Raw genomic sequence first — 56,326 nt, forward strand, 5'->3', positions numbered from 1 at the left:
ACGCGCGCGGCGACCCAGCGAATATGGAACAGCGTCGCCTCGGCGCGCCGGATATCGCCGGACAGCGCGCGGTAGCGGGTTGCGAGGCGGGCCTGGCGCTTCAGCGTTTCGAGCTGCTGCTCGACTTGGGCCACGATGTCGTCGACACGCTCCAGATTGGCTTCGGCCGCGCGTAACCGCAGCTCAGCTTCATGCCGGCGCGAATGCAGCCCGGAAATGCCCGCCGCCTCTTCGAGCAGGGCGCGGCGCTGCACCGGCTTGGCGGCGATCAGCTCTCCGATCTGCCCCTGCCGCACCAGTGCCGGCGAGTGCGCCCCGGTGGAGGCATCGGCAAACAGCAGCTGCACGTCTCGGGCGCGCACTTCGCGGCCATTGACGCGATAGACCGAGCCGGATTCGCGCTCGATGCGGCGCGTGACTTCCAGAATGTCGGCTGTGTTGAGCGGGGCAGGGGCGGTGCGGTCCGAATTATCAAGGACCAGCGTGACTTCGGCGCTGTTGCGGCCCGGACGATTGCCCGAGCCCGAAAAGATCACGTCGTCCATGCCTGAGGCGCGCATGGCCTTGTAAGAGCTTTCGCCCATCACCCAGCGTAGCGCTTCGACCAGATTGGACTTGCCGCAGCCGTTCGGGCCAACGACGCCGCTGAGCCCCGGCTCGAGCAGCAGTTCGGTGGCGTCGCAGAAGGATTTGAAGCCGGTGAGCTTGAGGCGCGTGAATTTCATCGCGCGCCTCGTGTGAGGGCGTTAGCCGAGTAGCGGATCGATCTCGGCCTTGAGGGACTCAAAAGAACTCTCACCCCGAAGCATTTTGCCGTTGATGTAGAACGTCGGCGTACCGGTCAGCTGAAACTCGTCCAAAGCCTGCTGTTTCAGCTCTTCCATACCTTTGAACAGGGTCTGATTCGTCAAGGCGGCGTCGTAGCTTTCCCTCGTGAAACCCAGCTGCTGCGCGATGGCAAACAGCGCATCATTCGGCTTGTCGGAGGTAATCCAGGCCGCCTGCGAATCGAAATAGGTGTCGATGACTTCGTGATACTTGTCAGGACCGGCGGCCTCGGCGAGCAGGAAGATTGCCGAATCCAGCACATTGCGCACAAACGGGCGCGGAATGAACAGCACCTTGTCGGTGTCGATATATTCGGTCTTGATCTGCGGATAGACGTCGGTGTGGAAGGCCGCGCAGTGCGGGCACGACGGCGACAGATATTCGATGACCACAACCTTGGCATCGGCATTGCCGACCGGATGGTCGGGCACATCGCCGGCCGGGTCCATGAGCTTGGCCATGTCGATTTCGGCGCCCGGGGCGGTCATGGCGACGCCGGCAACGGCGGTGAAACTCTCGTCCTGACGGCCAAACATGTACCAGGCGCCACCGGCGGCGGCCACGACGACGGCGGCTGCACCACCAATGAGCATATTGCGACGGTCGACCATTTTCGCTCCGTAATATCTTGTGACGCTGAATTCCCTGACCCTATATCGGGGCGGTTTCGGGCCGACAAGTTCAACTGGCGCTCACCGTTGCGCGATCACGTCGGTTTCAGCGGGTTTTTCGGCGGGCAATGGCCGCTCCGAGGTCGCGCAGCGCCGCGCGCATCGCCGGGTCTTCGACCTGCTCGACCACCGAATTTATCTCCGCCTGCCGATCGGCGCTGAGCGGCGCGTCCGGCGCCTCGGCGGCTTTCACCTCCACGTCGAAGGGCGTGGCGCTCATGCGCACCTGGTGCACCAGCAGATAGCCGAAATAGCGATTAATGGCCGCGGCCACCCGCTCGCCCTCATGCGACAGCGCCAGCGCGTGGCCGGGATGGCAGCTGAGAAACAGCACTGCACCTTCGGCGCCCTTTTCACCGCGCGGCCAGACCAGCTTGTCCGGCCGGGCCACCTTGTCATAGGGCGTCGGCGCCATCGACGCCCAGTGCATGAGCAGGTCGCGCGTCGCGAAACCGCGCCGCTTCAGCGCCGGGTCGAGCGCCTTGCCCAGCGCTTCATTCAGCGGCACGGCGCGGTTCAGCCGCTTGGGCACAGATGGAGTTTTGGGGGCCACTGGGGACAATCCGATCCAATCAGCTTGCGCCTTTCGCCGGCGCGCGTCATGTGATCCCTAGCATGCCAAATTTCACGCCGCCGCAAAACCCCGCCACCATCGATGCCGACGCGGCGCTCGCCTGGTACGATCGCCATGCCCGCAGCCTGCCCTGGCGCGTACCGCCGGCCGAGCGGGCCCGCGGCGTTGCGGCCGATCCCTATCGGATCTGGCTCAGCGAGGTCATGCTGCAGCAAACGACGATCGCCGCGGTCGGCCGCTACTACGCAAGGTTTCTGGCGCTCTGGCCCGACGTGGCCGCGCTCGCCGCGGCGCCGATCGAGGCCGTGCTGGTCGAATGGGCCGGGCTTGGCTACTACGCCCGGGCCCGCAATCTGCATGCCTGCGCCGTGGCCGTGGTGGAACGGTTTGGCGGGCAGTTCCCCACAGCATCGGCCGAACTGCTGACGCTACCGGGCATCGGCCCCTATACCGCTGCCGCGATCGCTGCGATCACCGCCGACGAGCGCGTCGCGGTGGTCGATGGCAACGTCGATCGCGTCGTGGCGCGCTATCTAGCGCTGCCGGTGCCGGTGCGGGACGCCAAGGACGTGGTTCGCGAAACGGTGCAGGCGGCGGTGCCCGCGCGGGCCGGAGATTTTGCGCAGGCGCTGATGGACCTCGGCGCCACGATCTGTGCGCCGCGTAACGCCAGCTGCATGCTGTGCCCGCTACGTCCCGGCTGCGCCGGCACCCGTGTCGATCCGCTGCAGTTCCCGGTGAAACCAGTGAAGGCAGAACGTCCGACGCGCTACGGCCATGCCTTCGTCATCCGCGACGCCGATGGAGACATCTACCTGCGGACCCGACCCGGCAAGGGTCTCTTGGCGCAGATGACCGAAACGCCGACATCGCAGTGGGTGTCCGACAAGCAGGCCCCGAACTATCCGGTCAATGCCGAGTGGCGGCATCACGGCCAGATCGTCCACGTCTTCACCCACTTCCGGCTTGAACTAGAGGTCTGGTCGGCTACGGCGACGGATCCCGAGGCGCTGGAGGATGGCTGGTGGGCTGACCCGGCTGAACTGGGCGCAGAAGCCCTGCCGAGCGTCTTTCGCAAGGTGCTGGCGGCAGCGGGTCTGGAATAGACGCGGTTCAGACAATCAGTCGACAAAGAAAAGCCGCCGGCGCGAGGTGCGCCGACGGCTGAGGCAGCCTGAGATGGTTGGAGGTCAGTTTCAGGCCGAAAGGCGTTCCATGTCTGCACGCACCTGCGCGCGGAAACTGTCGATGGGCTCGAGCCCGCGTTCGGTCGGCGTGTGCCAGAAGGTCCAGCCGTTGCAGGCCTCCGCGCCCTGGACCAGCGCGCCCACCCGGTGGATCGAGCCGGCGTGACCATCGGAAACCAGCGAACCATCGGACCGCACCAGGGCGGAAAACCGTTTGCGCGTGTCGTAGAGCTCGGTGCCGGGGGCGATCAGGCCCATCTCGACCAGCGAACCGAAGGCGACGCGCGGGGCCTGGCGTTTGGCGACCGTGGTTTCGATCGCCTCCTGCTGCAGCGGCTTGACCGCGGCGATGCGCTTCAGCGCACCGGCAATATAGGTGTCTTCGCGCTCGATGCCGATGAAGTGGCGGCCCAGCTTGCGCGCCACGGCGCCAGTCGTGCCCGTGCCGAAGAACGGGTCGAGCACCACATCGCCGGGCTTGGTGGTGGCCGTCAGCACCCGATAGAGCAGGGCTTCCGGCTTCTGGGTCGGATGCAGCTTCTGGTCATCCGCGCCTTTCAGCCGCTCGCTGCCCGTGCAGATCGGGAACAGCCAGTCGGACCGCATCTGCACGTCATCATTGCCGAGCTTGAGCTGCTCGTAATTGAAGGTGACGCGGCTGTCCTTGCTCTTTGCTGCCCAGATCAGCGTTTCATGCGCATTGGTGAAGCGCGTGCCGCGAAAATTGGGCATCGGGTTGGACTTGCGCCAAACGATGTCGTTCAGCATCCAGAAATCCAGATCCTGAAGCGCCGTGCCGACGCGGAAGATGTTGTGGTACGAGCCGATCACCCAGATCGCCCCGTCCGGTTTCAGAACTCGGCGCGCGGCTTTCAGCCAGGCGCGGGTGAACTTGTCGTAATGGGCGAAGCTGTCGAACTTGTCCCATTCATCGTCCACCGCATCCACCCGGCTCTGGTCGGGGCGGGTGAGCCCCTGATCCAGTTGCAGGTTATACGGCGGATCCGCAAACACGAGGTCTACCGAGCCGGCCGGCAAGGCATTCATGTGGTCGATGCTATCGCCCACAAGGATGGTATCGATGGGGAGTGTCTTCCCCTCCGCAGCGGCGGAAGCCGCCGTACGCGCGGTACGCAACATGACATGAACCCTGACGCAGTACTAACGCATCTGGTTCTAAGCCGTTAGGGTTAAAGGGGATTTAATCGATTGGGTTAAGCTTGGGTTAACCCTGTTGGCCGGATCGGTCCCAGCCGGCTACGCAGCGTTGGAGCGGGCCTTCAGGGCTTGCGCGCAGGGCGCGAAATCCATGCGGTGGTGCCGGCCCGGGCCCTGGTCCGTCAGCGCTTTCAGATGCGCCGGAGCGGCATAGCCCTTGTGGCTGTCGAAGCCGAAATGCGGCTCTTCGCAATGCATGATCTGGCACATGCGGTCGCGGGTAACCTTGGCGACGATCGAGGCGGCGGCGATCGACATCGAGCGGCTGTCGCCCTTGATTACCGTTTCGGACGGGCAGGGCATGTCCTTGGGCGCGCGATTGCCGTCGATCAGCGCGAAATCCGGTTTGACGGCCAGCGTCAGCACGGCTTGCCGCATCGCCCACATCGTCGCCCACAAAATGTTCAGCCGTGCAATGACCGATGGCGGGGCTACGGCGACGGAGACCGTGGCAACTCCCATGATCTGCGCATAAAGCGCCTCGCGCTGTTCGGCGCCAAGCAGCTTGGAATCGTTGAGCCCGGCGATCCTGCGCGGCAGGATGACGGCAGCCACGACCACTGGCCCCGCCAGCGGGCCGCGCCCGACTTCATCGACGCCGCAGACGGTCGTCGCGCCACGGCGCTGGGCCGCGCGTTCGAATCTCATATCAGGAACTGGAACAGGTTTGGGCGAATCGGTCCGCATGCGTTGCAGAATCGGCCAGTAATCCGGGCTGCGGCAAGCCTCATGTTCAGCCTGTCCAAGCCATAGCGTCCATAGGCGGAAGCGGAGGCATCAAACTCCCGTTCATATCCCATTCAGCGCTCGGAATGCAGTTGAAGGGGTAGGGCGTGTCTGACAGTGTTCGCGCGGGCGGGCCAGCAAACTCATGGATGGGGCGAATGGAATCCTTGATCATTCTTGCGATCGTCGTGGCCGCAATCGGCTACGCGATCTTTATCTACAACGACCTTGTGGCCAAACGGCAGCTCAAGGAAGAGGGCTGGTCCGGTATCGATGTGCAGCTCAAGCGCCGCACCGACCTGATCCCCAACCTGCTGGAGACCGTGAAGGGCTATATGGGCCACGAGCGCGAGACGCTCGAAGCGGTCACCCAGGCCCGAGCCAACGCCACGGCTGCCACCAACGCCTCGCCCGCCGAACGCGCCTCGCTTGAAGGGGCATTGTCCGGCGCGCTGGGCCGGTTGCTGGCGATTGCCGAGGCCTATCCCGACCTCAAGGCCAATACGACCTTCCTCGAGTTCCAGGCGGCACTGCAGACCGTCGAGGACGAAATCCAGATGGCGCGCCGCTACTACAATGGCGCCGTGCGCAACCTCAACACCGCCGTCGAGAGCTTTCCCTCCAACGTCGTCGCCAACATGTTCCGCTTTGAAAAGGCCGAGTATTTCGAGCTCGAGAATGCGGCCGATCGCGCCGTGCCGAACGTGAAGTTCTGATCCTTACGCCGCAACGACGTCCGATATGCCCATGCTTAAGTCCTTTCTTGTTGCCCTCGTCACCCTCGTCGCGCTCGCCCTCCCGGCCAGTGCGGCGGAGGTGATCCGCTCTTTCGCGTCCGCCGTGACGGTGAATGTCGACGGGTCGGTCGACGTCACCGAGACCATCACGGTCATGGCCGAGGGCAATGAGATCCGCCGCGGCATCTATCGCGACATTCCAACCGAACTCGTCGCTGAGGATGGCACGCGACTGCGCTCGAACCTCAAGGTGCGCGAGGTCTTGCGCGCGGGCCGGGCAGAACCCTACTCGGTCGAGAGCATCGGCAGCGGTTTCAGGCGCATCCGCATCGGCGACGCCGACGTGTTTCTGCCGCGCGGCGAGCATACCTATACCATCAGCTACTCCATGGACCGGATGGCGCGGCGCTTTGCCGACCACGACGAAATCTACTGGAACGCCACCGGCAACTACTGGAACTTTCCCATCGAGCGCGCCGTGGCTTCGGTGACCCTGCCCGATGGCGCGGTGATCAGCGATCTGTCCGGCTATACGGGGGCAACGGGGTCGGACGAGCAGGCCGTCACCATCACCCGCGAAGCCGACAACCGGGCGCTGTTTCGCGCGACGCGGGTGCTAGCTCCTGGCGAAGGCATGACCGTCGCCGCCAGCTTCCAAAAGGGTGTGCTGACGACGCCGAACCAGACGGACCGGGCCCTTTACTGGCTGAGCGACAACCGCGACGCACTGATGCCGGGTGTCGCAGCCCTGCTGGTGCTGCTCTATTATCTGTTTGCCTGGAACGCCGTCGGCCGCGACCCGAAAAAGGGCACCATCGTGCCACTGTTCCATGCGCCAAAAGGCTATTCGCCGGCGCTCGTGCACTACATTCACAACATGGGCTGGAAGAAGTCCGGCTGGACCGCCTTCACCGCGGCCATCTTCAACCTCGGCGCCAAGGGGCTGATCCGCGTTGCCAATCGCAGCAAGGTTCTGACCGTCAGCTATGAGGGCGACCCCGAGGACACCCTGCCGCCTGGAGAACAGGTGCTGTTCAACTACTTCAAGGGCCAGCGCCAGGTGACCGTCAACACCAAGAACGGCCCGACGCTGCACAAGAAACGCAGCGAGTTCACCAATGTGCTGGAGTCGGAAAACCGGCAGGCCTATTTCAAGAATAACACCGGCTATGTGGTCATGGGCTTTGTGCTCTCCGCCGCGGCGCTGATTTCCCTCGTTGTCGCTGATGTGCTCGACCCGGTGTTTCTGGTGCTCTCGCTGGTCGGCGGTGTCGCCATTGGCCTGTTCAGCTCACTGCTGGGGCGCTTCTGGACCACCTCGATCTTTGGCAAGGTGATCCTCTTGATCTGGATTGCGCTGGCCGGCGGCAACCTGTTTGCCGGTGCCTCGGGCTTTCTCGACGGGCTCGACATCAATGCGGCGCTGATCGGCGCGCTGACGATCGTGGTGATCAATGTCGTCTTCGCCATCCTGATGCGCGCGCCGACGGTGCAGGGCCGCCAGCTGATGGACCAGATCGAGGGCTTCCGGATGTATCTCGAGACAGCCGAAAAGAACCGGCTCAACATGACCAATGAGCCGCCGATGACGGTGGAGCGCTTCGAGCGGATCCTGCCCTATGCGATCGCTTTGGGGGTCGAAAAGCCGTGGTCAGAGCATTTTGAGGGCGAGTTGAGCCGCAATGCCGTCGAGGGCGTCAGCGCCGGCAGCTATCATCCGGCCTTTTACACCGGCCAGAACTGGTCGAACGGCGGCTTCTCCAACTCGGTGGCTGCAGTGGCGACCGGCATGAGCGCCGCGATGATCGCTTCCCAGCCGGCCAGTTCGTCCAGCTCGGGCTCGTCCGGCGGCGGTTTTTCCGGCGGTGGCGGTGGTGGTGGTGGCGGCGGCGGCTGGTAACCTGTCGGCACGCCGCCGGTAGACTTTCCACCCCCCGCTTGCTAGGCAACTGGCCGCTTTCAAGACCTGCGGTAGCCCTATGCCCGAACTCCTGCTCGAACTGTTTTCGGAAGAAATCCCTGCGCGCATGCAGCGCAAGGCAGCCGATCTTCTGCGCAAGAAAGTCACCGACGCCCTGGTCGATGCCGGCCTCGTCTACGAGGGTGCCAAGGCCTTCGTCACGCCGCGCCGCCTGGCGCTGACCGTCACCGGCCTGCCGGCCCGCTCGCCCGACACCCGCGAAGAGCGCAAGGGCCCGCGCGTCGGTGCGCCGCAGCAGGCACTCGATGGCTTTCTGAAGGCCGCGGGGCTGAGCTCGATCGACGAGGCGAGCATCGAAACCGACCCGAAAAAGGGCGATTTCTATGTGGCGCGGATCGACAAGCAGGGCGCCGACGCCCAGAGCATCATCGCCGGCATCCTGCCCAAGGTGATCTCGGGCTTTGATTGGCCGAAATCCATGCAATGGGGCCATGGCGGGCTGACCTGGGTGCGCCCGCTGCGCGCCATTACGGCGACCTTTGGCACAGACAATGACGAGCCTGAAGTGATCAACTTCGAGGCGAACACCATCGCCTCGGGCCAGACCACCTTTGGTCACCGCTTTCTGGCGCCCGATGCCATCCGCGTGCGCCGCTTCGACGACTATGTGCAGGCACTGGAAAAGGCCAAGGTCGTGCTCGATATCGACCGGCGCAAGGACATCATCCGCGCCGATGCCGACCAGCTGGCCTTTGCCCAGGGCCTGAGCGTCATCCACGACGATGGCTTGCTGGAAGAGGTGGCCGGGCTCGTCGAATGGCCGGTGGTGATGCTGGGCAGCTTCGATCCGGCCTTCCTCGAAGTGCCGGAGGAGGCGATCATCGCCACTATCCGGGCCAACCAGAAGTGCTTCTGCCTGCGCGACGCCGAAGGCAAGCTGGCGCCCTATTTCATCATCACGGCCAACCAGATCGCCGAAGACGGTGGCAAGCAGATCGTCGCCGGCAACGAGCGGGTGATCCGTGCGCGGCTGTCCGATGCACAGTTCTTCTATCGCAACGATCTGTCGACGCCGCTGGAGCATGGCCTGCCCAAGCTCGAGGACAGCGTGTTCCACGCCAAGCTGGGCACCCAGTTCCAGCGCGTCGAGCGCCTGGTGAAGCTCGCCGCGGAAATCGCGCCGCAGGTCGGTGCCGATGTTGAACTGACCAAGCGCGCCGCCATGCTCTCCAAGGCCGACCTGACGACCGGCATGGTGGGCGAGTTTCCTGAACTGCAGGGGCTGATGGGGCGCTATTATGCGCTCGCGCAGGGCGAAACCGGCGCCGTCGCCAATGCCATCGCCGATCATTACAAGCCGCTTGGACCGACCGATGAGGTGCCAGCCGAGCCGGTCGCGATCGCCATGGCGCTGGCCGACAAGATCGAACTGCTCACCGGTTTCTGGGCCATGGGCGAAAAGCCCACCGGCTCGCGCGACCCCTATGCGCTGCGCCGCGCCGCGCTCGGCGTCATCCGCATCGTCAGCGACAACAATCTTTCGCTGCCGCTCACCCCGCTGTTCGAGGCGGCCTATATGATCCGCCGCGAGCAGGGCGCGAAGAGCGAAGTCGAGACCGCTGACGAGACGGCGCATGACGTGGCACTGCCCGATCTGCTGGGTTTCTTCCACGACCGGTTGAAGGTGACGCTGCGCGATGCCGGCGCCCGCCACGATCTGGTCGACGCGGTGATCTCGCCGGAAAGCGACGACATTCTGGAAATCACCCGCCGGGTCGAGGCGCTGTCGGCGCTGCTGGGATCCGAGGATGGCCAGAACCTGCTCGCCGGTTACCGCCGCGCGGCCAACATTCTGGCGGCCGAGGAGAAAAAGGACGGCCGCACCTATGATGCGCCCGTCGATTCCACATTGGTTTCTGGCGCCGAAGAGACTGCGCTGGCCGAGGCGGTGCAGACCGTCGGCGATGAGGTGCGCAGCCGGATCGCGGCCAACGACTATCGCGGTGCCATCGCGGCACTGGCCTCGCTGCGGGCCCCGGTGGATGCCTTTTTCGAAAAGGTGCTGGTCAATGATCCGGATGCCGCAGTGCGCGCCAACCGGCTGAACCTGCTCGCCAGCCTGCGCGACACCATGCGCCAGGTCGCTGATTTCTCGAAGATTTCCGGCTAACAGCCAGCAAGTTTCGTCTCCACAACAGCCCGCGCCCGGCAGCAACCGGGCGCGGGCTTTATTCTCATTTCAATGTTCTTGTTTTGTTCTTTAGGAACTGCTACCTATGGTTTCGCGTTAACGGGGTGACGATCCTCGCCCCCGGCTCTGGAGACCGAAGATGGCGCTGCACGTTGCTCCCTCGTTTGAACAGCTGGAAAAGCTGAGCCACACCCGTGATGCCGATCTGGTCGGGCGGCGGCTGATCGACCCGCGGTCCAATCGCGGCCGTGGCGCGCAATCCAATCGTGCCAGCCGGTTCGATACGCAAAGTCGCGAGCCCGTGGATGACGGCTGGGGACAGGTCGAAGACCTGAAGCCCTTCGAAACGATCGAACATATCGAGCGGGCCCGCTCGATCATCACCCGCAACGACAGCCCCGATATCGGTTTCGATCGCTCGATCAACGCCTATCGCGGCTGTGAGCACGGCTGTCCCTACTGCTTCGCCCGGCCCAGCCACAACTATCTCGGACTGTCGGCGGGGATCGATTTCGAGCGCGATATCTATGTGAAGGTCAATGCGGCCGAGCTGCTGCGCCGCGAACTCTCCGACAAGCGCTATCGGCCCAAGCCGATCGCCATGGGCACCAATACCGACCCGTACCAACCGGCCGAGCGCAAGCACAAGCTGACCCGCAGCATTCTCGAAGTGATGCTGGAAACCCGGCATCCGGTGACCATCACCACCAAGAACGCGCTGGTCGTCCGCGACCTCGATCTGTTGCAGGAACTCGCTTCACACAATCTGGTGCGGGTGGCGCTGTCGATCACCTCGATGGATCACCGCCTGTCGCGCACGCTGGAGCCGCGCGCCTCGACACCGGAAAAGCGGCTGGAGGCGCTGCGCCTGATGTCGGAAGCGGGCGTGCCGACCACGGTGATGGCGGCCCCGATGATCCCGGCGATCAACGACATGGAACTCGAGCGCATTCTCGATGCAGCGGCGGCCCAGGGTGCGCTGGACGCGAGCGTTGTCTTGCTGCGCTTGCCAGGCGAAGTGCGGGAGATCTTTCGCGAATGGCTGCTGCGTCACTTCCCGGACCGGGTGAGCCACGTGATGAATCTCGTGCGCGATACCCGCGGCGGCAAGGACTACAACGCCAAGTTCGGCGAACGCATGGTGGGCGAGGGCGCCTACGCTCAATTGCTGCGCCAACGGCTTGAGCGGGCTCGGACGCGCTATGGGCTCGACAAGCAGGTGCCGGCGCTGCGCACAGATCTGTTCACGCCGCCGCAGCGCGAAGACAGGCAGCTGCAACTGTTCTAGTGGCGCTCGGGCTCAGGCTTCGTCCTGGGCCCGTTCCGCATTCATCACCGGGTCGACCCGGTGTTTCTGCCGCCGGCGATAGGCTTTTGGATCGGGCTCTGCCTTGGGCTTGAACTTGCCCTCACGCAGCGCCTTGGCCGCGAGATTTTTGGGGGCAGTCTGCTTGCGGTCGAGTGGCACTTTCATCGCCAGTCCTCCTGCGGTCCGTGCTGTGTAAGCCACTGCCGCCAAACGCGTGGTCCGCACGACTGTTCCCTAGCGCTCGGCGAGCCGCGGCATCAGTTCGACGAAATTGCAGGGCTTGTGCCGGTTGTCGAGCTGGGCGCGGAGGATCCCTTCCCATGCATCTCGGCAGGCGCCACGGGAGCCGGGCAGAGCGAAGACGAAGGTGGTGTCGATCAGCCCGGCGGTCGCGCGCGACTGCAGGGAAGACGTGCCGATCGTCGTTGCCGAATATTGGTGAAACAGCACCGAGAACCCGTCCATGCGCTTGTCGAACAGCGGTTCGAGCGCCTCGGGCGTCACGTCGCGGCCCGAAAAACCGGTGCCGCCGGTGGTGAGGATCACATCGATCTGAGGGTCGGTGACCCATTGCATCACCTGCGCCCGGATCGCCTGACGGTCGTCCGGCACCACGGCGCGCGCCGCGCAGCGATGACCGTCGTCTTCCATCATCGTTTTGAGCAGTGCGCCGGACGTGTCTGTTTCGAGATCGCGTGTGTCGCTGACCGCTAGAACGGCAATCGACAGCGGGGTGAAGCTGCGGCTCATGTCGAGTTCGGAAGTGAACATTCAGATGCCCTGCGGCTTGGGGGTGTCGGCCGACGCGTCGGCATCGGTATCAGGATCAGCTTCGGGCTCTGCGCTGGCGGGCCCGGGCGATGCGTCCGGAGGCGGTGCTTCTGCCGGTGGCTGTGGCGTGATCGGCGCCACGAAATCGGGCGCGTCCTCGCTGCGCGGATCGAGGGTGACCGTGCCGGGCGAGATCGGATTTTCCGCATCGAGCGAGCGGAACCGCACCTTGCCGCGCGCGTCGCGCACCGGCCGGATGCGCATGCGCAAAAAGGCGGTGACCGCCAGCGCGCCGTGGAAACTGGCGGTGACGATGAACAGGCCGACCGGCGAGATGACGCCCATCACCCAGCTCGCCAGCAGCGGGCCGACGGCGAGACCCGTGCCCAGGATCAGCAGCATGCCGCCCGCAACGCGGCCGAATTCGCCCTCCTTGGCGAAGTCGTTCGCATGGGCGACCGCGATGGCATAGAGCGGGTTGGCGGCGAAGCCGTAGAGCCCGAACAGCACGTAAAGCAGCAGGCCTTCGGTCGGGTTGGAGAGCACCATCACGAGGCCGACGACGGCGGCGATGGAACTGAGCGCGATGATGATGATGCGCCGGTCCATGCGATCGCTGAGTCGGCCAAAGGGGATCTGCGCGATCGCGCCGAGCACCGAGGTCGTGACGAACATATAAACGATGTGCGAGGGCTCGAGCCCGCGCGCATAGCCGAAGACCGGCGCCAGCGTGCCGAAGGTGCCATTTGCCATGCCGCAGGCAAAGGCGGCGATCACCGCCAGCGGCGAGGTCTTGTAGAGCAGCCACACGTCGAGCTTGGCCGAGGCGATGGGGCGGGGCTGCGGCGTCGAGGTCAGGGCGCTCGGCAATACCGCGCAGATGAAGCTGATGGCCCCGATGACGAAGGGGATGTACCCCGCGGTACCGCTGACCGATATGGCCAGCTGGCCAAGGGTCGAGGCCGTCATGTTGATGGTCACATAGATCGAAAAGATCGTGCCGCGACTGCGGTTGTCGGCCACTTCATTGAGCCAGCTCTCGACGATCATTGCGGCGCCGGCAAAGCAGAAGCCCGAGAAGGCGCGCAGCACGATCCAGCCGATGGCGTCGATCCATAAAAGGTTCAGCAGGATGGTGATCGTGCCGATGGCGGCCATGATCGAAAAGGCGCGGATGTGCCCGACGCGTTTGACCAGCATGGGCACGGTGATCGAACCGGTGACGAAACCGACGGACCAGCCTGTGCCGATCAGGCCGAGAGCGAAAAGCGGAAAATTCTCCTCGGCGCCGCGCACGGAGAGCAGCAGGCCCTGAAGTCCGCCACCGAACATGAGCAGAGCGGACCCGATGAACAAGGCATAGATCTTGAGGGCAGAAGACATGAAGACGGCAGTTCTCGATTTGACGCTGGGCGCAGAAGCGCGATCTGCCCGTCAACTCAGACCAAATTCCGGCAGCCGGTTCAAGTCGCTATAGGCCGCGCAGAGCCATTGCGCGGAACTATGCTCAGTCTTCGACAGTCGCTGATGGCGCGATGGCGGCCTTGAGCGCCAGCATGTCCTGCCACGCGAGGGCCTTGTTGGCTGGGGTGCGCAACAGATAGGCCGGGTGCAGCGTCGCCAGCCCCTTGAGGCTGTAACTGCCGACCGTGAGGTCGCGCAACTGGCCGCGCACCCGGGTGATGCCCTGACTGGTTTCGAACAGCGCCTTGGTCGGCACATTGCCGAGCGTCACCAAGATTTTGGGCTGCACCAGCTCGACCTGGCGGATCAGGAACGGCGCGCATTGCGCCATCTCCTCTGGCGAAGGCGCGCGATTGCCCGGGGGACGCCATGGGACCATGTTGGCGATATAGACCTTGGTGCGGTCGAGCCCGATGGCCCCCAGCATGCGGTCGAGCAGTTGGCCGGCGCGACCAACGAAGGGTTTGCCGATCAGGTCTTCCTGCTCGCCTGGGCCTTCACCGACCAGCATGATCTCGGCCTCGGGATTGCCATCGGCGAAGACCAGCTGCGTCGCCCGGCGCTTCAGCGCACAGCCTTCGAACTGCTCCATCGCCGCCTTGAGTGCATCAAGCGTCTCGGCGGCTGCAGCGATGGCCTTCGATTCGGCCGGGTCGGCATTGGGCGCGGTCCCCGGGAATGCGCCCGGCGATGGCGGCGGGGAATGCTGGGGTGCAGCAGAGATCGGCGCGGGCGGTGGCACCGTGGGGCGGCGCGGCGGCGCAGAAGCGGCGAAGCGGTCGACGGGCGCCTCGCTGATCGCCATGTCGACGCCCGCGGCGCGATACCATTCGAGCGCCGCCAACGCCTCCGAAGGCGTCAGCTGCGCCGTCTCGGCGTCACTTTGCGGTCGATCTGCGGCCATGGCCCTGTTATGTCACAGCCACTTCCCGCCTGCCACCAGTCAATGGATTGTCCGTGACCGACGCTGGAAACCGCGACCTGATCGAAACCGATGTGGTGATTGTCGGCGCTGGCCCTGCCGGACTTTCGGCGGCCATCCGTCTGAAACAGCGCCATTCTGAGCTGTCGGTGACCGTGGTGGAAAAATCCGCCGAGCTGGGCGGACATATCCTGTCGGGCGCGGTGATGGATCCGGCCGGGCTGGACATGCTGCTGCCCGATTGGCGCGACCGGGCGCCGCTGGGGCCGAAGGTGACGCGCGACCGCTTCCATCTGCTCGGACCGGCCGGCGCCGTGACGCTGCCCAACCTGCTGATCCCGCCGCAGATGCGCAGCCACGACGCGCACATTATCAGCCTCGGTGCGCTGGTGCGCTGGCTGGGCGAGGAAGCCCAGGCGCTGGGCGTCGACATCTTCCCGATGACCGCCGCGGTCGATGTGCTGACCGGTGCCGAGGGCCAGGTCGAAGGCATTATCACCGGTGATCTGGGGCTTGATGCCGAGGGGGAACCGAAGCCCGGCGTTCACGCGGCGGGCATTGCGCTCAAGGCCAAGTATACGCTGATCGGCGAGGGCGCCCGCGGGTCGCTGGCGAAACAGCTGGTGGCCGGCTTCGGGCTCGACGCCGGGCGCGACCCGCAGCTTTATGGGCTTGGGATCAAGGAAATCTGGGAGATCGATCCCGCGCGGCACCACCCGGGACAGGTCGACCACTATCTCGGCTACCCGCTCGACAATGCCACCTCGGGTGGCGGCTTCGTCTATCACGCGGCGGACAACCGGGTGTATGTCGGCTTCGTCACGCATCTGAGCTACGAGAACCCGACGCTGTCGCCTTTTGGTGAATTCCAGCGTTTCAAACAGCACCCGGCCATAGCCGATCTGCTCGCCGGTGGGCGTCGCATCAGCTATGGCGCCCGGGCGCTGACCTCGGGCGGATTGCAGTCCGTGCCGGCGCTGGCCTTCCCGGGCGGCGCGTTGATCGGCTGCGCCGCCGGTTTCATGAACGTGCCGGGCCTCAAGGCCATCCACAATGCCATGCGCTCGGCCATCGCCGCGGCCGACGAGATCGGCGCGGCCATCGCCGACGGACGGGCCCACGACACGCTGGCGCAGCTGGAAGCGGCGGTCCTGGCGACGGGCATCGGCGCCGAGCTGAAGGCGGTGCGCAACGTCAAGCCGCTCTGGGCCCGCTTCGGCACGGCGCTGGGCGTGGTCCTCGCGGGCATCGATATGTGGAGCCTCGCGATCCTCCGCCTCTCGCCCTTCGGCACGCTGCATCACAAGGCGGCCGATTTCGCCAGGCTCAAGCCGATCGATCAGGTGCGGGCCAAGACCTATCCGCGCCCCGATGGCGAACTGACTTATGATCGCGCCGCCTCGGTGTTTCTGGCCAACCTCAGCCATGACGAGGATCAGCCGGTGCACCTGAAGCTGGGGGACCCGGATCTGCCGATCCGCGAGAACCTGCCGCGCTATGGCGAGCCGGCGCCTCTCTACTGCCCGGCCGGGGTCTATGAGGTTGCCGAGGCGGGTGGGGCACCGGTTTTCCGCATTCACGCCGCCAACTGCGTGCACTGCAAGACCTGTGACATCAAGGACCCGGCCCAGAACATCACCTGGGTGCCGCCTGAGGGTGGCTCGGGGCCCAACTACTCTGGCATGTGATGACGCGACTGTGACATCTGTTGCCTTTCGTCACTTGCGGCGCAGTCGCAATATCGCCCATCTTCGGTGGCTAGTCGCCACCTTTTACGAACAGGAGTTTTTGCGCTCGTGACCTTTACCGCACGCCTGCTTTCGGGTGCCTCGCTGGTACTCCTGCTCGCCACTGGCCCGGCCACTGCGTTCGACGCGCAATCGCTGTTCTCGATGCGTGCGCCAAGCCCCACCGGCGCCTATCTGGCCGGCCGTCAGGCGATGAAAGACCTGCGCATGGACGATGCGGCGGCCTATTTTCGCGAAGCGGCGACCAGCGATTGGGAAAACCCGCTGGTCGTAGAACGCGCCTTCATTGCCTACGCTGCCAACGGACAGGCCGCCGACGCCTCCACCATGGCCAAGCACCTGATCGAGCTGAACGGGGCCAATGATCTTGCCTCGCTGGTAATCGGCACCGAGTCCCTGAAGCAGCGCCGCTACGGCGCCGCAGAGCGCGAGCTGGCCGAGGTCGGCGCGGACACCTTTGCCGGCATTACCGGCGGCATGCTGCGCGCCTGGGCGCTGACCGGTGATGGCCGCTTCGACGAGGCCGATGCCATCGTCGAGGAACTGGGGCAGGGCGGCCTCGAGGGCTTTCTGGTGTTCCATCGCGCCTTGATGGCCGACGTGGCTGGCCGCTCCAGCGAAGCGATCAAGCTGATCCGCGTCGCCTATGAAGCGGACCCATTCGTCACCCGAATCGTCGAAGCCTATACCCGCATGCTGGGCAATGCCGGCCGCTTCAACGAGGCCGAAGAGGTGATCGCCAAATACGAGGCGCAGGGCCTGACCCATCCGCTGATCGATGCGGTCAAGGAAGCGGTCGATGCCAAGCGCCGACCTGGCGCCTTTGCCGTCAACGTGCAGTCCGGGGCGGCCGAAATGTTCCACTCGGTCGGCGTCGCCCTGGCCCGCGAAGGCAGCCGCGATATCGCGGCGCTGTTCCTGCGCCTGGGCATGTATCTCGACCCCAAGGCGGACGTGATCGATCTGGTCTACGCCCAGCTGCTCGATGCCGTCGATCAGCATGAGCTGGCCAATGAAGTCTATGAGGGGATCCCTTCGACCTCGCCCCTGAAACCGACGGCCGTGGTGCAGTTTGCCGAAAACCTCAATGCCATGGGCGATCGCGATGAAGCGCTGCGGCGGCTGAGCAATATCGTCGTGACCAATCCCGACGATGTCGACGCGCTGTCGGTGCTCGGCGATCTGCAGCGCAGCGACGAGCAATACGCCGCGGCGGCCGATACATATACCAAGGCCATCGATGCGGTTGGCGGCGATGCCCCGGGCCACTGGCGCTTCTACTATGTGCGCGGCATTGCCTATGAGCGCGCCAAGCAGTGGGAGAAGGCCGAGACCGACTTCCAGAAGGCTCTGGAGCTCAATCCCGATCAGCCGCAGGTGCTGAACTATCTGGGATACAGCTGGGTCGACCAGGGTGTGAACCTGATCCCTGCCCTCGACATGATCGAAAAGGCCGTCGCCGCCTCTCCAAACGATGGCTACATCATCGACAGCCTGGGCTGGGCCTACTACCGGCTGGGTCGCTTTGAGGAGGCCGTTGCAACGCTGGAAGCAGCGGTGCAGATGCAATCGACCGACCCTGAGATCAACGACCATCTGGGCGACGCCTACTGGCGGGTCGGCCGCAAGCTGGAAGCGCGCTTTCAGTGGAACATCGCCGCCTCGGTGGACGAGGACGGCAAGGTCAAAAAGCGCGTGGCAGACAAGCTGATTAACGGGCTTGAGCCGTTGCCGGACGCCGAACCCGGCCCGATTGCCGAAGCGGAAGCGCTGACGAAGACCAAATAGATGGCCGAACGGCTCATTGAGGCGGCGCCCGCCAAGGTCAACCTTGCCCTGCACGTCACGGGCCGGCGCGCCGACGGCTATCACGAACTGGAAAGCCTGATCGTTTTCGCCGATGTGGCCGACGAGGTGGCGGTCGCGCCGGCACGGGCGGACAGCTTTCATGTCGGCGGTCCATTTGCGGAAGCCGCCGGCTCGGGCAGTTCGAACCTCGTGCTGAAGGCCGTCGCGGCCTTTCGTGAGCGCTGGCCGGGCCATGTGCCGGACGGACTGGCCTTTGAACTGGTGAAGAACCTGCCCGTCGCAGCGGGGCTCGGCGGTGGTTCCGCGGACGCGGCCGCGGCGCTGCGCCTCTTGGCGCGGCTCGGCGCCGGTCACATCGACGCCGCAGAATTGGCCGATCTGGCTTTGCGCCTTGGCGCCGACGTCCCGGTCTGCCTGTTTTCCCGCCCCTGCGAGGCGCGCGGCATCGGCGAGATCATTCATCGCCTGCCGATGTTCCCGGCGACCCATCTGGTGCTGGTCAATCCGTTGGTGCCGGTGGTGACCGCGGATGTGTTCCGGCGGCTCGAGAGCCGGCAGAACCCGCCGCTGCCACCGGTCCCCAGCCTGCTGGATCGTCCGGCCGAACTGGGCCTGTGGCTCAGCGAGACCCGCAATGATCTCGAACCGGCAGCCTTCGCGCTGGTGCCGGCGATCGCCGAACTGGTCGAGCAACTGGGCAAGCAGGAAGGCGTTATCCTGTCGCGCATGTCTGGGTCTGGCGCCACGGTGTTCGGGCTGTTCGGATCGGAAGCCCAGGCCCATCAGGCCGCCCATGACCTGCGCGAGCGCTGGCCGAGCTACTGGGTGGCGGCAGCACCGGTGATCGTCTGACCGGGGCAGGGGCTTTGGCGCTGGATCACTTCACCGTCTAGTTGAAACGGTGAAGTGACCATAAGTCTTTGTTTGTTTGCGTTTCCTGACCGCAAACCGTCCCCGTTTTTCCTGGAAACGCTCTATGGGGTCGTTATCGACGGTCCATATCAGAAGCCGAACTTTACGCCGACCAAGCCGGTCGTCGTCTGGCCCTCAACCATATTCTCCTCATAGTCGACGCTGGGCAGATGTCCGAAACTGCCCTGATAGCGGCCTTCGGCCAACAGTTCGACTCCCTCAGCGATCTCGAAGCTGACCCCACCAATCAGCTGATAGCCGAAGCTGGCATAGTCAAAAGAATAGCCGCCGACCTGGTTGTTCGTGCTCAAGATATATCCAGCGCCGACGGCACCATATACGCCGACAGAGTCACCGAGTTCGATGTGACCCTTCAGATTGGCCATGAGGCTCGAATTGGTCTGATCGTCGTCGGGAAAATTCACGTATACCCGCTTCGAAAGCAGAACATCTGCTTCCACCGCGATCCCGTCTGTGAGTTCATAACCTAGCGCGACTGCAAGAGCGGGACCGGTCTGCATGTCGTAAGATCTCTCGGCGGGTTCGTAGAAAGACATATCGCCGCCAGCGACCACTCCACCCAAAATCTGGACATATATCGCGCCACCTGCATTGGCAGCCGGCAATGGGGCCGCCTCGACAGGCAAATCGCCCGCATAGGCGCTGAATACGTTCAGCGCAAGAACGAATGGCAAAGCAAATAAATAGCGTTTCATCATGACCCCCATTAACAAAAGGCCTTGATGCAGGTGTTCGTGAAAAGACTCAAGTGACTGACGAACCTGCAGGATTAGGTTCGGATTTCGGAGTATTGCCGGGCTAGTAGGCGCGCGACACGGTGAACTGGGCAACATCGCCCAGTAGCGTCCGCATCTCGCTGGCCGGCAGCCCACGCAGCGCCTCGCGGGCCCGACGGCCATGCTCCTCGGCCCGTGCGATAGTCTGGCCCAGCGTGTCGTGACGATCGAAGATGGCACGCACCTGCAGCAGCTTGTCCGGACCGGCATCTTCATGGCCCAGGGCGTCGACGATCAGCTGGCGTTCGGCATCCGAGGCGGCCTTGAGCGCCAGGATGACCGGCAACGTCATCTTGCCTTCGCGCAGGTCGTCGCCGGTATTCTTGCCCAGCCGTCCCGCTTCGCCGCGATAGTCGAGCACGTCATCGACGAGCTGAAAGGCGAAGCCGAGCTCGCGGCCATATTCGCGCAGCGCCCGCCGACCCGCGGCATCCGCCCCGCCAGCCATGGCGCCGACTTCCGTGGCGGCCTCGAACAGCGTCGCCGTCTTTGCGCCGATCACTTCGTCATAGTCGGCGGCGGTGGCCGTCAGGTCGCGGGACTTGGCGAGCTGGAACACTTCGCCTTCGGCGATGATCGTCGCAGCCTTGGAGATGACCTGCAGCGCATCGATGTGGCTGGTCTCGACCATCATCATGAAGGCCTGACCGAGCAGGAAATCGCCGACGAGCACGCTGGCCTGATTGCCCCACTTCATCCGGGCCGCAGCCCGACCGCGCCGCATGTTGCTCTCGTCCACCACATCGTCATGCAGCAGCGTGGCATTGTGCAGAAATTCGACCGCGGCCGCGAAATTGACTTCGCTGCCCTTGGCCGAGCCGAACAGCATCGACGCCGCGATGGTCAACATCGGGCGCAGGCGCTTGCCGCCGGCATCGATAAGGTAGCGCGCGATCTCCGGGACGAGCTCGACATGCGACCGTGCCCGGTCCAGGATCATCGCGTTGACGCGTGTCATTCCCGGACGGGTGGCTTCGAGCAGGCGTTCGAGTGCGTCGGCGCTGGCTGCTTCGTCCGCAATTGCCGCCGATAGGGTCATAGAATCCTCGATTTGTAGCGGCTGTCGCCGACCCCTATAATAGAGTGACGGCTGGTGCCACGACAGTGCGATGTCCCTAGACCACACAAGCGAAGTTGTAAAACAACAAACGGTAACGTGCGACGCCTTTTTGGGTGGTCGCCTTAGTGTGTCGCAGCCACGACACGGCTTTCGGGCTGGGCTCGACTCGGTGCTGCTCGGCGCGGCCGTGTCGTCGGACTCAGGGCAACTGCTCGACCTCGGGGCAGGGGTGGGCACGGCAACGCTGGTGGCCCTCGCAGATCGCGCCGGGTTGGCAGCGACACTGGTCGAAAGCAATCCCGAAGCGCTTGATCTTGCAACGCAAAATCTTGCGGAAAATGGCTTCGGCGACCGCGCCGGCGTGCTGGCGCTCGATCTCACCGCGCCAGGAAGCGCCCGCGTCGCCGCGGGGCTGCCAACCGATCATTTTTCGACGGTGATCGCCAACCCGCCATTTTTCGAACCGGCCCGCGGCACAGCCCCGCGAGCCGATCGGCAGGCGGCGCGGCACATGGACGCGGTGGCGCTGGAGCGCTGGGTCCGCAGTGCGGCGAGCCATGCTGCGCCCGGAGGCGAAGTGATCTTCATCCACACCGCCAGCGCCCTGCCGCAGCTGCTCGCTGGCTTCACGAACCGTTTCGGCGCGATTTGCGTGCTGCCGCTGGTGCCGCATGCGGGCGCGGACGCCACGCGGGTGTTGGTCCGCGGCATCAAGGGCTCGCGCGCGCCCTTCAGGCTGCTCGATGCGCGCACTTTGCATCGGGACGAAGGGCGCGATTTTGTGCCCGAATTCGATGCGATCTTCCGCGGAACAGGCCGGCTGGTCTGGTAAATCCAGGGAGGGGGGCCTACATCAGGCCACGTCAACACGGGGCCGACATGGGCATACTGACCTCCATCAGCAGAGTTTTCGGCCGCGGTGCACCGGTTGTGCCGGTCGTGCGGCTGTCCGGCATTATCGCGTCGGACACGCGCGCCGGCCGTTTGAACATCGAAACTGTCGGGCCGCTGCTGGACCGCGCCTTTGCGATCAGCGCGGCACCGGCCGTTGCGATCATCGTGAATTCGCCGGGCGGCTCACCGGTCCAGTCCCGGCTGATCGCCAAACGCATCCGCGATCTGGCGGCGGAAAAGCAGAAGCCAGTGCTGGTGTTTGTCGAGGATGCCGCGGCGTCCGGCGGCTATTTCATCGCCACAGCCGGCGACGAGATTATTGTCGATCCCTCATCCATCGTCGGCTCGATCGGCGTCATTCATGCCAGCTTCGGCTTTGTGGAAGCCATCGCCAAGCTCGGCGTCGAGCGGCGGGTGCATACATCGGGTCGCAGCAAGTCGACCCTCGATGCCTTTCTCCCCGAAAAGCCGGAGGATGTCGCCCGGCTCAAGGGTTTGGAGGAGGACATCCACAAGGTGTTCATCGATTGGGTGAAAGCTTGCCGTGGCGACAAGCTGAAGGCCGCTGACGACGAGTTGTTCACCGGCGAGTTCTGGAGCGGCGTGCGCGGCGTCGAACTGGGGCTGGTCGACAAGCTCGGCGACTTGCACACCGAATTGCGAGGCCGCTTTGGCGACAAGGTAGAACTGCGCATGATCAAGCCCAAAAAGGGTCTCTTCAGCCTGCCAAGGCTCGGCCTCTCGCTGGTTGGAGACATCGACGATCGCACCGCCTGGGCCCGTCTGGGGGTGCAGCGATGACCGGCTATGTTCTCCGCATTATCCTGTTCGCGATCATCGGGGCGATGATCTATTTCGGCGTGCGTCGAATCTACCGCGACTGGAAGGGCCAGTTCAAGGAAGTCGACAAGCAGCGCCACAAGCGTGATCTTCAGGAGCGCCAACGCCCGGATGTCGTGACGCTGAAGCGGGACAAGGACGGCAAGTTCCGCCCGCCCGAGGATGTTGACGACTAGCGCCGCTGCCGCAAGGGCAAGGTTCTTCCGGCCGACCACGGGACATCGCCTAGTACGTCGGCATTCGCAGCACTCAAATTGCGAGTGGCCCTACGGTCTTATCGGTTTATTCAGGGCTAGGCTGCCTTAATGCGCATGATCAATACGACCCGCGGCGACGGCCGGGAGCGATATCTTGCGCAGTTTACTGGCCTCTCTTACCGAGTTACTGACAGTTCCGGATGACAACGAGGATCTGGCGAAGGCGCAGTTCGCTGCCTATTCGCGCCAGATGCCGATGATGTATCTCATCCTGCTGACCTCGACCTGGACGCTCGCCTTTACCCATATGTATTCGGCGCCGGGCTTGCTGACGGTCTTTGTGCCCGGCGTTTTCACCACCTTCGGACTGATCCGTATCGTCTTGTGGTGGCGCGCACGGAACACTGAAGTCTCCGCGCGTGAGCGGCTGTTGAGTTTGCGCCGAACCAACGTGATGGCGGGTGCCATCGCCCTGGCGTTTTCTCTGTGGGCATTGAGCCTTGTCGGATACGGCGACGCCTATCAGCAATCGCACGTGGCCTTCTACATGGCGATCACCGTGGTGTGCTGCATCTCCAGCCTGATGCACCTGCGGTCCGCAGCCGTGATCGTCACTGTCATCGTGCTGGGGCTGTTCGTGGTCTATTTTGCCAGCACCGGTCGACCGACTTTCGTGGCGCTGGCGATCAATTTCATCTTCGTCGGCTTTGGCCTCGTCAGCATGCTGAGCGTCAACTACCGCAACCTCAATACCATGCTGCGCAGTCAGCGCGAGGCCGAGCGGTTGAGCCACGAGAACCTGCACCTCGCCAATCTCGACAGCCTGACAGGCCTGCCAAATCGGCGCGCTTTCTTCGAGGAGCTGGAACGCCGGCATTCCGCAGCCGAGCGCGAGGGCACCACATTCGTGCTGGGCGTTCTCGATCTCGATGGCTTCAAGCCAGTCAACGATACCTATGGGCATTCCGCCGGTGACCGCCTGTTGGGCCTGGTCTCGGAACGGTTGAAGGCGTTCGGCGCCAAGCTTCCGGTCGGCGTCTTCATCGCCCGTCTGGGCGGCGACGAGTTCGCTTTCCTCGTGCCGTCCGAAAAGGACGTCGATTTCATCAAGGCCGAAACGGACAGGGCCTGTGAGCAGATCCGCGCCGCCTTCCCGCTTCCCGAAGCCTCGGTAACCGTCTCCGGTACCGTCGGTGTCGCCGTGTCGGCGCCAGGCATCAGCGCAACAGACCTGTTCGATCGCGCCGACTATGCCCTGTACGAAGGCAAGAGCAGCAATCGGGGCCTGAGCACGGTGTTTTCCCCCGAGCTGGAAGAGCGGCTTCGGCGCCAATCCCGCATCGAACACGCCCTGCGCAATGCCGATATCGCGGCAGAACTGACGCTGGCTTTCCAGCCCATCATCGATGTCAGCGGCATGCGGCTCCACGGCTTCGAGGCCCTCGCCCGGTGGCACAGCCCCACCTTGGGCAATGTGCCGCCGAACGAGTTCATTCCCATTGCCGAACGCGCCGGCATGATCTCCAGCCTCACTACTCCGCTGCTGACCAAGGCGTTGGCGGCCGCGGAGTCCTGGCCGGCACCCGTTCGGCTTGGCTTCAATTTGTCGCCACAGGATCTGCAGAACCGCGAAACCGTGCTGTCGCTGATCACCGTCATTCAAAAAAGCGGCTTCGACGCGCGCCGGCTGGATCTGGAGATCACCGAGAGTGCCTTCGGCCATGACTTTGATCAGGTGCAGCGCTCCGTGACGCTGCTGCGTCAACTCGGCTGCGGCATTGCGCTCGACGACTTTGGCACCGGCTTCTCCAGCCTGTCGCGACTGCACGCCTTGCCGTTCACCCAGATCAAGATCGATGGCAGCTTCATGTATGGCTCGGACAATCGCGAGATTTCCGATCAGATCATCAATTCTGTCCTGACGCTGAGCACCGAAATGGGGCTGCACTGCGTGGTGGAAGGGGTGGAGACTGCCGCCGAACTGGGGCGGGTCCGCTCATTCGGCGGCCGTTTGGCCCAGGGATATTTCTTCTCGCGCCCGGTGCCGATTGAAGATACCGCCGCGCTTGTGGCGCGCTATGGGGGCATGGAAGGCTCGCAGGCTGCCCGGCGCGCCTGACCCGGCGTAGATCGCCAGTGCCGCTTGCCATTGACCCCTCGCGCCGCCGCCACTAGGTTCCGCGCGCCTTCTCCAGCCGGACTTGGACGCCAATGACCGAACTGCCCGCCCACATGGACCCCCGGAAGTCATTCCAGGGCATGATCCTCACCCTGCAGCGCTTCTGGGCCGACCAGGGCTGCGTGATCCTGCAGCCCTATGACATGCAGATGGGCGCCGGTACCTTCCACACCGCGACGACCCTGCGCGCGCTGGGTCCGAAGCCCTGGAAGGCTGCCTATGTGCAGCCCTCGCGCCGGCCGACGGATGGTCGCTATGGCGAAAACCCAAATCGCCTGCAGCACTACTATCAGTTCCAGGTGATCCTGAAGCCCTCACCGGAGAACATCCAGCAGCTCTATCTCGACTCGCTGGCCGAGATCGGCCTCGATAGCGCCCTGCACGATATCCGCTTTGTCGAGGACGACTGGGAAAGCCCCACGCTCGGCGCCTGGGGGCTCGGGTGGGAATGCTGGTGCGACGGCATGGAAGTCAGCCAGTTCACCTATTTCCAGCAGGTCGCAGGTTTCGAGACGATGCCGGTGCCCGGCGAGATCACCTACGGCCTCGAGCGGCTCGCCATGTACATCCAGGGCGTCGAGAACGTCTACGACCTCAATTTCAACGGCCGCGAGGGCGATGAGAAGGTCACCTATGGCGACGTCTTCCTGCAAAACGAGCAGGAATTCTCGAAATACAACTTCGAGGCCGCCGATACCGACATGCTGTTCCGTCACTTCAAGGACGCCGAGGACGAGTGCCGCGCCATCCTGGCGAAGGGCGCGGAGGGCAACCGCCAGACCATGGCCGTGCCGGCCTATGAGCAGGTCGTCAAAGCCTCGCACAGCTTCAACATGCTCGATGCGCGCGGCGTCATCTCGGTGACCGAACGCCAGAGCTACATCCTGAGGATCCGCGAGCTGGCCAAGGCCTGCGGCGCCGCCTGGCTGCAGACCGCGGGTGGCGGGGCGGAGTGAGGTGGTGAAGATCGCCTTCGACCACGTGAATATCGGCGCCACGGATCTCGCGGCGACCCGTGACTTTCTGGTAAGACTGCTCGGTGTGACCGACGGGCATCGGCCCGCGTTCAACGATCCCGGCCACTGGCTCTATATTGATGAGCAACCGGTGATTCATCTGTCGCTGCGAGGCGACGCGCCATCCCGCGGTGGGGTGATCGACCATGTCGCTTTCGCCGGCTTCGATTTCGACGAGACGAAGGCCCGCCTCGAGCGCGAGGGCATAGTCTATCACGCCACCGGCATTCCCGGCGGCCCGCGTCAGCTCTTCGTCACGGGCCCGGACGGGCTGAAGGTGGAGCTGCAGTGCCGGCCGGTGTGACGCGGCGACTGGTCGCCTGAAGACCTCCCCATTGCAGGTCACTGTGCTGCGGCGGCCTCCGCCTCACGACATCTTCGGAATCTCGCGATGCTCGACATAGTGGCCGTAGATGGTCGTCAGGATGCTGGCGCCACACACGATGACGACCCAGCCGCTGACGATGTTCCACACAGCGGCAAGAATGGCGCCAAGCGGTCCAAGGTCATTTGGCCCAGGCTCGCGCGGTTCGTGCCGGCTGATTGACCGGGTCCGCCGTAGCTGCTCGCGGATCTCGAAAAGATGCTGGCCGAGGCCGCCTAGCGGCAGGTGACGGTGAGGTCTTCGGGGCCGGTGAAAACGAACACCGTCGCGCCGTCTGCGCCCGTTTCGAAGCTGCCATAGAGCTGCCTGTCGGCGAGCGGGCCGCTGAGCGGATCGACGTCGCTGCCGGCCGAGGCGACCTGGCCGTTCCCGGTTTTACCCTCGGGATCGGCAAAGCTGTAATCGCCCGCGACCAGCAGAGTCAGTTCGCCCACCATCGTGCCGCTCGTGTCAGTGCACTGATAGATGCCCGGCGGCGGAAACTGCGCCAGGGCGGGTGATGCAGCCAGCGTCAGGGCAGTGAGGACGGAAATGAGAAGCGTGCGCATACAGTGAGTGTCTCCAAGCCAGGGCCAGGGGGCAACTCACGTGATGGTGGGTGGCAACCTCGCTCAGAAACCATGAAAGGTAGTGGCAAGCGCTTGCAAGCAGCCGGGTGTTAAGTCACCTACGATCTGACGCGAAAACTGCGGGCTTGAGATGCAGACGACGAGCAAGGATCAGATCCGGCAATGGCTGGAGAGCGGTGTATCGCTGCTGCAGCAAGGAGACATTCAGGGTGCCCGCGCGCGATTTGAACAGGTGCTGCGAGAGCAGCCAAATGACTTCGACGCGCTCAATCTCCTCGGCGTCGCACTATACCATGCTGGACAGATCGGCGAAGCGATCAGTCGGCTGGAGCGCGCCACACGGATCAATCCTGACAATGCGGGCGGCTTCAGCAATCTCGGGATGGCACTGCGCGCCAAGGGGCGGCTGGAGGACGCCGTTGCAGCCTATGATCGTGCGCTGGAGCTGGCGCCTGGACTGGTCATGGCCTACGCCAACCGTGCACGCATTCGGAACGATATGCGTCAGTTCGATTTGGCGCTGGCGGACGCCAGCCGTGCCCTGAAACTGCGTCCCGGCCACGCGGAGACGCTCTGCCTTCTGGGGCGGGCCCTGCGTGGTGTCGGAAGAACGGCCGAAGCGGTGCCGATCTTCGATCAGGCCGTCGGGTTGCAGCCCAAGCTTGCAGAGGCCTACGTCGGCCGCGCAGATTGTCTGCGGCAGCTGAAACGCCGTCCTGAGGCCCTGGCCGACTACCGAAAGGCTCTGGCCTTGAGGCCGAATTCGGCCAATCTGCCGGGCGTCGTCCTGCATGAACAGATGCAGTTATGCGACTGGACGGACTACCACGCACAACATGAGGCGGTCGTTGCGCGGGTGCGAAAGGGGCAGCCGGCGCTGCCGCCCTTTGTTTCCCTTTCGATACTGGAGTCCGCGGCGCTGCAACACCAGGCTGCGCGTGCCTGGGTCGCGAACGCGGGACCGTCCGCCGATCGGCCCAATCTGAGTGCCGAAAAAGGGCCGGTGCGCATCGGGTATTTCTCCGCGGACTTTGGAGACCACCCGGTGATGCTGCTGTTGCTCGAGGCGATCGCGTTGCACGATCGGTCTCGCTTCAACATCGCGGCCTTTACCTATCAGGTGAAAGCGCATTCGCGGGACCTCGACGCGCTGTTCGATCACGTCGTCGACCTGAACGGTCTCTCAGATCGCGACGCTGCACGGCACGCACGCCAGCAGGGTCTCGATATCGCCATCGACCTCGACGGTCATACACGCGGCGCCCGCCCGCAGATATTCCGCCATCGTGCCGCTCCGATCCAGGTGAGCTACCTTGGCTATTCCGGTACGGCCGGTGCTGAACACATCGACTATATGATCGCCGACCAAACGATCGTGCCCGAGGCGAGTGCTCTGCACTACAGCGAGAAGATGGCTTGGCTGCCGCACTGTTACATGCCGCGCGACCGGCGCCTGTTGCCGGCGGTGCCGGGGCCATCGCGCACCGACGAGGGACTACCCGAGAGCGGGGTGGTCCTTTGTTGCTTCAACGGCGACTTCAAGATCACGCCGGAGGTTTTCGACGACTGGATGGATATTCTGCGTCGGGTGCCGGAGAGCGTCTTATGGCTCAGGGGCAACGACCCTGTCGGTCAGTCGAACCTGCGCCGCGAGGCGGAAAAGCGCGGCGTTGCCCCAGAACGTCTGGTTTTCTCACACTATGTGTCACTTCCAGATCATTTCGCGCGCATTGCCCATGCCGATCTGATCCTCGATACGCGCCCCTACAATGCCCACACCACGGCGAGCGACGCGCTGTTTGCGGGCGTCCCGGTGCTGACGCTGCCGGGCGAGACTTTTGCTAGCCGTGTCGCTGCGAGCCTGCTGACGGCCATCGACATGCCGGAACTGATCGTCGATAGCCGCGAAGCCTACGTCGAAACGGCTGTCGCGATCGGGAATGATCCGGCACGTGCTGCGGCGCTGAAGGAGAAGCTGGCGCAGAACCGCGAGACTAGCCCTCTGTTCGACATGGAGAGCTATACCCGTCATCTGGAGGCGGCGTTCACCGCAATGGTCGAGCGGGCGCGGCAGGGGCTGCCGCCCGATCATATCGAGGTGGCGCTTTAGGCGATCGAGGGGCCGGGCTCAGCCGCGGGTTGTCTTGAACGGCGCCATGCCTTCGTTGGCGAGCTGGTCGGCGCGTTCGTTCATTTCATTGCCGGCGTGGCCCTTGACCCAGCGCCAGTCGATCTGGTGGCGCTGGCTGGCAGCCTCGAGGGCCTGCCACAGTTCGGCGTTCTTGACGGGCTTTTTGGCTGCGGTCTTCCAGCCGTTTTTCTTCCAGCCGTGGATCCACTTGGTCAGTCCGTCCTTGACGTAGCTGCTGTCGGTGTGCAGTTCGACCGCGCAGGGGCGGCTGAGGGCGCCGAGCGCCTCGATGGCGGCCGTCAGTTCCATCTGGTTGTTGGTGGTGAGCGCAGCGCCGCCCTTCAGCTCCTTGAGCTTGTCGCCATATTGCAGCACGGCGCCCCAGCCGCCGGGGCCGGGATTGCCCGAGCAGGCACCATCGGTGTGAATGACGACGATATTGGCCATCAGGCGGTGGCCGGCCGGTCGTAGCGGTAGAACTCGACATTGGGGTGGTCGTAGCTGTCACCCGTGTGGGTATAGACGCCCCCGAGCTTGCGCAGCACCTTCAGCGAGGCTTCGTTGCGCGCATCCGCCATGCCGAGGAAATGGTCACGATCGGTCTCGCGCCAGTACCAGTCCTTGAGCCCGCTCGCCGCTTCGAACACGTAACCATTGCCCCAGTATTCCGGGAACAGCGAATAGCCGATCTCGGGGATTTCTTCGGGCCCGTAAACGCCAAAGCCGCAGCGGCCGACGAGCGCACCGTCGGATTTGCGCGTGACGCGCAGCTTGCCCATCTGCTGGCGCTCGAACAGTGCGATCCAGCCGGCGAGGGCAGCGTCCATCTGCTCGGGCGTCCAGGGCTTGCCGTGACCGGTGAGATAGCGCGCGACAACCGGGTCGCCATGCAGGCGATAGAGGTCACCGATCTGGTCGGCCCGCCAGCCGGAGAGCACCAGCCGGTCGGTTTCGATGAGGTCGAGATCGCTCATGCGCCGGGCGTCGCTGCCTGTGGCTGGCGCAGTTCGCGCGGCAGGTTGAAGGTAATGTGCTCGCGCTGCTGGCCGCTGGCCGTGACCTTGATGTCGAACCGCTGCGCAAAGGCCTCGATCACTTCGTCGACCAGGGCATCGGGCGCCGAGGCGCCGGCGGTGATGCCGAGCGTCGAAATACCTTCAAAGCGCGACCAGTCGATCTTGTCGGCGCGCTCGACCAGCACGGCATTGTCGCAGCCACTGCGCTGCGCCACTTCAACGAGGCGCACAGAATTGGACGATTCCGGCGCCCCGACCACGACCAGCGCATCGACATTGGGCGCCACGGCTTTCACCGCTTCCTGCCGGTTGGTCGTGGCGTAACAGATGTCTTCCTTGTGCGGCAGGGTGATGGCCGGGAAGCGCCGGCGAAGCGCCGCAACGATTTCGGACGTGTCGTCGACGCTGAGCGTCGTCTGGGTGACGAAGGCGATCTTTTCGGGATCCCGCGGCTCGAAGGCCTCGGCATCGGCGACGGTTTCGACCAGGGTCACCGCACCCTCGGGCAACTGGCCCATGGTGCCGATCACTTCGACATGGCCGGCGTGGCCGATGAGGATGATCTCGCGGCCTTCGGCATGATGCCGGTTGGCCTCGATATGCACCTTGGAGACCAGCGGGCAGGTCGCATCGAGAAAGAACATGTTGCGCGCCTTGGCGCCGGCCGGGACCGACTTGGGCACGCCGTGCGCCGAAAACACCACGGGCGCATCGCCATCGGGGATCTCGTCGAGCTCCTCGACAAAGACCGCACCCTTGTCGCGCAACCCGTCGACGACATATTTGTTGTGCACGATGGCGTGGCGCACATAGACCGGCGCCCCGTATTTTTCGAGCGCCAGTTCCACGATTTGAATGGCCCGATCCACCCCGGCGCAAAAGCCGCGGGGTGCACAGAGCGTTATGTCGAGCTGCGGCCTTGTTTGCATAGCCAAGGAAATGCTTTCTATGCCCGTCCAAGTCAAGGGTTGCCGCCTTCATCCTGCGCCCCCACTATGGTCTGTGCAATCAACAATGGTGTCATGGTGACCCTGGCCTCGGAAATGTTCGCTGTAGCGCCCGCACTGGGCAAGGCGAGCCTTTCGGCAGCCCAGGCCAGACTGCTGACCGGCAAGGCCCGCTGGCTGCATGCGGCGTGTGCCGCCGGTTTCCCCACCGTGCCGACCATTGCCATCACCCGCCGCGGCTGGCTGGCGCTGAAGACCGCAGACGCCACACTGCGCGGCCACTGGGTGGCGACCTTGCTCCGGCTGGTGGGACGCGACCAGAAGGCTCCAGAACTGGTGGTGCGTACCTCGGCCCGGGCGCATCGCGCGGGGCTCAGCCCGGCCCGGCTTGCGCTGACCCCGCCCACCAGTGAGGCCGAGGCCGTCGATCCGCGTCATCCTTTGTCGCTGGCGATTACCGAAGTCTTCGAGACGCTTGCCGGCGAACCGGACGACCTGGTGATCGTTCAGGCCATGGCCGGCAGCAGGATGCACAGTTTCCTGATCCGCGATCCGCAGACGGGGGCCATGGGCCCGGCGGAGGACGGCGCGCGCAGCCTGCCGGATTCGGCGCGGGAGCTGTGCGAGCTGATGGACGGGCTGGCGGGGACCAATCTCAATTGCACCGTGACGGTAGAGGGCGACATCGTGCGCCTGGTCTCGGCCCGTCGCGCCGAATCCTCGGCAGCCGCCGAGCTCGAGGCCGCGGTCGATAGGGTGGCGCGCGGCAGTTGGACGCGGCGCGATGCGGTGCGCGGCATCGATCCGTTGCGCTTGCAGCAATTGCTGCACCCGCGGCTGAAGTCGCCCGACAGCCGGACGGCGCTGACCTCGGGGCTGGGCGTATCGCCCGGCGCCGCCAGCGGCGTGATCGTCTTCACTGCCGAGGATGCAGCGCGCATGCATGCGCGCGGCCGGCACTGCATTCTGGTCGTCACCGAAACCGGCCCGACCGATATCGAGGGCATGAAGGCTGCGACCGGCATTCTGACGGCGCGCGGCGGCATGACTAGCCATGCCGGTGTCGTGGCGCGGATCACCGGCAAGCCCTGCGTCGCGGGCGTGCGCAGCCTCTCCATCGACCCGGCCAATCTCACCTGCCGTATCGGCGAGCGGACCTTCAAGGCCGGCGAGCGGATCACCATCGATGGCACCGATGGCGTGATCTATGCCGGCGCCTTGCCACTGTCGCAGCCGCATATCGGCGGCGCCATGAAGCAGTTGCTGAGCTGGTCCGATGCCTCGCGCGCCATCGCCGTGCGGGCCAATGCCGAAACGCTCGAGGCCGTGAACACGGCGCTGAGCTTCGGCTGCGAGGGGATCGGGCTGGCGCGCTCCGAACACATGTTCTTTTCGCGCGAACGCATGGTGGCGCTGCGCCGCATGATTCTGTCGGAGAACCCTGAGGATCGCGAGAAAGCGCTGAACGGGCTGGTGGATTTCCAGTCGGCCGACTATGCGGCGATCTTTGCCGCGATGCGCGGCAAGCCGGTGACGGTGCGTCTGTTCGACCCGCCGCTGCATGAGTTTCTGCCACGCACCGACGAGGACATCGAAGAGACGGCGCAATCGCTCGGGCTGGGCGTTCAGGCGCTGCGCCGCCGGCTCGACCGGATTGCCGAGTCGAACCCGATGCTCGGGCATCGTGGCGTGCGGCTGGCGATCACCTATCCCGAAATCCTCAAGATGCAGATCGAGGCGCTGGCTGCCGGCGTGCGTGCTGCGTCGGCGCACCAGTCGGAGCCCGTGACGCTCGAGATCATGGTGCCATTCGTTTCGACCGTGTCGGAAGTGGTGGAGATCAAACGCCAGACCTTCGCCATTCTCGATCAGGCGCGCCTGCCGGCGCCGGCGCGCGAGCGGTTGAGTTTCGGCACGATGATCGAACTGCCCCGCGCCGCGCTGAGGGCCGCCGAGATCGCCGAGCATGTGGAGTTTTTCTCGTTTGGCACCAATGACCTGACGCAGACGACCTATGGCCTGAGCCGCGACGACGCCCCGGCCTTTCTGGCCGTTTATCAGCGCAAGGGAATTTATGAGTTCGACCCCTTCGTGACCCTCGACCAGAAGGGGGTCGGCGAGCTGATCTCGCGGGCGATCGAGGACGGACGGCGCGCCAACCCGAACCTCAAGATCGGCATTTGCGGCGAGCACGCCGGCGATCCCGCGTCGCTGCACTATTTCGCGACGCTCGATGTGGATTATGTCAGTTGCTCGCCCTACCGGGTGCCTGTGGCGCGGCTGACGCTGGCACAGTAATCAGCCGACGAGACCCCGTTCGCGGATAAGGTCTGCGATGGCCGCGGCAGTGGCCGTGGCGCCCGCGAGCGTCGGGTGGAACCCCATGCCGGACTTGGGGAAGGGCCCGTAAATCCAGGGCTGTTCGCTGCATACCGCGTGGTCAGTGGACAGCGCGGCCATGTCGACCAGTACCGCATCCGTCGCAGCGACGGCCTGCCGGGTCGTCTCGGCCAGCTGTTCGCCGACGCCGCGCATGGCGTCGGCCTCGGCGGCGCTGATGCCGAGTGCCGGGCAGGGCGGCGCCGTGTCGAGGATGGCCGGGTAGGTCGCGACGATGATCAGCGCCTGCGGTGCGCGGCGGCGGAGTTCGGTGAGCGTCGTGACGAAGGTGGTGTGGAGCGCGGCGAAATCGCGCTCTTCCGGGCGGCGCGGGCCCTTAAAGAACAGCCGGTGCCAAGCGCCGGCGAGGCCCGGGCGACGGACGCGCGCCATGCCCATCAGGTCGCCGACATAGCCGATATCATTGCCGCCGGCGGTGAGGGTGACGAGACGGGTCTGCGGCCCCACCGCGTCGATCTGCGGGCCGAGCCGACCCTGGCCGCCGTGCAGTACCTCTTCGAGCGTCGCGCCCGAAGAGGACATGTCGGTGAAGGAGGGGACGTCCAGCAGCCGCGCCAGCTGCTGGGGGTAGCCATGGGCGGTGCGTTTTGAAATGCGCGGCGTGCCGGGCAGCCGGTCGCCCAGACCTGCGCCGGCGGCAAAGGAACTGCCGAGCGCCACGAACCAGGCATTGTGGCCTTTCGGGGCGCGCACGCCGCCGGGCAAGCGCGACGGTTGCGTAGCCGTATCAGTCATTTGGTCGTCTCCCGCCCCTGATCCCTATCGCTAGGGGCGGCGCCGGGGCGGGTCAACTGCCGGCCGTCAAATCTCCCGATCCTTGCCACCTGTGTGCCTTCGCGTGGCCATTTCACCGCGTTTACCTTGCCCTAACCCTAACCGCTCATAGTCGGAACCGTCGGCATTTGCGTCACAGTGTATCAAACTGGAATGCCCGGCGCGTATCGAGTTGTGTAGCGTTGCGTGGATAGTAAAGCGTGTTGATCGTTCCGGAAAATCGGATCCGCCGGGCTCGTCGCGAGCTGGCGACCCTCAGGGCCCTCGCGGGCGCTGCCTTTGCTCTGCTCAGCCTGGTCGGCCTGACCGGTGCAGCCAATGCGCCCGACTTCGGTGAAACATTGCCGGTTCTGCCGGTGAGTGCACAGGCGAGCCTGGCGCGCACGGGCACCGACGTGATCATCACCGGCTCGATCGACCACATGTTCAATTCCGGCGGTTTCGTCGGCCCCAACCGCAGCGACAAGCAGGACCGGATGCGGCCGACGGAGGACCTGATGGCCCTCACCAGCGGCTTCGCCGATATTCGCGCCCGCATCGCCATGCTGCGCAATCCCGAGGCGGCAAAGACCAAGCTGGCCCCCGCCGCGCCGACGATGATCGTCGAGGACACGCCGATCGCCGTGGCGTCAATCGACCCAGACATGAGCTCTGCCGCGCTCGATGCCATCGATGCGCTGTCGCACCCCGACGGCGCGCCGGTACCGCAGCTGATCCCCGAAAAGCTGGCCTATGCCCGCGCCGACCTGCCGGCGACGGTGTTCGACGGCGCAGTGCGTGACACCAAGGGCAACAAAGTCTCCGACAAGGAGGTCTGGTGCATGGCGACGGCAATCTATTTCGAGGCGCGCGGCGAGGCCTATCGCGGCCAGGTCGCCGTGGGGCAGGTGGTGATGAACCGCGTCGCCCACCGGCTCTATCCCTCGACCATCTGCGGCGTGGTGTTTCAGAACCAGAACAAGCGCAATGCCTGCCAGTTCAGCTTCGCCTGCGACGGCATTCCCGAGCGCGTGACCGAAAAGAAGGCCTGGGACCAGGCGATGGAAATCGCCAAGCTGGTCATCCCGGCGACCGAGTATATCGCCGATGTCGGCATGTCGACGCACTACCATGCGACCTATGTCTACCCGCACTGGGCGCGCAAGATGAAGAAGAACACCAAGATCGGTCTGCACGTCTTCTATCAGTTCAAGTCCGGCTGGAAGTTCGGCTGATCTGCCCTCCTGTGCTGATCTGAATACATTTTTCGGCGACGTTTCTCGCTGAGTATGCGCCGCGTTGGGCCGGCGGGGATAAAACTGGGCAAGTCATTGACGCTGCTGCTGCTTCTGAAGTCATCCCGGAGGGCGGGCCGCGGCGGAGCATCGGATTGCCACCAAATGGTCACGCCAATGCCGTGCCGATGAACAGAGCCTGACAGGCCGACAGTCGATCAGCTCATTGTTGAGCGCGACGTCTTTGGCGGCTGCCGAGGTCTGCTTTTCAGCTGTGTGAGCTGCGCAGGGCGGCGTTTACCACTTGTTAAGACTATTTCCTCCGCGCAAGAAATGTGTGCCTAATGACAGCTCTCTGGAGGGGGAGCCATGTCTGGTCGTCTTGTACGGATGTTTCTGGCGGCGATGATCGCTGCTGCAGGCCCGGCCGTTGCCGCCGACGGTTCCGCCCTGGGTGTCGATTCCGGCGCGGTGGTGCGGGCCGGAGCCGAGGTCAAAATCCTCAGGGTGGGGTCCGACCTGTTCATTGGCGACAAGGTGGAAACCGATGCCAGCGGGCTGGTGCAGATCCGCTTTGCCGACACCACCGAACTGGTCGTCGGGCCGAACTCGGCGCTGGTCCTCGAGGACTATCTGCTGCGCGCCGACGGATCGTCCGGCAATTTCGCGGTCAATGCGCTGACCGGCACGTTCCGTTTTGTCACCGGCAATGCCCCGAAGGAACGCTACGCCATCAATACGCCCTCGGGGACGATCGGCATTCGCGGCACGGCGTTCGATTTTACGGTGACGGCGGGAACGACAAATGTGCTGCTGTACCACGGGGCGGCGACGCTATGCGCCCGCGCCGCCAAATGCGCGACGCTGTCGGATACCTGCCAGGTTGGGCGGTTCGACCGGAAGCAATCTGAAGTTCTCGGCGACACCGGATCGGTGGATGCCAGGACGCGCGCGACGCTGCGCGCCGGCTTCCTCTATGCCGTGTCGCAACGACCACTGCTGCGCGAGTTCCGCGTGCGCTCTGCCGAAAAATGCCTGCGCCGCACTGTGGCCGACACGGTCCGAGTGACCGGATCAAGCACTGGGTCGAGCGAGGTAAATCCACCGTCCTCTGCTCCGCCGCCGTCCTCTCCGCCGCCATCGTCGCCACCGCCATCATCGCCGCCGTCGACTGGTGGTGACGACCCGCACCACGACGGCAAGCATGCGGGCAAGACCAGCCCCGGCCACACCAAAGAGCATCCGGGGAAGGGCAAGGGGCTGACGAAGCGCTCCGGCGACTAAGGTCGCATGTTCAAATGCCGCTCGAACGGGCGACTACAAGCCTCTGTGGGAACGCCACATTTATGGATAATGAACTGTTGATGCGGAACGTGGGGACGGCAGGTAGTGGCCTTGGCGCGGCCAGTCACGCCGGGAGGCACGGGCGGCGATAGCTTGGGATGGATCCCGGGTCTTCGCCCGGGATGACATCGAGCTTAGGGCAGGATGACACGGGGTGGGCGGGTTTGGTGCGCGCGGTCTCCCGTGGTCCTCGCTCTGGCACCGTCCGTCAGAACCGCGACATCTCGCTTTTCACCTTGTCGAGGAAAGCCGTGAGGCCGGCCGGGGTCTGGTTGTTCATGTCGTAGAGCGCCAGATATTGCGGCCGGTTGGAAAAGGTCACCCAGCCCCAGCGCATGGCGAGGCGGCGGGGCGGATCGCCCATCACCATGGTGCGGAAGCGGCTGCCGCCATAGGTGGTGACATAGGCGACCTTCTTGATGTTGGTCATGCCCGGGACGAGCTTGCCCTTGTCGTTCTCGCCGCCATCGCTCTCCATGCGAAAGCTCACGCCGGGCAGGAAGATGCGGTCGAAATAGCCCTTGAGAATGGCCGGGTAGCCGTAGTTCCAGACCGGATGAACGAAGACCAGCGCATCGGCGGCCTGCAGCCGGTCGACATAGGGCTTGGTCAGCGGCGTCAGATTGCCCGGCACCTCGTGATAGTTGAGCCGCTCCTCGCGGCTCATCACGGCGGGGAAGTCCTCGTCGTAAAGGCTCAGCGGGTCGATCTCGTGCCCGGCCGTCTTCAGCCCTTCGCAGGTGGCGTGAAACAGCGACCGGTTGTAGCTGGTCTCGACCGGGTGGGCATGGATGACGTGGACGCGCATCAGGCGGCGCCCAGCGTGTAGAGCCCGGTGAACAGCCAGGTGCGGCCGCTGTCGAAATCGAAATCCGGATCATCCCAGGCGATCATCTTGCCCGGGTTGAGGATGCCGGAGGGGTCGGCCTCCTTCTTGAACGCCAGCTGCGCCCGGTCGGTCTGCTTCATGCCGCCCTCTTCGAGGGTGAAGCGATGCGGGTTGAAGACGAGGCAGCCATTGGCTTCGTGCAGCTTGATGATCTCTTCGAGCCGCTCCTCGGTGGTGTAGCGCACGATCGGCAGGCCGGAGAAGACGACGCGGCCGTCGAATTTCGTCATCTCGATATGCATCGGCATTTCGTCGCCGAAGGTGTCGATGGCCCATTTGACCTTTTCGAGGTTCGGATACTGGGTCTGCAGATAGGTGATGGTCGGATCGATCTTCAGCCCGCGCAGCGTCGTGTGGTTCCACGCGAGCTCATAGACCGGCGGCAGCTTGGCCTTGACCTCGGGCGCCGCCTCGTCGCCGCGATAGAGCATGTCGCCCTTGTGGAAGTCGACGAAATCGGCGAGCGCCGGCATGGCGGCAGGCGCGGCCATGATGAGGACGACCGACTGCTCGCGCGACTTGATGAACGGCCGGTGGCGGTTGAAATAGTCATGCGGCACGGGGGCGGCGACCGGCGAGATTTCCTTGCACAACAGCCCGTCCTGCAGCGCCACCTGACCGGCGAAGGCACAGGCCTCATAGGCGTCGTCAAAGCCCACCAGCACATCGACCCAGTCGTAATGCGCGGTCAGCGGCATTTCCGCTTCGACGATGATGCCATTGGTGCCATAGGCGTGGGCGACCTTGAGGATGTCGGGGCCGGTGAGATCGAGCACACGCGGCTCGGCCTCGCAGGTGACGACCTTGAGCCCCAGGATATTGCCGAAATTGCGCAGCCCGCCCCAGCGGATCGAGCCGACGCCGCCCGAGCCGCCGGCGATGAAGCCGCCAAGCGAGGCCATGCGATAGGTCGAGGGGTGGAAGCGCAGCTCGCCATTGACCGCCTCGATGGTCGCTTCGTCGAGCTTTTCCATCACGACGCCGGCCTGGGCGCGGACCCGGTCGTGGCTGATCGAGATGACCTTGTCGAGGTTCATCAGGTTGAGCATGGCGCCGCCCGAGAGCGGCATGGCCTGGCCGTAATTGCCGGTGCCGGCACCGCGCGGCGTGATCGGCACTTCGAAACGGAAGGCCTCGCGCAAGACGGTGACGACCTCCTCGACGCTGCGGGGCGAGACGACGATGGCCGCCGTCACATGCTCGAGCTGCGATTTCAGCCGCGGCGAGTACCAGTAATGGTCGCGACTTTTCTGCTGCACGATGCGCGGATTGTCTTCGACCGGGATGTCGCCGAGTGCGGCGCGGAAGCCTTCGAGATCCATTCTAACTACTCCATCAGGTCGTCGAGTTCGCGGTAATCGGGTGGCGTCGTGTCGATCGCCTTGCCCGCGCGCAGTACGATGCGATCGGTCTGCGGCCGGGCGTTGAGTTCGCTCCAGCTGCGGGCGCGCAGCAGCACGAGATCGGCCGGGCCACCTTCGGCAATCGTGCCGGTATAGCTGAAGCCGGCATGGGCAGCGGGCGCGCTGGTGATGGCGCGGATCCAATCCCAGGCCTGATCCTGCGGGTGATCGAAATGCAGGATGCGGGCGCTTTCGCGAAACACTTCCACCCCGTCGAGATCGCCATAGGCGTAGAAGGGGTCGCGCGTGTTGTCGGAGGCGACGGCGACCAGGGCACCGGCGGCCTTGAACTCGTTGAGCAAGGTGACGCCGCGGCGGATCGGCGTCCGGACCCGGCCGTTCTCGTTGTCGCGATCCTGCAGGTAGATATTGCACATCGGCAAAGAGACGATGGCGATGCCGGCCTTGGTGGCCGCGTCGATGGTGCGTTTGACGATGGCGTCGTCCTGCACGGTGAGGACGCAGCAATGGCCGGCCATCACCTTGCCGCTGAAGCCGGTCTCGGTGACTGTTTCGGCAAGGTGCAGCAGCGCATGGGCCGCGGGATCGCCGGTTTCGTCGGTGTGGAGGTCAAGATCGAGCCCGAGCTCGCCGGCCTTTTCGACGACGGCCCGCATGGCTTCGCGCGAGCGGTCGAACACCCCGACCGAACCGCCCAGAATGCCGCCCGAGGCCTTGACCTGCTGCGCCACGGCGTCGTTCTCGGCGGGGCTGACCAGCGTATCGGGGCCGACGATGGAGACGGCCTGCAGTTCGATGCGGCCGGCCCAGCGCGCGCGCATCTTTTCGAACAGCGTCCAACTGATCTCATGCTGCGGCGGGCTGGAATCGAGATGGGTGCGGATGGCGGCGGTGCCATGCGCATAGGCGCAGCGCAGCGCGAAATCGAAGCGGCGCTCTACATCCTCTTCACGCCACAGGCGCTCGCGATCTTCCTGAACGGCATTGAGCGCGCCGAGCCAGGTGCCGTCCGGGTTCTCCTTGCGCGGCCAGATGTGGCCCTTGTCGAGATGGGTATGGATATCGACGAAGCAGGGGAGAACCAGCCCGTCGTCCATGTCGTGGCTGGCGCCGGTGACGGGGGCGCTGCCGGCCGGGCGGATGGCGGCAATGGTGCCGTCGACGATCTCGATATCGAACTTAGAGGTTGCGCCATCGCCGACCTTGCCCATCGCCGCATGCGGGATGGTGGCATTGGTGAGCGTGATGGAGCCGGAGGTGAGGTCAGTCATGCAATAGGCTCCGGGTTTGAAACTCCACCCTTATCCGGGCTTGGCCCACCTTCCCCCATGATGGGAGAAGGTGCCCGCGAGGCGGATGAGGGAGAGAGGGCGAGAAGGGGGACGCGCGATCCCACAATCAATTCTCCCGCTTCAGGGCGCTTTCGTGCCAGCGATGCAGGCCGAGCCAGGCGATGAAGCTTGTGAGCCCGAAAATGGCGACGCCGGTGCCGGTGAGCATGATGAGCGCCGCGAACAGCCGCGGGATGTTCAGCCGGTATTGCGACTCGAGCAGCCGGAAGGCGAGGCCCGATCCCTGACCGGCGGTGCCGGCGGCAAATTCGGCAACCACGGCAGCGATCAGCGCCAGCCCACCCGCGATCCGCAGCCCCGCCATGAAATAGGGGATGGAGGAGGGGAGCTTGAGATAGATCAGCGTCTGCCAGCGTGAAGCGCCATAGAGGTCGTAGAGGTTGAGCAGGTTGTGATCGACGCTCTTCAAACCCGCCACCATGTTGGACAGGATCGGGAAGAAGGCGACGAGGAAAGCGATGATCAGCAGCACCGACTGCGTGTCGCTGACATAGATCAGGAGCAGCGGCGCAATGGCGATGATTGGCGTCACCTGCAGGATGACGGCGAAGGGAAACAGCGCCAGCTCGATCCACCGGCTCTGGACCAAGAGGATCGCCATGGCGACGCCGCCGATCAGGGCGAGGAACAGCGCGGTGAAGGTGATGCGCAGCGTCACCAGCAGGGCCGGGGCCAGCGTCGGCCAGTCGTTCCACAGCGAGTTGGCAACATCGGCCGGCGACGGCAGGATGTAGCGCGGGATATCGTTGATCGTCACCGCCAGATGCCAGATGACGATCGCAATGGCCAGCATGCTGACGGGGATGAGAATGCGCATCACCTTTTCGGTGTTGGAGGTGCGCGGACGCAGGATCGCTACGGCGCTGTCGGTGCCGGCCTCTGTATCGGTCGGCTGTCCGGCGGCGTTGGGTACGGCTGAACTGTCGGTCATCAGTGGGTGCCTCCGCCGGCGTGAATGGCATCATGCAGGGCGCGCGAGACCTTCTCGGTCGCGGCGCGGTAGGCTTCCGAAGTGCGGAAATCGGCGTCGCGCTCGCCGCTGTTTTCGAGCGGCATATCGGCAAAGACCTGGCCCGGACGGGCCTTCATCACGACGATGCGGTTGGAAAGATAGGCGCTTTCGAACACCGAATGGGTGACGAAGATCACGGTGACGCCGGACTGTTTCCACAGCCGCAGCACGTCGTCGTTGAGCTTTTGCCGGGTAATTTCGTCGAGCGCCGCGAAGGGCTCGTCCATCAGCAGCAGCTTGGGTTTGGTGACCAAGGCACGGGCGATGGACACACGCATCTTCATGCCGCCGGAGAGTTCGCGCGGATAGGCGTCGGCGAAGTCTTCGAGGCCGACAGAGGCGAGCGCATCCATGATCCGCTCACGGGCGGCGGACTTGGAAATGCCGGCGAGGCGCAGCGGCAGATAGACATTGCCGAGTACCGTCTGCCACGGCATCAGCGTGGGCTCCTGAAAGACGAAACCGACATCGCCTTCCGGCAGGCCGCGGGAATTGATCTTGGAACTGGGCCAGTCGATCGTGCCGGTCGAGGCACCGCCGAGGCCGGCGATGATGCGCAGCGCCGTGGACTTGCCGCAGCCTGAAGGGCCGAGCAGGCTGATGAATTCGCCACGCACGACGTCGAGTGACATGTCCTTGAGCGCCAGCGTGCCGTTGGAGAAGACTTTCGATACGTTCCGCATCGAAACGACGGTACGGGGCGCAGCGGTCGCGCCCGTCGGGGGCGCGGCATGAGAGAGATCGGTCAAGTCTGATTGCCCACCTTAGGGTCGAACGGCGCGGACGGAAGTGCCCGCGCCGAAGGGTTGGAAATTACATGTCGTCTTCTTGGGTGACGAGGTCCGTACCCAGACCCTTGCAGACCAGGTCGGTCGTATAGGCCTTGGAGACATCCAGACCGGCTTCGAACATGCCGACTTCCTGCATCTGGTTGTAGAAGTCTTCCCAGCGCGCATCGGTCATGCAGCCGATGCCGCCCCCGACGGAGTCGCCGGAAACGAGGATGCCGTATTCCTTCATCTTCTCGAGACCATAGGCCAGCTGGCCGTCGGTCATCTCGGGATTGTCCTTCTGGATCAGCTCGTTGGCGGCAGTGTTGTCGCCGTACAGGTAGTTGTACCAGCCGATGATCGAGGCTTCGACGAAGCGCTTGGCCACGTCCTGGTTCTCGTCATACCACGGCTTCATCACCTCGATCGTGGTCGAGTAGGGCTGAAAGCCATTGTCGGCCAGCAGGAACACGGTCGGGGTCCAGCCGGTCTGCTTTTCGATCTCATAGGGCTCGGACGTGAGATAGCCCTGCTGGATCGCCATCGGATCGGCGATGAACGGCGCCGGGTTGAAGGTGTAGGGCTCGTACTTCTCGTCGACGAATTCCGGATAGGCCGACTTCATCCAGCTGAAGTACGAGATGAAGCCATCCTTGCTCAGGATGTACTTGGAGGCATCGGCAAGGTCGGCAAAGGTGTCCATGCCGGAATCGGGATGCGCCATCAGGATCTGCGGATCCTTCTGGAAGATCGAGGCGATGGTGAGCGTCGGGATTTCCTGGGCCACGGCGTCGATGGCGGTGGTCATGCCGCCCATGTAGAAGTCGATCTGTCCGCCGATCAGCAGCGAGCGGTTGGCACCCTGCGGGCCGCCCTGACGGATGGTCACGTCGAGCCCGTATTTCTCATAGGTGCCGTCGGCGACGGCCTGGTAGTAGCCACCGTGCTCAGCCTGGGCCAGCCAGTTGGTGCCGAAGCTGACGGCGTCCTGCGCCATCGCTGCAGAGGCAGTGAGCGCCACCGCCATCGCGCCCGCGCCGGCCAGTGTGGTGAAAGAAGTCATTCGCAAGTCTCCCCTGTTGAATTCTCGGTGCGGTTTCGCAGTAGGGCGGCACGAACCCGCAGGTACACCAGCCATAGTGGCAGGGCTGTGCGCAAAAAGAAAAGCCCAATTATGCGTCACTTTCGCCACTGCCCTTCAAATGGGCAGCGTGGGCGGACTTGGGGCTTTCCAAACCCCGGATTTGGCGTTTACCTGAGCACCCGACGTTCCGGAGGTTCTGTGACCAAACCGCTTTCTCCCCCATCCATTCATCCGCCCTTCGCGCCCTACAGCCATGGCGTCGAGCTGCCGCCCGGTGCACGCACCGTACTGTGCTCGGGCCAGCTCGGCATTACTGCTGATGGCACGATTCCCCCCGATTGTGCCGGGCAGGCAAAGGTATGTTTCGACAATATCTTTGCCATTCTGGCCGAAGCGAGCATGGGGCCCGCCGATATCGTCAAGATCAACGCCTATGTGACCGGGCGCGAGCACCTCAAACCCTATATGGAGGTGCGCAACGGCTTGTTCGGCGATCCGCTGCCCGCATCGACGCTGATGATCGTTTCGGGTTTCGCCCGGCCCGAATTCGTGGTGGAGATCGAAGCCATCGCCGCCACCCCCGCCTGAGAGAGACCATGACCAAGCGCAAGATCTGGTGGGGCGATTTCACCGCCTCCGACTTCACCGGGATCGACCCGGAAAAGACCATCGCCATCCTGCCCACAGCGGCCATCGAGCAGCATGGCCCGCATCTGCCGGTGGGGACCGATACGATCATCAACCAGGGCCATCTCGACCTGCTGGTCGAGCGTGCGCCCGCCGACCTTGATATCCGCATCCTGCCGGTGCAGGCGGTGGGCAAATCCAACGAGCACATCTGGCAGGTTGGCACGGTCAGCCACACTGCGACCAATCTGATCGACAACTGGACCCAGATCGGGCTCGAGGTGGCGCGGGCCGGGATCAGGAAGATCGTTTTCGTCAATTCGCACGGCGGCAACGTCTCGATTCTCGATATTGTCGCGCGTGAATTGCGGGTGCGCGAGAACATGCTGGCGGTGAAGACCGGCTGGAGCCAGTTCTGGCCCAAGGACATTTACTCCGACATCGAGAACCGCTTCGGCATTCACGGCGGGGACGCGGAAACCTCATTGGTCATGCACTTCCGCCCCGAGCTGGTGAAACATGACAAGCTGCAGGACTTTCCCTCTGTCGCCCAGCGCGACGAGCAGGCCTATAAATATCTGCGGCCAACGGGGATGCTGAGCTACGCCTGGATCGCCAGCGACATCCACCCCCTCGGCGCCGCCGGAGAAGCGCATCTGGCAACGCCCGACAAGGGCCGGATTTCGGCCGAGACTGCTGTCGACAGTTTCGTCGAACTGCTGCGCGAAGTGGAGCGCTATCCGTTGCCGGGAACGACGAAATAGGCTGTGGGCGGGTCGAGCGTCGCGGGGCGTGGTGCGCCCGTCTAGCTGGTGCGCCCGTCTAGCTGGTGAGCAGTTCCGTCGTGCGATCCTCGAGCACCTTGCCGATCTTGCGGCACTCGACGGCGATTTCCCGCGCAAACTGCACGACGCTTTCACGTTCCAGATCCGCGGGGTTGAGGACGACGAGCGCGATGTCGCGATGCAGCGGCGGGAAATCATGCGGCTCGATCGCCACCAACTGACCGGTCCGCAGGTCCTCGGCGATGGCTGAGCGCACGAACAGACCGAAGCCCGCGCCCTGCAGTACCAGATTTCGCGCCGGACCCTCGGGCAGCTCGACCGTGGCATTGGCGCGGCGCACGAGACGCAGTTCGCCCTCGGGATTGGCCTGCCACCAGCGTAGCGCAATCACCCGTGGGCATACGGCAAGGACCTCATCAAGCGACGGGCGCTCGGGCAATAGCGCGGCGAGCTGTGGCGCCATGGCCATCGGCACCGGCTCGCGCACCACGATGAGAGGGGTGAGGTCGCCGACCAGCGGATCGAGATTGGGCCAGCACACGATGCCCAGCGTCGCGACCCGCTCGTGCAGCAGCGCCACGACCTGCTCCTGCCGGCCTTGGCGCACGACGATATCGAGATCGGGGTAACGGCCCTGCAAGCGCAGCAACGCGTCCGACAGAAGCGGCGTCACCATGGACCCCAGCGAGGCGACGACCAGGCGGCCGCGCTCGACGCGGCGCAGGGCTTCGCGGCCTTCGTGCACGCTCGACAGAATCCGTCTTGCATAGGGCAGGAAGGTCATGCCCTGATCGGTCAGCGCAATCCGGCGGCCGCGGGTGAACAGGACCGCGTTCAACGTGTCCTCGAGCACCCGTATACGCATGGAGACCGTGGCCTGTGTGACGTTGAGGCGGGCGGCGGCCCGGGTGAAACTAAGGTCTCGGGCGACCCGGTCGAATGTCACTAGCTGGTCGATATCCATAAATAAATCTTATGCGAAGCATTGGTTCGTTTTGATAAGCATCCATTATGATCGGGTTTGTTGATTGATGAAAGTACCGCCAATGCGTATCCGCCCTGCAACCGATGCCGACCTGCCGGCCCTTCTGACGCTGCACAATCAGGCGATCCGCGACAATGACGGGATCTGGATCGAGATCGAGGAGACGCTGGAGGGGCGCGCCGCCTGGCTGGCCGAGCGGCGACAAAAGGGTTTTCCCGTCGTGGTGGGCGTCAACGCGCAGGACGAGGTACTCGGCTACGCCGCCTATGGCACCTATCGCGGCCGCGACGGCTATGACCTGACTGTGGAGCACTCGGTCTACCTGTTCCCCGAACACCACGGGAAAGGGTATGGTCGGCAGTTGCTCGCCCATATCATCGAGCTCGCCCGTGCCGATGGCCGGCACGCCATGGTCGCGGTGATCGACGTCGAGAACACGGGCTCGATCCGGCTGCACCGGGGGTTCGGTTTCACCGGTGGCCAGGTGCTGCCGCAGCTCGGCAAGAAGCGCGGCAAGTGGCGCGATCAGGTGCAAATGGTGTTGCTGCTCGACGACCGCGACGTGCCTCCCGTCTGAGATTGGCTGGCGCGCCGGAACGAACGGCCTGCACCGGTGTTCCTCAACCCGAACGACTGCGATTGCGAACATTTTACCGCCGCGAATCGCCATGACGCAGAACGGGGGTTAATTTCCAGCCCCGTCCGTATAGAGTTGAGGTCCGGGCTTCGCAAAGCCGGGCACAAAGAGGAGACAATCATGCTGTCCACCAAACTGCTCGGCGCCGTTGCGGCGCTGGCCCTTTCCGTAACCGCCGCCAATGCGCAGGTTGTGGTGTCGTCCAAGATCGACACCGAAGGCGGTCTGCTCGGCAACATCATCAGCCAGATGCTGCAAAAGAACGATATCGCCGTGACCGAGAAGATCCAGCTCGGCGGCACGCCCGTCGTGCGCGAGGCGATCACGGCTGGCCAGATCGATATCTATCCCGAATATACCGGCAACGCGGCCTTCTTCTTCAACATGGCCGACGACCCGCTGTGGAACGACGCGGCCAGCGCCTATGAAGAGGCCAAGAAGCTCGACTACGACGCCAACAAGATCGTCTGGCTACAGCCGGCCCCGGCCAACAACACCTGGGCCGTGGCCCTGCGCAAGGACGTCGCCGACGCCAACTCCATCACGACCTTCACCGATTTCGGCAAATATGTCGCCGACGGTGGCGAGGTGAAACTGGCCGCATCGGCCGAGTTCGTGTCCTCGCCGGCAGCCCTGCCGAAGTTCCAGGACGTCTATGGCTTCACGCTGAGCGCCGACCAGCTGGTGACCCTGTCGGGTGGTGATACCGCCGCGACGATCGCCGCGGCCGCCCAGCAGACCAATGGCGTCAACGCCGCCATGGTCTATGGCACCGACGGCGGCATCGCGCCGTCCGGTCTGGTGGTGCTCGAGGACGACAAGGGCGTGCAGCCGGTCTATGAGCCCGCCCCGATCATCCGCGAAGCGGTGCTGAACGAATACCCGCAGATCGCCGATATCCTGGCGCCGGTGTTCGAAAAGCTCGACCTCGAGACGCTGCAGGAGCTCAACGGCCGCATTCAGGTCGGTGGTGAGAGCGCCAAGGCCGTGGCTGTCGACTGGCTCACCACCAACGGCATGCTCTGAGGTCGCGGGCCGCGCGGGTGACCGCAATGGTTCGCTGTGAACGCTTGAGCCTCCCCCGGATGCCGGGGGAGGCTTTTCCACCTTGTCGTCCAACCCATCCGCCGGGCGCATGACCGATCTCGCTGCGCAAAATCCGTCGCTCAAGCGCTTTCGCGTCGACAAGCTCGGGGTGCTGATCGCCGTTCTGGTGGTCGTGGCACTGGTGATGCCCTTTGCCGTGTTCCGCGCCAACCGCATCGTGCCGGGCGAAGGCCATCTGATCTTCACCGCGCTGCCGGGTGCTATGGCCGGCCTGCTGCTGCTGGCCGTTGGCGGTGCCGCGGTGATCGCCTTGCTGCGCAGCCCGCTGCTGTGGCGGCTTGGCGCCAGTTTCGTGGCGCTCGCCGCCCTGGCGCTGGCCGTGGGCATGGCCGGCGGCTTCCTGACGCCCGAGGGCGACAAGCTGGCCCGGGTGTCGCCGGGCGGCGGCTATTGGCTTGGCAGTTTCGCTTTCGCCCTGCTCGCCACCGACGCCTTCGTGCGGCTGAAGCTGCAGCCCTGGCTGCGCATCGTCGCGGTCGTCGTGGTCTTCGCGCTGATTGCAGCGCTGCTGCTGTCGGGCGCCTGGAACGACCTGTCGATCCTCAAGGAATACGCCAACCGCGCCGACACCTTCTGGCGCGAGGCGCAGACCCATGTGTTTCTGGCGCTGGGCTCGCTTGTAGCCGCGGCGCTGGTCGGCATCCCGCTCGGGGTGCTGATCCAGCGCGTCAGACCGCTGCGTACCCCGGTACTGAATGTGCTCAACATTATCCAGACCATCCCCTCAATCGCGCTGTTCGGGCTGCTGATTGCGCCGTTGGCCTGGGTAGCCGCCAATATTCCGGGGGCCGAGGCGATCGGGATTTCCGGCATCGGCGGGGCGCCGGCGCTGGTGGCGCTGTTCGGCTATTCGCTGCTGCCCATGGTGGCGAACACCGTGGTCGGCCTCGAGGGCGTGCCGCCGGCCGCCTATGATGCCGCGCGCGGCATGGGCATGACCAACTGGCAGCGCTTGCGCCAGGTCGAGTTTCCGCTGGCCTTTCCGGTGATCCTCACCGGCATCCGCATCGTGCTGGTCCAGAACATCGGGCTCGCGACCATTGCCGCGCTGATCGGCGGCGGCGGTTTTGGCGTGTTTGTCTTTCAGGGCGTCGGCCAGACGGCGATGGACCTCGTGCTGCTCGGCGCATTGCCGACGGTGGCGCTGGCTTTTACCGCCGCCGTGGTGCTCGACGCCGTGGTGGAAATGGTGAGTGTTGGGGGGCGGAAGTGATGCGAAGGCACGAGGACGAAGGCAATCGCCCGAAACACTGGATAGAGGCCGCCCCATGATCGAGATTGTCGAACTGACCAAATCCTATCTCGGCGTGCCGGTGGTCGATCATGTGTCGCTGACCGTCGAGGACGGTCAGATCGCGGCGGTGGTCGGGACGTCCGGATCCGGCAAGACCACGCTGCTCAGGATGATCAACCGGCTGATCGAGCCCGACAGCGGGCGCGTGCTGATCGATGGGGCGGATACGCGCGAGCAGCCGCCCTATGAGCTGCGCCGCAAGATCGGCTACGCCATTCAGGGCCATGGGCTGTTCCCGCACCGCACCGTGGGCCAGAACATCGCGACGGTGCCGGCGCTGCTCGGCTGGGACAAGGCCAAGATCGACGACTGTGTCACCGAGTTGCTGGAGCTGTTCCAGATGCCGCCGGACGAGTTCCGCGACCGCATGCCGGGGGAGCTTTCGGGCGGCCAGCAACAGCGCGTCGGCGTCGCGCGAGCGCTGGCGGCGCAGCCGAAACTGCTGCTGATGGACGAGCCGTTCGGCGCGCTCGACCCGATCATCCGCGCCAAGGCGCAGGCCGATCTCAAGGCGATCCAGAAGCGGCTGGGAACGACGATCGTCCTGGTGACTCACGATATGGAGGAAGCGGTGCATCTGGGCGACCGGATCGCCGTGATGGATGGCGGGCAACTGCTGCAATATGCGCCGCCGGCCGAGATCATTGCCAATCCCGCGACCGATTTCGTCGCAGAGCTGATCGGCACCTCTGAGCGGCCCTTCCGGCTGCTGGCGCTGGGCAAGGTGAGCGAACTGATCGAGGGCGGCACGGCGCAGGGCGCGCCGATTTCGCTCGAGGCGAGCCTGCGCGACGCCTATGCCGAATGCCTGTGGAGCGGCCGCGACATGCTGCCGGTGACCAATGAGGCGGGCGACGTGGTGGGCCGCATCCGACGAGACGACATCGCCCAGCGGGCCGAGCATCCGCAATGAAGGCTGGCCTGATCATCCGGCTGGTCGTGCTGGCGGCGCTGGTGACGCTGATCGTGTGGCCGCAGGGCTTCGAATGGCTGTTCGCGCCGATGACCAAATACGGCCAGCCGGCGATCTACACCCAGAACTCGCTGCTCAACCTGACGCTGAGCCATCTCGGGATCGTCGCGGTCGCGACCTTTGCCGCAACGCTGGTCGCGGTGGGGTTGGCGATCCTTGTGACGCGGCCGGTCGGCGCCGAATTCCTGCCTCTGAGCCGCTCGCTCGCCAATACCGGACAGACCTTTCCGCCGGTGGCCGTGCTGGCGCTGGCCGTGCCGGTGCTCGGTTTCGGCACCGCACCGACGCTGGTGGCGCTGTTCCTGTATGGCCTCTTACCGATCTTCGAGAACGCGCTGACCGGGCTGACCAGCCTGCCGCCAGCGGTGAGCGACGCGGCGCGGGGCTCGGGGATGACCAATCGGCAGCGCCTGATGGGCGTCGAACTGCCGCTCGCCGCGCCGGTGATCCTTGCCGGGATCCGGCTGTCGGTGGTGATTTCGCTCGGTACCGCGACGATTGGCTCGACCGTCGCCGCCTCGACGCTGGGCGAGGTGATCATCGCTGGCCTCCTGACCAGCAACACGGCCTTCGTGGCCCAGGGCGGGCTCATCGTCGCCGCGATCGCCGTGCTGCTCTATGACGGGCTGTCTGCGCTCGAGCGCTTCCTCATGCGCCGCACCGGCCAGCGGGGGAGGGGACGGTGAGGCGGGCGAGGCTATTCGTATAAAACTCTATTAAGCCTGTCGCGCGCATAACGCCTCAATGCAGCAAAAGGCAGATGTCGTGGCGCGCCCGAGGATTTCCCGTCTCAGCCTGACCGGGCTGGTGTGGGCGCTGCTGGCGCTGCTGCTGGTGTTGCCGCAACTCCGCGGCGAACCGATCTCCTTCGTCGGCGACGACGTCATGCGGCTGGTCAATGTGCACGACCTGCTCAATGGCCAGAACTGGTTCGACAATTTCCAGCATCGCACGAACACGCCCTGGGGCGCGCCGATGCACTGGTCGCGGCTGATCGACGGTCCGATGGCGCTGATCCTTGCGGGGCTACGCCTGTTCCTCGATCCCACCGCCGCAGATACCGCACTGCAACTGATCTGGCCGCTGCTCGTGCTACTCGGGCTGGCTGGGACGCTGGTGATCCTCGCCGACTGGCTTGCGGGGCGCTCGGCCGCGGTGGCGGTGGTGCTGCTCGCGCCGCTGGCGGTGTCGATCTATGCCGATTTTCACCCGGGCGACCTCGACCACCACAATGTGGTGCAGGTGCTCTGCCTCGTCGCCATTCTCGCGACATTGCGGGCACGGCAGAGCGTCGGCTGGGCCGTTGCTGCAGGACTCGCTGCCGCGACTGTTCTCGCAATCGCCAGTGAAGGCCTGGCGGTGGTTGCACCGCAACTGTTGCTGATCCCGCTGTTCTGGGTGATCGATCCGGCCCGCAGCGCCCGCCCCATGCTGGCGTTCGGTGCCAGCTTTGCGCTGGGCGAGCTGGCACATCTGATGCTGGTGACGCCGCCCGCAGACTATCTGACAACCCAGTGTGACGCGTTGTCCTTCACCTATGTATCGATGGCCTGGCTCTATGGTCTGGCGATCGCCTGCGCCTGGCTCGTGACGGGGCGTCGCGCGGCCCCGGCCTGGCAGCGCTTGGGCGTGCTGGCTGTTGCCGGCCTGGTGGCGATGGCAGCCGCCCTTGCCATTTCACCCGCCTGCCTGCACGGGCCTTATGGCAATCTAGAGCCCTGGCTCGTCGACATGCTGCTGGCGCCCATCGGCGAGGCGCAACCGCTCATGACCTGGATGATCCCGCTACGGCCCGTCCTGGCGGCGCTGATCCTGCCGGTGACCGGGCTCGGTGCCTGTATCGCGGCGGTCCTCATGCATCGGGGTGAGCGCCGCATCGACTGGCTGGCGATGCTGGCGTTCCTGGCGTTCAGCATGATTGTCACTTTTGCGCAGGTCCGCGGCCTGCGCCTTGCAACGATTATCGCGCTGCTGCCTGCCGCCTGGGCGCTGGCGACGGCGTGGCGCGCGTTCAAGCCCAACCAGACCCTCTGGACGACGCTGCGGCTCGTCGGGCTTGCCTTTGCATTCATGGGGTTGCTGCACCTCGTGGTTGCAAAAATGGTCTACGAGGCCCTGACTCCGCCGAGCTACGAGGTCGAAGATGTCGTCTTCGCCGATGATCTCAAAGCCTGCGTCATGCCAGAGGCTTATGCGCGGCTGCAGCAATTGCCGACCGGACGGGTGATGTCATCGCTGCTGATCGGCAGGCAGATTCTCTACGAGACCGACCACAGCATCGTCAGCTCCGCCTATCATCGCAATGTCGCCGGCTTGAAGGATGCGGTGCGCTTTTTTGGCGGCGGTGAGGCCGAAGCCCGCGCTGTGGTCGATGAGCGCGCGCTCGACTACCTCGTCCTGTGTCGCGGCGTGCAGCCCGGCGATGCCCTGGAGGGAATGCCGGACTTTGACGCCAGCGGCTTTGACTGGCTCACGCCGATTTCGGCGCCGGATGAGCCGCTGCAGATCTATCGCATCATGCGCTGAGGCGCTGGCATGGCAAACGGTAGGTGAGCGAGGGGCGGTTTCCCGCCCCTCTGTCGCGAGCGGTTCGTCCTAGTCCTTTGCGGCGACGGCTGCGGCCTTTTCTTCGTCCCACCACCAGACCGTGGGGAAGCCGATCGAGAACTCGGGGAGCTCTTCGGGATGGCTGAAGCGGTCCCAGCGGGCGATGCGCGCCTGGCGCAGCGTGTAGGTGGGCAAGACATAGTTGTGGGCGAGCAGCACCCGGTCGAGGGCGCGGGTGGCGGCGATGAGCGTGTCGCGGTCATCGGCGAAGATGATCTTGTCGATCAGGGCGTCGATGGCCGGATCGGAGATGCCGGCATAATTGCGCCCGTCTTCCTGGTTGGCGGAAACCGAGCCCCAGTAGTCGCGCTGCTCGTTGCCCGGATAGAGCGACTGGGCCCAGCCGGTATAGATCACGTCATAGTCGCGGCTCTGGACCCGTTCGATCCACTGCGGGCTGTCCACGGTGCGAATCGAAACGTCCATGCCGAGACGCTTGAGATTGGTCTGCAGATTGGTGGTGATCGGCTCGAGCGTCGGCCCGTTGAGCAGGATTTCGAAGCGCACCGGCTTTCCGTCAGGGTCCGTCAGCTGGCGCCCTTCGAGCGTATAGCCGGCCTCGGTGAGCAGCTGGTTGGCGGTGCGCAGGTTGGCCCTGAGCTTGGTCTGGTCGCCCGAAACGGGGTTCTCGTAGGGTGTCGTGAAGACCTGGGGCGGCACCTGGTCCTTCAGCTCTTCGAGAATCTCCAGCTCCTCTCCCTCCGGCAGGCCGGACGAGGCAAATTCGGTGCCGTAAAAATAGCTGTCGATGCGGTCGTACTGGCCAAAGAAGCGCAGTTTGTCGAGTTCCTCGAAGTCGAAGGCATAGAGCATGGCTTCGCGCAGCGCTTCGTTCTTGAACACGTCACGGCGCAGGTTCGGCACGAAACCGACCATGATGCCGCTGTCGCGATAGGGGTTCTCGAAGGTTTCGAGGATCACCCGGCCGTCCTTGACCGCGGGGAAGTCGTAGCCCGACTGCCAGCGCAGCGCGATGTTCTCGCTCCACCAGTCAAACGTGTCGGCCTTGAAGCCTTCGAACTGAGCGGTTGTGTCGAGAAAGTACTCGTATTTGATGGTCTCGAAGTTGTTCTGGCCGACATTGAACGGCTCCTCGAGCGCCCAGTAGTCGGGGTCGCGGGTGAAGGTGGTCGAGGCGCCGGGGCTGAACCGGGTCAGCTTGTAGGGGCCCGAGCCCATGGGCAGTTCCAGCGTCGGTTTTGTGATGTCGCGCGGATTGCCGTCGGCGTCCGTACCCTCCCACCAGTGCTTGGGCAGCACCAGCAGCTGGCCCATGATGTTGGGCAGTTCGCGATTGCCCGTCGTGTCGAAGGTGAAGGTCACCTCGCCGGGGCCCGAGACCGCGACGTCCGAGACGTTGACGTAGTAATTGGCATAGAACGGGTTGAGCTCGGTGAGCTTGCCGAAGGACCATACGACGTCCTCGGGCGTCACCGGTTCGCCGTCATCCCACTTGGCCTTCGGGTTGAGCCGGTAGGTGACCGAGGAAAAATCCTCGGGGTAGGTCAGTGCATCGGCGAGCAGCCCGTAATGCGTCGATGAGGTCTCGTCGAGCGTCGACTGCATCAGCGTCTCGTAGATGAGGCCGAGGCCGGTAGCCGGCTCGCCCTGTGGCAGGATCGGGTTGAACGTGTCGAACCCGCCCATTTCGCTGAGCCGCACCTCGCCGCCGATCGGAGCGTCCGGATTGACATAGTCGAAATGGGAATAGCCCTCGGGATATTTCGGCTCGCCGGTCATCGATTCCGCGTGAAGCCACACGCGGGTGTCTGTATCGCCAGCAGGGGCGTCCTGCGCTGTGGCGAGAGCGGGCATGAGCGCCACGAGCGCGGCGGCGGCGAGCGAGACGAGGCGGTTGGACTGCATCAGGGCCTCCTGGGTTGGCGGTGAGCTTTGAGGGCAATTATGGCGGGAGCGCGTTGCGCTTTAAGGGAGCGTCTCATGTCGGCAGCGCCTCGACCGGGGCAAGATCGAAGGCGGCGGCAATCAGCGCGCGGGTGTAGTCGGTCTGCGGGGCATCGAAGATCTGGGTCGACGGGCCGAACTCCACGGCCTTGCCGGCGCGCATCACCAGCACTTCGTTGGCGAGCGCCCGGACGACCTTGAGATCGTGCGAGATGAACACATAGGTCAGGCCGCGGCGCTGCTGCAGGTCGCGCAGCAGGTCGACCACCTGCGCCTGCACCGAGACATCGAGGGCAGACGTGGGTTCGTCGAGCACGATGAATTCGGGTTCGAGCACGATGGCGCGGGCGATCGAGATGCGCTGGCGCTGGCCGCCGGAGAATTCGTGCGGATAGCGATGCCGGTCCTCGGGATCGAGGCCGACTTCGGCCAGCACCTGCTGCACCCGCGCGTCCCGCTCGGCTGAGCTGAGTTTGGGCATGTGGACTTCCATGCCCTCGGCGATGATTTCGGCGACCGACATGCGCGGGCTGAGCGAACCGAACGGATCCTGGAAGACGATCTGCAGATGCTTGCGGAGCGGCCGCATCTGCTGCCAGCCGAGCCCGTCGATGGCGCGGCCCTGATAGACGATCCGCCCCTCGGAGCTGACGAGGCGCATAAGCGCGCGCCCCAGCGTCGTCTTGCCCGAGCCGGATTCGCCGACGATCCCCAGGGTTTCGCCGCGGCGCACCGTGACATCGACGCCGTCGACGGCCTTGATGTAGCCGGCGACCCGGCGGAAGAAACCCCGCTTGATCGGAAACCAGACTTTCAGCTGCTCGGCCGATATGATCGGCTCGGCTGCGAGGTCGGTGACCGGCGGACGGCCCTTGGGCTCGGCGGCGAGCAGCTTGCGGGTGTAGGCGTGCTTCGGGTGCTCGAAGATTTCGGCCGTGGGGCCGTGCTCGACGATCCCGCCTTCGGTCATCACATGGGTGATCTCGGCCATTTCGCGCACGATGCCGAGGTCATGGGTGATGAACAGGATCGCCATGCCGCGCTTTTCCTGCAGCTGCTTGAGCAGGGTCAGGATCTGCGCCTGCACGGTGACGTCGATGGCCGTGGTGGGCTCGTCCGCGATCAGCAGGTCCGGCTCGTTGGCGAGCGCCATGGCGATCATCACGCGCTGGCGCTGCCCGCCCGAAAGCTGATGCGGATAATCGTCGATGCGGGACGCGGGGTCGGGAATGCCGACTTCGGCGAGGAGTTCGAGCGCGCGGGCGCGGGCGGCGGATTTGCTGAGCCCGTTGTGGATGGCGATGACTTCGGAAATCTGCCGGCCGACCGTATGCAGCGGATTGAGCGAACTCATCGGCTCCTGGAAGATCATCGAGATCGCATTGCCGCGCACCTGGCGCAGTTCGGCGGGCGTGGCGGCGAGCAGATCGGTGCCGCGATAAAGGATCTGCCCGCCGGGATAGCTCGCGGCCGGCTCGGGCAGCAGCCGCAGCACCGACAGCGCGGTGACGGATTTGCCGGAACCGCTTTCGCCGACCAAAGCCACGGTCTGGCCCGGCAGGATGTCGAAGGAGATGCCACGCACGGCGTGGATCACCCGCTGCTCGGTGGCGAAGTCGATCTTGAGGTCGCGAACGGACAAAAGCGGCTCACTCATGCGCGGGCCGCAAAAGTCTTGCGCGGATCGAACGCGTCCCGCACCGCTTCGCCGATGAACACCAGCAGGATGAGGATCGAGGCGATGGTGATGAAGGCGGTGATCGCGAGCCAGGGGGCGAAGAGATATTCCTTGCCCTGGCTGAGCAGCTCGCCGAGCGAGGGGGCGCCGGCGGGGAGGCCAAAGCCGATGAAGTCGAGCGCGGTCAGCGTCGTCACCGAACCCGCGACGATGAAGGGCGCGAAGGTGAGCGTCGCGACCATGGCGTTGGGTAACAGGTGCCGGAACATCAGCCGCGTATTGGAGACACCGAGCGCGCGGGCCGCCGCGACATATTCGAGATTGCGGGCGCGCAGGAACTCGGCCCTTACGATGCCCACCAGGGCTGTCCAACTGAACAGCAGCAGGATGCCGAGCAGCACCCAGAAGCTGGGCGCGATGACCGAGGAGATGATGAGCAGCAGATAGAGCTGCGGGATGGCGCCATAGATTTCGAGAAAGCGCTGGCCGAGCAGATCGACCCAGCC

General features: G+C 64.7%; 52 protein-coding genes. 26 read left to right on the forward strand and 26 right to left on the reverse strand.

Translation table 11 applies throughout. The annotated features are described in order from the left end of the window. The 3 genes from ACN0TK_RS14305 to ACN0TK_RS14315 all read right to left on the reverse strand — a co-directional run. Positions 1-725, reverse strand: a 725-nt coding sequence (locus tag ACN0TK_RS14305; protein ID WP_417310198.1) for an AAA family ATPase, incomplete at its 3' end; no start/stop codon positions are given. Positions 726-746: 21 nt separating this feature from the next. Continuing rightward, positions 747-1,439 carry a thioredoxin domain-containing protein gene (locus ACN0TK_RS14310; protein WP_417310199.1) on the reverse strand — a complete coding sequence of 231 codons (693 nt, stop codon included), beginning with the start codon at positions 1,437-1,439 and terminating at the stop codon, positions 747-749. Positions 1,440-1,545: 106 nt separating this feature from the next. Beyond that, complete coding sequence (locus tag ACN0TK_RS14315; RefSeq protein WP_417310200.1) at positions 1,546-2,052, reverse strand: DUF721 domain-containing protein; 507 nt, start codon at positions 2,050-2,052, stop codon at positions 1,546-1,548. A 62-nt stretch (positions 2,053-2,114) separates the two neighbouring features. On the opposite strand from ACN0TK_RS14315, the gene ACN0TK_RS14320 reads away from it, so the two are divergent. Continuing rightward, a complete protein-coding gene (locus ACN0TK_RS14320) occupies positions 2,115-3,179 on the forward strand; it encodes an A/G-specific adenine glycosylase (protein WP_417310201.1) in 1,065 nt (354 codons plus the stop codon). 90 nt (positions 3,180-3,269) lie between these two features. Here the strand turns inward: ACN0TK_RS14320 and ACN0TK_RS14325 are convergent, their stop codons facing one another. Then, positions 3,270-4,400 carry a site-specific DNA-methyltransferase gene (locus tag ACN0TK_RS14325; RefSeq protein WP_417310202.1) on the reverse strand — a complete coding sequence of 377 codons (1,131 nt, stop codon included), beginning with the start codon at positions 4,398-4,400 and terminating at the stop codon, positions 3,270-3,272. A gap of 117 nt (positions 4,401-4,517) precedes the next feature. Next, positions 4,518-5,126 carry a ribonuclease HII gene (locus ACN0TK_RS14330; protein ID WP_417310203.1) on the reverse strand — a complete coding sequence of 203 codons (609 nt, stop codon included), beginning with the start codon at positions 5,124-5,126 and terminating at the stop codon, positions 4,518-4,520. Between the two features lie 236 nt (positions 5,127-5,362). Between ACN0TK_RS14330 and ACN0TK_RS14335 the strand changes: the two genes are divergently transcribed. The 4 genes from ACN0TK_RS14335 (at position 5,363) to ACN0TK_RS14350 (ending at position 11,341) form a co-directional block, all read left to right on the forward strand. Continuing rightward, entirely contained in the window at positions 5,363-5,920 is a 558-nt protein-coding gene (locus ACN0TK_RS14335) for a LemA family protein (RefSeq protein WP_417310204.1), read from the forward strand. Positions 5,921-5,951: 31 nt separating this feature from the next. Then, complete coding sequence (locus ACN0TK_RS14340; RefSeq protein ID WP_417310205.1) at positions 5,952-7,841, forward strand: DUF2207 domain-containing protein; 1,890 nt, start codon at positions 5,952-5,954, stop codon at positions 7,839-7,841. Between the two features lie 79 nt (positions 7,842-7,920). Then, entirely contained in the window at positions 7,921-10,032 is a 2,112-nt protein-coding gene (gene glyS, locus ACN0TK_RS14345) for a glycine--tRNA ligase subunit beta (protein WP_417310206.1), read from the forward strand. A 160-nt stretch (positions 10,033-10,192) separates the two neighbouring features. Continuing rightward, entirely contained in the window at positions 10,193-11,341 is a 1,149-nt protein-coding gene (locus ACN0TK_RS14350) for a PA0069 family radical SAM protein (RefSeq protein WP_417310207.1), read from the forward strand. Between the two features lie 12 nt (positions 11,342-11,353). Here the strand turns inward: ACN0TK_RS14350 and ACN0TK_RS14355 are convergent, their stop codons facing one another. The 4 genes from ACN0TK_RS14355 to ACN0TK_RS14370 form a co-directional block, all read right to left on the reverse strand. Next, positions 11,354-11,527: a hypothetical protein gene (locus tag ACN0TK_RS14355; protein WP_417310208.1), complete on the reverse strand. Its 174-nt coding sequence runs from the start codon at positions 11,525-11,527 to the stop codon at positions 11,354-11,356. Positions 11,528-11,596: 69 nt separating this feature from the next. Next, positions 11,597-12,133, reverse strand: a complete 537-nt coding sequence (gene moaB / locus ACN0TK_RS14360; protein ID WP_417310209.1) for a molybdenum cofactor biosynthesis protein B — start codon at positions 12,131-12,133, stop codon at positions 11,597-11,599. Beyond that, positions 12,134-13,516 carry an MFS transporter gene (locus ACN0TK_RS14365; protein ID WP_417310210.1) on the reverse strand — a complete coding sequence of 461 codons (1,383 nt, stop codon included), beginning with the start codon at positions 13,514-13,516 and terminating at the stop codon, positions 12,134-12,136. Between the two features lie 124 nt (positions 13,517-13,640). After that, positions 13,641-14,501: a uracil-DNA glycosylase gene (locus ACN0TK_RS14370; protein ID WP_417310211.1), complete on the reverse strand. Its 861-nt coding sequence runs from the start codon at positions 14,499-14,501 to the stop codon at positions 13,641-13,643. Positions 14,502-14,554: 53 nt separating this feature from the next. Between ACN0TK_RS14370 and ACN0TK_RS14375 the strand changes: the two genes are divergently transcribed. The 3 genes from ACN0TK_RS14375 (at position 14,555) to ACN0TK_RS14385 (ending at position 18,928) form a co-directional block, all read left to right on the forward strand. Further along, a complete protein-coding gene (locus tag ACN0TK_RS14375; protein WP_417310212.1) occupies positions 14,555-16,207 on the forward strand; it encodes an FAD-dependent oxidoreductase in 1,653 nt (550 codons plus the stop codon). 108 nt (positions 16,208-16,315) lie between these two features. Then, positions 16,316-18,055 (forward strand): tetratricopeptide repeat protein, encoded by a 1,740-nt coding sequence (locus ACN0TK_RS14380; protein ID WP_417310213.1) that lies wholly within the window; start codon positions 16,316-16,318, stop codon positions 18,053-18,055. Next, positions 18,056-18,928, forward strand: a complete 873-nt coding sequence (locus ACN0TK_RS14385; protein WP_417310214.1) for a 4-(cytidine 5'-diphospho)-2-C-methyl-D-erythritol kinase — start codon at positions 18,056-18,058, stop codon at positions 18,926-18,928. It abuts the gene before it with no gap. Between the two features lie 149 nt (positions 18,929-19,077). Here ACN0TK_RS14385 and ACN0TK_RS14390 read toward each other — a convergent pair whose 3' ends face one another. Together ACN0TK_RS14390 and ACN0TK_RS14395 are read right to left on the reverse strand one after the other, a co-directional pair. After that, entirely contained in the window at positions 19,078-19,704 is a 627-nt protein-coding gene (locus tag ACN0TK_RS14390) for an outer membrane beta-barrel protein (RefSeq protein WP_417310215.1), read from the reverse strand. Positions 19,705-19,807: 103 nt separating this feature from the next. Further along, positions 19,808-20,824 (reverse strand): polyprenyl synthetase family protein, encoded by a 1,017-nt coding sequence (locus ACN0TK_RS14395; RefSeq protein WP_417310216.1) that lies wholly within the window; start codon positions 20,822-20,824, stop codon positions 19,808-19,810. A 148-nt stretch (positions 20,825-20,972) separates the two neighbouring features. Between ACN0TK_RS14395 and ACN0TK_RS14400 the strand changes: the two genes are divergently transcribed. The 6 genes from ACN0TK_RS14400 to ACN0TK_RS14425 all read left to right on the forward strand — a co-directional run bounded on the left by ACN0TK_RS14400 (position 20,973) and on the right by ACN0TK_RS14425 (position 26,275). Continuing rightward, positions 20,973-21,677, forward strand: a complete 705-nt coding sequence (locus ACN0TK_RS14400; RefSeq protein ID WP_417310217.1) for a tRNA1(Val) (adenine(37)-N6)-methyltransferase — start codon at positions 20,973-20,975, stop codon at positions 21,675-21,677. A 47-nt stretch (positions 21,678-21,724) separates the two neighbouring features. Further along, a complete protein-coding gene (locus tag ACN0TK_RS14405) occupies positions 21,725-22,540 on the forward strand; it encodes a S49 family peptidase (protein WP_417310218.1) in 816 nt (271 codons plus the stop codon). Then, positions 22,537-22,755 carry a hypothetical protein gene (locus ACN0TK_RS14410; RefSeq protein ID WP_417310219.1) on the forward strand — a complete coding sequence of 73 codons (219 nt, stop codon included), beginning with the start codon at positions 22,537-22,539 and terminating at the stop codon, positions 22,753-22,755. The genes ACN0TK_RS14405 and ACN0TK_RS14410 overlap by 4 nt, the downstream gene beginning before the upstream one ends. A 175-nt stretch (positions 22,756-22,930) precedes the next feature. After that, positions 22,931-24,895, forward strand: a complete 1,965-nt coding sequence (locus ACN0TK_RS14415) for a putative bifunctional diguanylate cyclase/phosphodiesterase (protein WP_417310220.1) — start codon at positions 22,931-22,933, stop codon at positions 24,893-24,895. Positions 24,896-24,987: 92 nt separating this feature from the next. After that, entirely contained in the window at positions 24,988-25,911 is a 924-nt protein-coding gene (locus ACN0TK_RS14420; RefSeq protein WP_417310221.1) for a glycine--tRNA ligase subunit alpha, read from the forward strand. Between the two features lie 4 nt (positions 25,912-25,915). Continuing rightward, positions 25,916-26,275, forward strand: a complete 360-nt coding sequence (locus ACN0TK_RS14425; RefSeq protein WP_417310222.1) for a VOC family protein — start codon at positions 25,916-25,918, stop codon at positions 26,273-26,275. 296 nt (positions 26,276-26,571) lie between these two features. Here ACN0TK_RS14425 and ACN0TK_RS14430 read toward each other — a convergent pair whose 3' ends face one another. Next, positions 26,572-26,904: a hypothetical protein gene (locus ACN0TK_RS14430; protein ID WP_417310223.1), complete on the reverse strand. Its 333-nt coding sequence runs from the start codon at positions 26,902-26,904 to the stop codon at positions 26,572-26,574. 151 nt (positions 26,905-27,055) lie between these two features. Here ACN0TK_RS14430 and ACN0TK_RS14435 point away from each other — a divergent pair, with 151 nt between their 5' ends. Beyond that, on the forward strand, positions 27,056-29,035 hold the full coding sequence (locus ACN0TK_RS14435; protein ID WP_417310224.1) for a tetratricopeptide repeat protein: 1,980 nt from the start codon (positions 27,056-27,058) through the stop codon (positions 29,033-29,035). 18 nt (positions 29,036-29,053) lie between these two features. Here the strand turns inward: ACN0TK_RS14435 and rnhA are convergent, their stop codons facing one another. Genes rnhA through ispH form a run of 3 tightly spaced genes read right to left on the reverse strand, consistent with a single transcriptional unit; the run spans position 29,054 to position 31,001 of the window. Beyond that, complete coding sequence (rnhA, locus tag ACN0TK_RS14440; RefSeq protein ID WP_417310225.1) at positions 29,054-29,503, reverse strand: ribonuclease HI; 450 nt, start codon at positions 29,501-29,503, stop codon at positions 29,054-29,056. Continuing rightward, on the reverse strand, positions 29,503-30,030 hold the full coding sequence (locus ACN0TK_RS14445) for a GNAT family N-acetyltransferase (protein ID WP_417310226.1): 528 nt from the start codon (positions 30,028-30,030) through the stop codon (positions 29,503-29,505). The genes rnhA and ACN0TK_RS14445 overlap by 1 nt, the downstream gene beginning before the upstream one ends. After that, positions 30,027-31,001 (reverse strand): 4-hydroxy-3-methylbut-2-enyl diphosphate reductase, encoded by a 975-nt coding sequence (gene ispH / locus ACN0TK_RS14450; protein ID WP_417310227.1) that lies wholly within the window; start codon positions 30,999-31,001, stop codon positions 30,027-30,029. The genes ACN0TK_RS14445 and ispH overlap by 4 nt, the downstream gene beginning before the upstream one ends. 93 nt (positions 31,002-31,094) lie before the next feature. On the opposite strand from ispH, the gene ACN0TK_RS14455 reads away from it, so the two are divergent. Next, positions 31,095-33,317 (forward strand): putative PEP-binding protein, encoded by a 2,223-nt coding sequence (locus tag ACN0TK_RS14455; protein ID WP_417310228.1) that lies wholly within the window; start codon positions 31,095-31,097, stop codon positions 33,315-33,317. On the opposite strand, the gene ACN0TK_RS14460 is transcribed toward ACN0TK_RS14455, so the two are convergent. After that, the gene (locus ACN0TK_RS14460) at positions 33,318-34,154 is read right to left on the reverse strand and encodes an SGNH/GDSL hydrolase family protein (RefSeq protein ID WP_417310229.1); all 837 of its coding nucleotides are present in this window, start codon (positions 34,152-34,154) and stop codon (positions 33,318-33,320) included. Between the two features lie 239 nt (positions 34,155-34,393). Between ACN0TK_RS14460 and ACN0TK_RS14465 the strand changes: the two genes are divergently transcribed. Both ACN0TK_RS14465 and ACN0TK_RS14470 read left to right on the forward strand, forming a co-directional pair. Further along, on the forward strand, positions 34,394-35,407 hold the full coding sequence (locus tag ACN0TK_RS14465; protein ID WP_417310230.1) for a cell wall hydrolase: 1,014 nt from the start codon (positions 34,394-34,396) through the stop codon (positions 35,405-35,407). A 369-nt stretch (positions 35,408-35,776) separates the two neighbouring features. Then, a complete protein-coding gene (locus tag ACN0TK_RS14470; protein WP_417310231.1) occupies positions 35,777-36,691 on the forward strand; it encodes a FecR family protein in 915 nt (304 codons plus the stop codon). A 268-nt stretch (positions 36,692-36,959) separates the two neighbouring features. Here ACN0TK_RS14470 and ACN0TK_RS14475 read toward each other — a convergent pair whose 3' ends face one another. From ACN0TK_RS14475 to ACN0TK_RS14500, 6 genes are all read right to left on the reverse strand, one after another. Beyond that, positions 36,960-37,559, reverse strand: a complete 600-nt coding sequence (locus ACN0TK_RS14475; RefSeq protein ID WP_417310232.1) for an NAD(P)H-dependent oxidoreductase — start codon at positions 37,557-37,559, stop codon at positions 36,960-36,962. Then, positions 37,559-38,962, reverse strand: a complete 1,404-nt coding sequence (locus ACN0TK_RS14480; RefSeq protein ID WP_417310233.1) for an FAD-binding oxidoreductase — start codon at positions 38,960-38,962, stop codon at positions 37,559-37,561. Before ACN0TK_RS14480 ends, ACN0TK_RS14475 begins: the two co-directional genes overlap by 1 nt. Before the next feature lie 5 nt (positions 38,963-38,967). Next, positions 38,968-40,275 carry a cytosine deaminase gene (locus ACN0TK_RS14485; RefSeq protein WP_417310234.1) on the reverse strand — a complete coding sequence of 436 codons (1,308 nt, stop codon included), beginning with the start codon at positions 40,273-40,275 and terminating at the stop codon, positions 38,968-38,970. Between the two features lie 127 nt (positions 40,276-40,402). Then, positions 40,403-41,287 (reverse strand): ABC transporter permease, encoded by an 885-nt coding sequence (locus ACN0TK_RS14490; RefSeq protein WP_417310235.1) that lies wholly within the window; start codon positions 41,285-41,287, stop codon positions 40,403-40,405. Beyond that, positions 41,287-42,051 (reverse strand): ABC transporter ATP-binding protein, encoded by a 765-nt coding sequence (locus ACN0TK_RS14495; RefSeq protein WP_417310290.1) that lies wholly within the window; start codon positions 42,049-42,051, stop codon positions 41,287-41,289. The genes ACN0TK_RS14490 and ACN0TK_RS14495 overlap by 1 nt, the downstream gene beginning before the upstream one ends. A gap of 130 nt (positions 42,052-42,181) precedes the next feature. Further along, complete coding sequence (locus ACN0TK_RS14500; protein WP_417310236.1) at positions 42,182-43,201, reverse strand: ABC transporter substrate-binding protein; 1,020 nt, start codon at positions 43,199-43,201, stop codon at positions 42,182-42,184. Between the two features lie 219 nt (positions 43,202-43,420). On the opposite strand from ACN0TK_RS14500, the gene ACN0TK_RS14505 reads away from it, so the two are divergent. Next, positions 43,421-43,810, forward strand: coding sequence for a RidA family protein (locus ACN0TK_RS14505; RefSeq protein WP_417310237.1), 390 nt, complete (start codon positions 43,421-43,423; stop codon positions 43,808-43,810). A gap of 8 nt (positions 43,811-43,818) precedes the next feature. After that, positions 43,819-44,613, forward strand: a complete 795-nt coding sequence (locus ACN0TK_RS14510) for a creatininase family protein (protein WP_417310238.1) — start codon at positions 43,819-43,821, stop codon at positions 44,611-44,613. 58 nt (positions 44,614-44,671) lie between these two features. Here the strand turns inward: ACN0TK_RS14510 and ACN0TK_RS14515 are convergent, their stop codons facing one another. After that, positions 44,672-45,598 (reverse strand): LysR family transcriptional regulator, encoded by a 927-nt coding sequence (locus ACN0TK_RS14515; RefSeq protein ID WP_417310239.1) that lies wholly within the window; start codon positions 45,596-45,598, stop codon positions 44,672-44,674. Positions 45,599-45,680: 82 nt separating this feature from the next. On the opposite strand from ACN0TK_RS14515, the gene ACN0TK_RS14520 reads away from it, so the two are divergent. From ACN0TK_RS14520 to ACN0TK_RS14545, 6 genes are all read left to right on the forward strand, one after another. Continuing rightward, positions 45,681-46,196: a GNAT family N-acetyltransferase gene (locus tag ACN0TK_RS14520; RefSeq protein ID WP_417310240.1), complete on the forward strand. Its 516-nt coding sequence runs from the start codon at positions 45,681-45,683 to the stop codon at positions 46,194-46,196. 180 nt (positions 46,197-46,376) lie between these two features. Then, positions 46,377-47,282, forward strand: coding sequence for an ABC transporter substrate-binding protein (locus ACN0TK_RS14525; protein ID WP_417310241.1), 906 nt, complete (start codon positions 46,377-46,379; stop codon positions 47,280-47,282). A gap of 109 nt (positions 47,283-47,391) precedes the next feature. Continuing rightward, positions 47,392-48,576, forward strand: coding sequence for an ABC transporter permease (locus ACN0TK_RS14530; RefSeq protein WP_417310291.1), 1,185 nt, complete (start codon positions 47,392-47,394; stop codon positions 48,574-48,576). Positions 48,577-48,631: 55 nt separating this feature from the next. Beyond that, positions 48,632-49,570, forward strand: a complete 939-nt coding sequence (locus ACN0TK_RS14535; protein ID WP_417310242.1) for an ABC transporter ATP-binding protein — start codon at positions 48,632-48,634, stop codon at positions 49,568-49,570. Beyond that, complete coding sequence (locus ACN0TK_RS14540; RefSeq protein ID WP_417310243.1) at positions 49,567-50,316, forward strand: ABC transporter permease; 750 nt, start codon at positions 49,567-49,569, stop codon at positions 50,314-50,316. Before ACN0TK_RS14535 ends, ACN0TK_RS14540 begins: the two co-directional genes overlap by 4 nt. Before the next feature lie 58 nt (positions 50,317-50,374). After that, a complete protein-coding gene (locus tag ACN0TK_RS14545) occupies positions 50,375-52,156 on the forward strand; it encodes a hypothetical protein (protein ID WP_417310244.1) in 1,782 nt (593 codons plus the stop codon). A 69-nt stretch (positions 52,157-52,225) separates the two neighbouring features. Here the strand turns inward: ACN0TK_RS14545 and ACN0TK_RS14550 are convergent, their stop codons facing one another. From ACN0TK_RS14550 to ACN0TK_RS14560, 3 genes are all read right to left on the reverse strand, one after another. Further along, on the reverse strand, positions 52,226-54,103 hold the full coding sequence (locus tag ACN0TK_RS14550; protein ID WP_417310245.1) for an extracellular solute-binding protein: 1,878 nt from the start codon (positions 54,101-54,103) through the stop codon (positions 52,226-52,228). 73 nt (positions 54,104-54,176) lie between these two features. Next, positions 54,177-55,799, reverse strand: coding sequence for an ABC transporter ATP-binding protein (locus tag ACN0TK_RS14555; protein ID WP_417310246.1), 1,623 nt, complete (start codon positions 55,797-55,799; stop codon positions 54,177-54,179). After that, positions 55,796-56,326, reverse strand: a 531-nt coding sequence (locus tag ACN0TK_RS14560) for an ABC transporter permease subunit (protein WP_417310247.1), incomplete at its 5' end; no start/stop codon positions are given. The genes ACN0TK_RS14560 and ACN0TK_RS14555, both read right to left, overlap by 4 nt.

This window comes from Devosia sp., assembly GCF_048261455.1.
Lineage (GTDB): Bacteria > Pseudomonadota > Alphaproteobacteria > Rhizobiales > Devosiaceae > Devosia_A.

Bases quoted from the DNA above. Each gene is read 5' to 3' on its own strand.
- ACN0TK_RS14540 (WP_417310243.1), top strand. From the start codon at position 49,567: ATGAAGGCTGGCCTGATCATCCGGCTGGTCGTGCTGGCGGCGCTGGTG.
- ACN0TK_RS14430 (WP_417310223.1), bottom strand. From the start codon at position 26,904: ATGCGCACGCTTCTCATTTCCGTCCTCACTGCCCTGACGCTGGCTGCA.
- ACN0TK_RS14390 (WP_417310215.1), bottom strand. From the start codon at position 19,704: ATGAAACGCTATTTATTTGCTTTGCCATTCGTTCTTGCGCTGAACGTA.
- ACN0TK_RS14350 (WP_417310207.1), top strand. From the start codon at position 10,193: ATGGCGCTGCACGTTGCTCCCTCGTTTGAACAGCTGGAAAAGCTGAGC.
- ACN0TK_RS14515 (WP_417310239.1), bottom strand. From the start codon at position 45,598: ATGGATATCGACCAGCTAGTGACATTCGACCGGGTCGCCCGAGACCTT.
- ACN0TK_RS14460 (WP_417310229.1), bottom strand. From the start codon at position 34,154: ATGACTGATACGGCTACGCAACCGTCGCGCTTGCCCGGCGGCGTGCGC.
- ACN0TK_RS14495 (WP_417310290.1), bottom strand. From the start codon at position 42,051: ATGCGGAACGTATCGAAAGTCTTCTCCAACGGCACGCTGGCGCTCAAG.
- ACN0TK_RS14520 (WP_417310240.1), top strand. From the start codon at position 45,681: ATGCGTATCCGCCCTGCAACCGATGCCGACCTGCCGGCCCTTCTGACG.
- ACN0TK_RS14475 (WP_417310232.1), bottom strand. From the start codon at position 37,559: ATGCGCGTCCACGTCATCCATGCCCACCCGGTCGAGACCAGCTACAAC.
- ACN0TK_RS14370 (WP_417310211.1), bottom strand. From the start codon at position 14,501: ATGGCCGCAGATCGACCGCAAAGTGACGCCGAGACGGCGCAGCTGACG.
- ACN0TK_RS14420 (WP_417310221.1), top strand. From the start codon at position 24,988: ATGACCGAACTGCCCGCCCACATGGACCCCCGGAAGTCATTCCAGGGC.
- ACN0TK_RS14470 (WP_417310231.1), top strand. From the start codon at position 35,777: ATGTCTGGTCGTCTTGTACGGATGTTTCTGGCGGCGATGATCGCTGCT.
- ACN0TK_RS14310 (WP_417310199.1), bottom strand. From the start codon at position 1,439: ATGGTCGACCGTCGCAATATGCTCATTGGTGGTGCAGCCGCCGTCGTC.
- ACN0TK_RS14545 (WP_417310244.1), top strand. From the start codon at position 50,375: ATGCAGCAAAAGGCAGATGTCGTGGCGCGCCCGAGGATTTCCCGTCTC.
- ACN0TK_RS14555 (WP_417310246.1), bottom strand. From the start codon at position 55,799: ATGAGTGAGCCGCTTTTGTCCGTTCGCGACCTCAAGATCGACTTCGCC.
- ACN0TK_RS14530 (WP_417310291.1), top strand. From the start codon at position 47,392: ATGACCGATCTCGCTGCGCAAAATCCGTCGCTCAAGCGCTTTCGCGTC.
- ACN0TK_RS14355 (WP_417310208.1), bottom strand. From the start codon at position 11,527: ATGAAAGTGCCACTCGACCGCAAGCAGACTGCCCCCAAAAATCTCGCG.
- ACN0TK_RS14535 (WP_417310242.1), top strand. From the start codon at position 48,632: ATGATCGAGATTGTCGAACTGACCAAATCCTATCTCGGCGTGCCGGTG.
- ACN0TK_RS14405 (WP_417310218.1), top strand. From the start codon at position 21,725: ATGGGCATACTGACCTCCATCAGCAGAGTTTTCGGCCGCGGTGCACCG.
- ACN0TK_RS14330 (WP_417310203.1), bottom strand. From the start codon at position 5,126: ATGAGATTCGAACGCGCGGCCCAGCGCCGTGGCGCGACGACCGTCTGC.
- ACN0TK_RS14385 (WP_417310214.1), top strand. From the start codon at position 18,056: ATGGCCGAACGGCTCATTGAGGCGGCGCCCGCCAAGGTCAACCTTGCC.
- ACN0TK_RS14365 (WP_417310210.1), bottom strand. From the start codon at position 13,516: ATGTCTTCTGCCCTCAAGATCTATGCCTTGTTCATCGGGTCCGCTCTG.
- ACN0TK_RS14510 (WP_417310238.1), top strand. From the start codon at position 43,819: ATGACCAAGCGCAAGATCTGGTGGGGCGATTTCACCGCCTCCGACTTC.
- glyS (WP_417310206.1), top strand. From the start codon at position 7,921: ATGCCCGAACTCCTGCTCGAACTGTTTTCGGAAGAAATCCCTGCGCGC.
- ACN0TK_RS14325 (WP_417310202.1), bottom strand. From the start codon at position 4,400: ATGTTGCGTACCGCGCGTACGGCGGCTTCCGCCGCTGCGGAGGGGAAG.
- ACN0TK_RS14335 (WP_417310204.1), top strand. From the start codon at position 5,363: ATGGAATCCTTGATCATTCTTGCGATCGTCGTGGCCGCAATCGGCTAC.
- ACN0TK_RS14410 (WP_417310219.1), top strand. From the start codon at position 22,537: ATGACCGGCTATGTTCTCCGCATTATCCTGTTCGCGATCATCGGGGCG.
- ACN0TK_RS14340 (WP_417310205.1), top strand. From the start codon at position 5,952: ATGCTTAAGTCCTTTCTTGTTGCCCTCGTCACCCTCGTCGCGCTCGCC.
- ACN0TK_RS14490 (WP_417310235.1), bottom strand. From the start codon at position 41,287: ATGACCGACAGTTCAGCCGTACCCAACGCCGCCGGACAGCCGACCGAT.
- ispH (WP_417310227.1), bottom strand. From the start codon at position 31,001: ATGCAAACAAGGCCGCAGCTCGACATAACGCTCTGTGCACCCCGCGGC.
- ACN0TK_RS14500 (WP_417310236.1), bottom strand. From the start codon at position 43,201: ATGACTTCTTTCACCACACTGGCCGGCGCGGGCGCGATGGCGGTGGCG.
- ACN0TK_RS14435 (WP_417310224.1), top strand. From the start codon at position 27,056: ATGCAGACGACGAGCAAGGATCAGATCCGGCAATGGCTGGAGAGCGGT.
- ACN0TK_RS14485 (WP_417310234.1), bottom strand. From the start codon at position 40,275: ATGACTGACCTCACCTCCGGCTCCATCACGCTCACCAATGCCACCATC.
- rnhA (WP_417310225.1), bottom strand. From the start codon at position 29,503: ATGGCCAATATCGTCGTCATTCACACCGATGGTGCCTGCTCGGGCAAT.
- ACN0TK_RS14320 (WP_417310201.1), top strand. From the start codon at position 2,115: ATGCCAAATTTCACGCCGCCGCAAAACCCCGCCACCATCGATGCCGAC.
- ACN0TK_RS14525 (WP_417310241.1), top strand. From the start codon at position 46,377: ATGCTGTCCACCAAACTGCTCGGCGCCGTTGCGGCGCTGGCCCTTTCC.
- ACN0TK_RS14480 (WP_417310233.1), bottom strand. From the start codon at position 38,962: ATGGATCTCGAAGGCTTCCGCGCCGCACTCGGCGACATCCCGGTCGAA.
- ACN0TK_RS14445 (WP_417310226.1), bottom strand. From the start codon at position 30,030: ATGAGCGATCTCGACCTCATCGAAACCGACCGGCTGGTGCTCTCCGGC.
- ACN0TK_RS14550 (WP_417310245.1), bottom strand. From the start codon at position 54,103: ATGCAGTCCAACCGCCTCGTCTCGCTCGCCGCCGCCGCGCTCGTGGCG.
- ACN0TK_RS14395 (WP_417310216.1), bottom strand. From the start codon at position 20,824: ATGACCCTATCGGCGGCAATTGCGGACGAAGCAGCCAGCGCCGACGCA.
- ACN0TK_RS14455 (WP_417310228.1), top strand. From the start codon at position 31,095: ATGGTGACCCTGGCCTCGGAAATGTTCGCTGTAGCGCCCGCACTGGGC.
- moaB (WP_417310209.1), bottom strand. From the start codon at position 12,133: ATGTTCACTTCCGAACTCGACATGAGCCGCAGCTTCACCCCGCTGTCG.